Raw genomic sequence first — 55,623 nt, forward strand, 5'->3', positions numbered from 1 at the left:
CCGTAGCACAATATATCCATAATTGCTACTCAAAAACACCATTTACATGCCTACATACTGGACGCAAAATCGCCGCTTTTTTCAACAAAGCCAAATACTTACCTGACTCTGTCAGGGGTAACTTCGGTTTAGCGAGGCGGACCGGCAATGGCTTCCCAGATTCCTTCCCGCCAGGCGCGCCGCGAGCATGGCAAGGCGCTGCGCAAGGCCTGCCCGCGCGCCTCGCATGCCGAGCCCGGATCCGACCTGCAGGGCCGCGACCCCGTGGCCCTGATCGAGGCCTCCAATGTCGGCCGGCTGCCGCACCTGCTTGCGATCCGCCATGAGCGCATGGCGGAATCGGCCTTCGCCTTCTTCCGCGGCACGGCGCTGATCCAGGCCCACGACCTTGCGCGCACGCCGTCATCCGGCATCACCGTCCAGGCGTGCGGCGATTGCCACCTGCTGAACTTCGGCGGTTTCGCCACGCCCGAGCGGGCCCTGGTCTTCGACGTCAACGACTTCGACGAGACCTTCGCTGCGCCCTGGGAGTGGGACCTCAAGCGCCTGGCGACCAGCTTCGTGCTCGCCGCCCGCTGGCGCGCGCTGGGCAGCGCCGACGCCGCCGCGGCAGCCTTTCGTGCCGTCGAGGCCTACAAGGATGCGCAGCTCCGCTATGCCGGCATGAAGACGATGGAGATCTGGTACGACCACTTGCCCCTCGACGCGCTGCGTGCGGCGCTGCAGGACGACGCCGTCGGCGCCCGGCAGCTCGACGCGTTGATCGACAAGGCGCGCCACCAGACATGCGAGCAGATCTACCACAAGCTGACCCGGCCGGTGGACGGCGTGCCGCGCATCGTCGATCAGCCGCCGCTGCTCTTTCACGGCACCGGCGACGAGCAGGAGACCCGCGAGCTGGCGGCGCCGTTCCTGAAGGCCTATCGCGACTCCTTGTCCAGCGACCGGCGGGCGCTGTTCGACCGCTGGGTTCTGGTCGATGCCGCCCACAAGGTCGTGGGCGTCGGCAGCGTCGGCACGCGATGCCTGATCGCGCTCCTGATGGCCGATGCGGACGATCCGCTGTTCCTGCAGGTCAAGGAGGCGCGCGCCTCGGTGCTGGAAGGCTTCGCGGGTCCGTCGCCCTGGGCCAGCAACGGCGAGCGGGTCGTCACCGGCCAGCGCCTGATGCAGGCGGCCAGCGACATCTTCCTGGGCTGGGCGCGCGATGGCGATGGCCGCGATTTCTACATCCGCCAGCTGCGCGACATGAAGACGGCTGCCGACATCACCCGCATGAACGGCCGGCTGCTGAAGCTCTACGCCGATCTTTGCGGCCGTTGCCTGGCGCGGGCCCACGCCAAGGCCGGCGATGCGGCCGCGATCGCCGGCTATCTCGGCAGCGGCGATGCCATGGGCGATGCCGTCAGCCGCTACGCCGTGCGCTATGCCGACCAGGTCGAGCGCGACCACGCGCTGTTCCTGCGCGCCGTGCGCGGCGGCCGCCTGCCGATCCGTCCGGCCGACGAGACCTTGGTGCGCTGAAACGCCCAATACACCTGTCATCCCGAGCGCAGCGAGGGATCTCCTGCGAGGGACGCACGGTGCGCCATTGGCGGGAGATCCCTCGCTGCGCTCGGGATGACGGTCACGACTCGCCTTTTACCGATAGCCGGTATCAGCGCTTCGCCAGCTTGTCGCGCTCGGCCAGGATCGCGCGGTCGATCACCGCGAACAGATGCGAGTCGGGTGACAGCGTGCAGCCGCCGCGCACCAGCATGGCAAGCTGGCCGCCTTGATCGCCTTCCGGCAGGCGCACGCCGCGGTGGCGTGCCGCGTGCTCGCCCAGGAAGATCGCGAGCGAACGGCGCTGTGGCGGCTGCATCGCCTGGGCCTCGCGGCAGGAGATGTAGGCGGCATCGTCGAAGCGCCAGGTCTGTGCGTGCGCTGCGCTGAGGTTCGTCATGGCAGCGCAGGCCGCGATGCACAGCGCGCGAAAGACTAGGGGCATGGTATGATCTCCTGTTGGCAGCGGCTGGCGTTCACTTGCCGGCCGCGCTGCCGGCCACATATCCGAGGCCGCCGCCGATCAGGCCGGCGCCGAGAACCTCGCCAAAGCTGCCGCCGGCCACCAGGCCGATGCCACTGCCAACCGCGCCACCGACCACCGCGCCCTTCTGGCCGGACGACATGTTCTCGCAACCGCCGCTCAGGAAGGCAGCGGCGAGCGCGAATGCTGCAAGCATGCGGACCATGATTGTCTCCCTCACTACGGCTGTCATAGGCCGCGGCCAGTGCAGCCCGCTATCCGAAAGCCGAACATGTCACGTCGGCGGTGCGACCACGGCATAGACGATCTGGTTGCCCTGGAAGCGCGGCGCGTACCATGTCGTGCCGCAGAGCTGATACGTGATGCCGCCGACCGCGACGGCGCGGCAATCGGCCGGCAGCGCCGAAATGAGCGTGCCGACAGCCAAGGCGGTGGTCGCGGCGGCGGCTGCCGTCGCCCATGGAGCGTAGTCGTCGTACCAGGGATACGGCGCCGGCCAGTATCCGGGGTAGATCGGTGGCGGCGGCGGTGGCGGTCCGGGCGGGTGGGGGCCCGGTCCGGGGCCAGGCGGGCCCGGCGGATGCGGGCCAGGGCCTGGACCGGGTGGGCCGGGCGGATGCGGCCCGGGACCCGGACCGGGACCCGGCTTGGGTCCCGGCCCGGGTTTCGGCTCGGGGCCGGGTGGCCGCGGCGGGGGACCAGGTGGCCGCGGTCCCGGCTCCGGCGGCCGTGGCCGAGGCTGGAACTGTCCGAACTCGCGCGGTCCGTTGAAGTGAGGGCCGACGTTGAAGTGGGCCATGCGCCCGCCGCCGAAGCCGGGCCGTGCGTCGGCCGGCTGCAGCGCGGTCATGCCCCAGATGCCGGTGAAGAGCGTCGCCAGCGCGATGGCGGGGAGGGGGCGCTTCATTTCGGCGTCCCCTTCGTCGCCGGGCCTTTGGGCGCCGGGGCTGCGGGGCCGCGTGTCGGCGCGACCGGCTGGAACTCGATGCGCCTGGCGTCGGCGGCCGGCGCGTGCACGAAGACGTCGTCGGCGACGTCGGCCTTCTCGGTCCAGGTCAGGATCGCCTCATAGCGCGGCCGCGCCCGATCCGACGTGTTGACGATCGACAGCTTCAGCGGCAGCGGCGCATCGCCGGCGCGGATCCATATCTCCCAGTCATGCCCCGGGCCGCGGAATGCCCAATGATCGCACTCGATGCCGCCGATGCGGGCCTTGCCGACCCGGAAGCCTTCGCGCACGCGGCGATGCGGCGCGTCGGGCGTGCCCCAGTCGAACAGGTCGGCCAGCGGCATCTCGACCCCGAACGTCTGCGCCGCCCATGCCAGCGTCTCCTTGATCGTGGGCTTGGCGTCGACCTGGGCGTAGTAGCTTTCCTTGGGCGCGGTGACGGTCAGCGTCTTGCCGTCATACTGGAAGACGCGGTCGAGCACGTCGGTGGCGAGGTCGACCCGCAGCCTGTCGGGCCGCCGCACGCGATGGCGCACGGTGCCGCCGATCTGGATCTTCTGGTCGTTGTCCAGCACGTAGTCGAACGCGATCACCGACGTGATCTCGAACGATTGCAGCGTCAGCAGATGCTCGCCCAGCCGTTTGAGCGCCTCGACCGAGGCTGGTTCCAGTGTCGGCGCCGCTGGTGCGCTCGGGGCCGCTTTCGGCTTGGGCGCCTGGGCCAGGACGGCATCCGGTGCCGCCGCGAGGCCGGCGGCCAGCACCAGGATTGCGAGCTGCAGCCGTCGGGCCCTGTCGGAATGCCAGCGTCGCACGCAACTCCCCCTGGACCACGCGATGCGACCAGCAACCATGGAACCGAACGGGGCGGCTATCCGAAAACCGAACGTGAGCCATGAAACGCATCGCACCGTGACGGGTTCGGCTTTCGGATAGGCGCGCTGCATGGTTGTCGCTACCACTATCCGCTGATGATGGAGGTTGTCATGCGACAGACATATGCGTTGTTGGCCGTCGCGGCTGCTTTGCTGACAGGCACCGCCGCGGCGCAGCAGCCGGCGACGTTCCGGCTCACCAAGAGCCCATCCAATACCGGTGTCTGCAATGGGCTGGACGCCGCGATGTCGCGCGAGCACACGGTGACGCCGGCCGGCGACAAAGCGGTCCTGAAGTTCCCTGGCGGCAATGACGAGGACATGAAGCAGGTGACGCCGGGCACCTATCGCACCGAGCTGGAGCTGGGGCGCGTGAAGGTCGAGTTTGTCGCCGATCTGTCGAAGACGCCGAAGACCCTCGTGGTGCGCGAGCCGCGCGAGGGCTGCCGCTGGACCGGCGAGGCGCCGTAGGGAACTTGCGGTTGCGTGAGCCGAGATCGGCGATCGCACCCTCGTTCGGCTTTCGGATAGTCGCCGCGGACATATGTGCTTAGCTGGCCGCCTCGACCGATGGAGGCCATGCGATGTCCGCCGATACCTCGACGCTTTCCGGGCCGCTGCTGCTGCACGGGCTGGCGCGCAACTGGTGGCTGTTCCTGATCCGCGGCATCGCGGCCATCATCTTCGGCGTGCTGGCCTTTGCATGGCCGGGGCTCACGCTCGTAACCCTGGTGCTGTTCTATGGTGCCTTCATGCTCGTCGACGGCATCTCGGCGCTGGTGGCTGCCATCACCGGCCGGGTGTCGATGGCGCCGCGCTGGTGGCTGGCCATCGTCGGGCTCCTGGGCATCGCTGCCGGCGTCCTGACATTCCTGTGGCCGGGCATGACGGCGCTGCTGATCCTGCTGTTCATCGCCGGCTGGTCGATCGCGACCGGTGTGTTCCAGATCATCGGCGCGATCCGCCTGCGCAAGGAGATCGACAACGAGTGGCTGCTGATCCTGAGCGGCGTGCTGTCCGTGCTGGTCGGCATCGTGCTGTTCGTCATGCCCGGCGCCGGCGCCTTGGCGCTGATCTGGCTGATCGCCGCCTTTGCCATCGTGCACGGCGTGATCACCATCGCGTTCTCGTTGCGCTTGCGCCGACACAAGGCGTGAGCGCCGGCGCGCTTTGTCATGTCCGCTGCGAGTTCGGCTTTCGGCTAGATGAACTGCTGCAGCATCTCCTAAGAGGGAGCATGCGCGTGGAGGAACGGGCGTGAGCGTCATCGACGTGGTGCCGCCGACGGCGGCCGGCAGCGCCGTGTCCAGCGGCATGATCCGGATCGCCGGCGGCACGTTCCGCATGGGCTCGGATCGGCATTATCCGGAAGAGGCGCCGGTGCATCGCGTCACGGTGTCCGACTTCTGGATCGACCCGGCGCCGGTCACCAACCGTGCCTTCCGTGCCTTCGTGGAGGCCACCGGCCACGTCACCATGGCCGAGCAGCCGCCCGACCCGAAGGATTATCCCGGTGCCTTGCCCGAGATGATCAAGGCGGCCTCGCTGGTCTTCACGCCGCCGGACCATGCCGTGGATCTGCGTGACTGGAGCCAGTGGTGGTCCTTCACGGCGGGCGCCGACTGGCGGCACCCCGACGGCCCGCATAGCACGCTCGACGGGCTCGACGATCACCCGGTGGTGCATGTCGCCTACACCGATGCCGAGGCCTACGCGGCGTGGGCCGGCAAGGCCCTGCCGACCGAGGCGGAGTGGGAGTTCGCGGCCCGCGGCGGGCTGGAGGATGCCGAATTCGCGTGGGGCGACGAGTTCATGCCGCGCGGCAAGCGCATGGCCAACACATGGGAAGGCGAGTTCCCGCACAAGAACCGCAAGCGCGGCCGCGGCCGGCGGCGCACCACGCCGGTCGGCGCGTTCCCGGCCAACGGCTACGGCCTGTACGACATGATCGGCAATGTCTGGGAGTGGACCACAGACTGGTACACGCCGCGGCATGAAGCCGATGCGCCCAAGGCCTGCTGCATTCCCGAGAACCCGCGCGGTGGGCGCCAGGAGGAGAGCTACGACCCCCGCCTGCCCGCGGTCCGCATTCCCCGCAAGGTGCTGAAGGGCGGTTCGCACCTGTGCGCCCCCAACTACTGCCGCCGCTACCGGCCGGCAGCGCGGCATGCGCAGCCCGTGGACACGTCCATGAGCCATGTCGGCTTTCGCTGCGTCCTACGAGAAGGGAAAACTTCATGAGCGAACGTGATACATCCAAGGAGCCGGCGCGCGTCGCATCATCCGACGCGGCGAGCCTTCCGCGACGCAATCTGCTCTTGGGCGGCACGTCGATCATGACCGCGTCGGCGCTGGCCGCCGCCGCCATCGTGCCGACGGCGCGCGCCCAGCAGCCGCCGGCATCCGGACGCAAGCCCAACATCCTGGTCATCTTCGGCGACGACATCGGCATTCCGCAGATCAGCGCCTACACGATGGGGCTGATGGGCTACCGCACGCCCAATATCGACCGCATCGCCAGCGAAGGCGCGATCTTCACCGACGCCTATGGCCAGCAGAGCTGCACCGCCGGGCGCGCCTCGTTCATCCTGGGGCAGGAGCCGTTCCGCACCGGCCTGCTGACCATCGGCATGCCGGGTGATCCGCACGGCATCCAGGACTGGATGCCGACGATCGCCGATGCGCTGAAGACGCAAGGCTATGCCACCGGCCAGTTCGGCAAGAACCACCTCGGCGATCGTGATGAGCACCTGCCGACCAAGCACGGCTTCGACGAGTTCTTCGGCAACCTCTATCACCTCAACGCCGAGGAGGAGCCCGAAGGATACTTCTATCCGAAGGATCCTGAGTTCAAGAAGAAGTACGGCCCGCGCGGCGTCATCAAGTCGACGGCCGACGGCAAGATCGAGGACACCGGGCCGCTGAACACCAAGCGCATGCCGACGGTGGACGAGGAGTTCCTCGGCGCCGCCAAGGATTTCATCGATCGCCAGGCGAAGGCCAACCGGCCCTTCTTCTGCTGGTTCAACTCCACGCGCATGCACGTCTTCACCCATCTCAAGCCGGAATCGATGGGCAAGACCGGCAAGGGCATCCATGCCGATGGCATGGCTGAGCACGATGCTATGGTCGGCGAGCTGCTGAAGCAGCTCGACGACCTGAAGATCGCCGACAACACGATCGTGCTCTACACGACCGACAACGGCGCCGAGCTGGCGCTGTGGCCGGACGGCGCCATGACCATGTTCCATGGCGAGAAGGGCACGACCTGGGAAGGCGGCCTGCGCATCCCGATGATGGTCCGGTGGCCCGGCGTGGTGAAGCCGGGCACGCAGTACAATGACATCATCTCGACGATGGACTGGTTCCCGACGTTCTGCGCCGCGGCCGGGATCCCCGACATCAAGGAGAAGATGAAGACCGGCTTCGCCGCCGGATCCAAGACCTTCAAGGTCCATCTCGATGGGTACAACTTCCTGCCCTACTTCAAGGGCGAGGCCAAGGCGGGACCGCGCGACGCGATGTACTACTTCGACCAGGGCGGCAACCTCAACGCCGTGCGCTGGAACGACTGGAAGGTGAGCTTCGCCGTCGCCTCCGAGGGCAACATCGCAACTGCGACGCGCGAGGTCACGTCCTGGGCCATGATCACCAATCTGCGCATGGATCCTTACGAGCGCGGCTTGAAGGAGGGCGGCAACGCCATGGACTTCTTCGCCCGACAGATCTGGCTGCTCGTGCCGATCCAGGCGAAGGTCAAGGAGTTCTTCGTCGACTTCGATCAGTTCCCCTACCAGGCGGGCAGCTCGCTCAACGCCGCCGGCATCAACTACGGCCTGCTGCAGCAGCAGGCGGCGCTGAAGCGGCTGAAGGACATGGAAGGGCTGCGGCCACGCTAGCGCTATCCTGACTGAATGAAGCCGGGTAGCCCGTAGGCTCGGCACAAGCAGTCATCCAGATCGTCGCGAGGGATCCAGGCACTGTTCCTGGATCCCTCGTTGCGTTTGGGTGACGGTCGGGGTGCCGTTGGAATTGGCCGCGGACCGTTCGGATTTCGGATAGCCGGGCCGAAGCTTGCCATTTGAGGATGCGGTTCCCGGCGATTGGCCGCCGGAAGCTTCTTCACGCCACGCATGGCGCCGTCGAAGAAAGGACCGCTTCATGGAAGCTTCGAAAGCATTCGCACCGGGCCTGGCTCGGGCCATGATCGAGGGCGGCCCCCCTCGAACTGATCCTGATCGTCGCGTCAGCCTGCTCGCCGGCACGACAATCGCCGCCGTGCTGGCCCTCGCGTGCACGGCCTTCGACGCGGCGCCTGCGCAGGCCCAGGCGCCGGCCAAGCCCAACATCCTCGTGATCTTCGGCGACGATGTCGGGCAGGCGAACCTCAGCGCCTACACGCACGGCGTGATGGGCTACAAGACGCCCAACATCGACCGCATCGCCACGGAAGGCATGCTGTTCACCGACTACTACGCGGAGAACAGCTGCACGGCGGGACGTTCGTCGTTCATCACCGGCCAGACGCCGCTGCGCACCGGCCTTTCCAAGGTCGGCATCCCTGGGGCGCCGGTCGGCCTGCAGAAGGGCGACATCACCATCGCGCAGGCGCTGAAGCCGCTCGGTTATGCCACCGGCCAGTTCGGCAAGAACCACCTGGGCGACAAGGACGAGTACCTGCCGACCGCCCATGGCTTCGATGAGTTCTTCGGCAACCTCTATCACCTCAATGCCGAGGAGGAGCCGGAGCGGCCATATTGGCTGAAGAACGATCCGGCGTTCGTCAAGGCCTACGCGCCGCGTGGCGTGATCAAGTCATCCGCCGACGGCAAGATCGAGGACTCCGGCCCGCTGACACGCAAGCGCATGGAGACCATCGACGACGAGACCACGGGTGCCGCGATCGACTTCATGACCCGCCAGGCACGCGCCAACCGGCCGTTCTTCACCTGGATGAACTTCACCCGCATGCACATCTTCACGCATGTGCGCGAGTCGATGCGCGGTCAGAGCGGCATGCCGGGCAACGAATACGCCGACGGCATGATCGAGATGGACATGAACGTCGGCAAGCTGCTGAAGACGCTCGAAGACCTTGGGATCGCCAACAACACGATCGTCATCTTCACCACCGACAACGGCCCGAATGCGTTCACCTGGCCGGACGCGGCGACGACGCCGTTCCGCTCGGAGAAGGACACGAACTGGGAGGGCGCGTTCCGCGTGCCGGCCATGATCCGCTGGCCAGGCCAGATCAAGCCGGGGGGAATCGCCAACGGCATCGTCTCCGGCCTCGACTGGTTCCCGACCTTGCTCGCTGCGGCGGGAGACACCGCGGTGAAGGACCGGCTGCTCAAGGGCTGGCAGCCGCAGGGCAACCCGACGACCTTCCGCAATCATCTGGATGGCTTCAACCAGCTCGACTACCTCATGGGCAAGACCGACAAAAGCGCGCGTGACGAGTTCTTCTACTTCAACGACGACGGCGATCTCGTCGCGATGCGCTTCGACAACTGGAAGTTCGTCTTCGAGAAGCAGGAGCAGCCTGGCCAGTTTGACGTCTGGGCACATCCCTTCACCCGTCTGCGGGTGCCCAAGATGTTCAACCTGCGCATGGACCCGTACGAGCACGCTGAGATCTCAGGCAGTGGCTACGATCAGTGGCGGGTGGAGAACGCGTATCTGTTCGCCAAGGCTGTGATGAGCTCGGCTGCCTTCCTGCAGACCTTCGTCGAGTACCCGCCGAGCCAGCGGCCGGCGAGCTTCAGCATCGACCAGATCCGCCGGCAGGTCGACAAGAAGATCGACGAGTCCTTCAAGAAGCGCGGCGTGGAGTAGGGCGGCCGTCTGACCCATATCGCTGACCGCCTCATCGTGGGGCGGTCAGCGTGTTCTCGGTCGTCCCGAGCGAAGCGAAGGACAGCCGGGAGCGCGCCACTCCAGTGGCGCACCGGCCCGGAGGGCCGGCTCTTGTCTTCGAGCCGACCATGATCCGGCGCTGCGCGCCGGTGCGCCACTGGAGTGGCGCGCTCCCGGCGAAGATTCAGCCCGATTTGCGGGCGAGAGTGACTGTACGATCATGTCCGGACCGGTAGGATCAACGCGAATGCCATCCCGCAAGCGTCCGGTTGGTGCGCCGCGCAAGGCGCCACGTGCGGAGACGGCTCCCGGCGGCGCGGCGGTCGAGGGCCGTGCGCTCGCCGCGCTGGCGCTGCTGCTGTTCCTGTCCGGCGCCGCGGCGCTGGTCTACCAGGTCCTCTGGATCAAGCAGCTTTCCCTTGTCGTCGGCGTCGATGTCCATGCCGTGGCGGCCGGCGTCAGCGCCTTCTTCGCCGGCCTCGCGCTCGGCGGCTTCGTGCTCGGGCGATGGGCCGACCGCGTGGCGCGGCCGTTGTTCTTCTACGCCGTGCTGGAGGCCGGTGTCGCCGTGCTCGGCGTGGCGACGACGCTGGGCCTGGCCCACGCCGCGCCGCTGTTCGCCACCCTCGAGGCGCATGGCGGGCTGCTGGCCTGGGTGCCGCTGCTGGCGCTTGTCGGCGTGGCGCCCTTCCTGATGGGCGGGACGCTTCCCGTGCTGGTCCGGGCCCTGCGCCTCCAGGCCGGGCAGGTCGGCGGCGGGGGCGGGCGCCTCTACGCGGCCAACACCGCCGGCGCGATCGCCGGGGCCTTGCTGGCGTCCTTCCTCCTCATCCCGGCGCTCGGCGTGCGGGGCTCGGCCTACGCGGCAGCCGCGGCCAACCTGGTCGCTGCCGTCGGCGCCCTGGCGCTCGTCCGCCGCGCGCCGCCGGCCGTGCGCATCGCTGCGCTGGCTAGGCCGGCAAGCGACGCACGCGCGGCCATCATCCTCTATGCGCTCGCCGGCGGCATCGCGCTGGGCTACGAGGTGGTGTGGTCGCAGGCGATCGTGCAGTTCGTCAGCACCCGCAGCTTCGCGTTCTCCGTCGTGCTGGCGACATACCTCACAGGCCTGGTGGCCGGCGCCGCGTTGTTCGCGCGCTGGGTGGATCGCGTGCGCGATCCCTGGGCGGCGTTCGGCCTGCTGATCGCGGCGGCCGGGCTTGTCGCGCTGCTCGAGATCGCGGTCCTGGGACGCTGGGTGATCATCCTGCAGACCGCCGTCGAGTCCGCGATCCTGGCCTGGACGGACAGCGCCTTCGCCGGCATGTGCGCGCGTTTCGCCGTGGCGGCGGCGTGCTTCGTCTTCCTGCCGACGCTCCTGCTCGGCGCGGCCTTCCCGGCCGTGCTGCGGCTGGCGGTCGATCCGCGGCATGTCGGCCGCGACGTGGGCGCGGTGGTCGCGTTCAACACCATCGGCGGCATTGTCGGTACGGTCCTCACCGGCTTTGTCCTGGTGCCGCAGCTCGGGCTTGTCCGCACCCTGGCGGCCCTGGCGATCGCGGCCGCGGCGCTGGGCATCGTGGCGGTGATGCGCGGCCAGGCATCGAACGCACGCGCCGGCTGGGCCGTGGTCGGCCTCGGGATTGCTGCCGTGATCGCCGCGGTCGTGACGCCGTCCGATCGCCTCGCCAGCCTGCTGGCAGGGTCGCGCGGCGGCAGGCTGGTCTCCTACGAAGAAGGCCGTGGCGCCACAGTCGCGGTGATCGAGCAGTCGCTGGGACGCACCCGGTTCCAGCGTCTTTACATCCAGGGCGTCTCGAACTCCGGCGATGCCATGCCCTCGCTGCGCTACATGCGCCTGCAGGCCCTGCTGCCGCTGATTATCCATGGCGGCGAGCCGCGTTCGGCGCTGGTGATCGGCCTGGGCACCGGCATCACGGCCGGGGCGCTGCTGCCGTACCCCGGCCTGGAGCGGCGGGTCGTCGCCGAGCTGCTGCCGGCGGTGCGGCGCTCCGCACCGATCTTCCGTGGCAATTTCGGTGCCGGCTCGGATCCGCGGCTCGATATCCGGCTGCGCGATGGCCGGCGCGAGCTGCTGCGCAGCGCCGACACCTACGATCTCATCACCCTGGAGCCGCCGCCGCCATCGGCTGCCGGGGTCGTGAACCTCTACTCGAGCGACTTCTACCGGCTCGCCGCCGCACGCCTGGGGCAGGGCGGCCTCATGGCCCAATGGCTGCCGCTGGCGACGCAGAACGACGAGGATTCCCGCTCCCTGGTGCGCAGCTTCCTGGACGTCTTTCCGCACGCCTCGCTGTGGACGACGGAGTTCCACGAGATGCTGCTGATCGGCTCCCAGGAGCCGGTCGTGCTGGATGTGCCGCGCATCGCGCAACGGTTCGCGCAGCCCGGTGTGGCCGCCGCCCTGCGCGAGGTCGGCGTCGCGTCGCCGGCCGCGCTGCTCGCGACCTGGGTCACCGGCCGCGGCGGCCTGGAGCGCTACGCCGGCGATGCGTCGCCGGTCACCGACGACCAGCCGCGGATCGAATACGCGCCCTGGGTGCGCCAGCAGGAATTCGCGCGCGTGCTGCCGCGCCTGCTCGATCTGCGCAGCGATCCGCCGCTGCGTGGCGCCGACGAGGCGTTCGTGGCCGCGCTGGCGCGGGAGCGCGACCGGCTGCTGGCCTTCTACGGCGCGGGCCTGCACGCCTACAAGGGAGAGCGTGCGCTCTGGGCCAGCCAGATCCAGCAGGTGATGAAGGAAGACAGCCTCAATCCCTATTATTCCTGGTTCAGCGGAGGCGCACGCCAATAGCGTCAGCCCTCGCCCCGCGAGAGCGGGGAGAGGGCAGGGCATTCGCATATGCCCCTACCGTCATACCGAGCGTAGCGAGGGATCTCCCGCGAATTGCGCACCGTGCGCCTTGCCGCAGGAGATCCCTCTCCTGAGCCTGTCGAAGGGGGCGCTCGGGATGACAGCGAGGTCATATGCGAATCCCCTGGCTGTGATCGGGTGTCGACCTATGCTTCTCTACTATCTTGAAATGATTGGAACCGCGGTGTTTGCCGCCACGGGCGTGCTGGCGGTCAAGCGTCAAGGCCTGGATGTGATCGGTGGGCTGATCCTGGGGGTCGTGGCTGCGCTGGGCGGCGGAACGGTGCGCGACATGGCCATCGACGCGCCGGTCTTCTGGATCAGGGACTTCAACTATGTCTGGGTCGCCGTGGTAGCCGCGCTCGTGGCCTTCTTTTTCAAGCGCCCATCGCTGCGCCACCGGCCTCTGCTCTACCTGGACGCATGGGGCGCGGCGCTGTTTGCCGTGGTCGCCACGGACAAGGTGCTTGCCCTCCAGCTCGGCGCGCCCGTGGCTGTCACCATGGGGGTGCTTACCGGCATCGGCGGCGGCTTGCTGCGCGATATCCTGGCCGGGCGGCCGACGCTGCTCATGTCGCGCGAAATCTATGCAACCCCCATCCTGCTGGGCTGCGTCCTGCTGGTCCTGCTGCGGCACGCCACCCCCGGCCTTGCCTACAGCGGCCTGGCCGCGCTGGCGTTCATCGGCGGTCTGCGCAGCTGTGCGCTCTACTGGAGCCTGCAGATGCCGGCCTGGTTGACCAGCCGGGAAGACGCGCCCCGCGACGCCGCGGAATGACGGTCGTTTCGCACCCCGGATACCAGCGACGCGGTTCGGGTTTCGGATAGAGGACCGGCCACCCGCCGCAGGAAGATGTCGCCACAGCGGCGCATTATCGGGCCTTGTCGCGGCCTGTCGTCAACGAAAGGAGCGGCGTGGATGTCCAGGAAATCCGTCGAGCCCGAAGCTGCGGGCGGCAACCGTGTGTCCGATCCTGAACATCCCGGTGTCAACCGGCGCAACGTGCTGCTGGGCGGCACGACCCTGGCGACAGCGTCGGCGGCCGTCGCGTCGGTGCTGGTGGCGCAATCCACCGCCCCAGCCCGGGCGCAGGCACCCACGCCGCCTTCCGGGCGCAAGCCGAACATCCTGGTGATCTTCGGTGACGACATCGGTCAGACCAACCTCAGCGCCTATTCCTTCGGCCTGATGGGCTACAAGACGCCCAACATCGATCGCATCGCCCGCGAAGGCATGATGTTCACCGACTACTACGCCGAGCAGAGCTGCACGGCGGGCCGGTCGACCTTCATCACGGGCCAGTGCACGCTGCGCACCGGTCTTTCCAAGGTGGGCATGCCGGGCGCCACCGTCGGGCTCCAGGCGCGGGATGCGACGCTGGCCGAGCTTCTCAAGCCGCTGGGCTATGCCACCGGCCAGTTCGGCAAGAACCATCTCGGCGATCGCAACGAGTTCCTGCCGACCAATCACGGCTTCGACGAGTTCTTCGGCAATCTCTACCATCTCAACGCCGAGGAAGACCCGGAGAACCGCTTCTATCCGCGCGATCCCGAGTTCCGCAAGCGCTTCGGTCCGCGCGGTGTCGTGAGGTCGTCCGCCGACGGCAAGATCGAGGACACCGGTCCGCTGACCCGCAAGCGCATGGAGACGATCGACGACGAGACGTCGGCGGCGGCCATCGATTTCATGCAGCGCCAGGCAAAGGCCAACCGGCCATTCTTCTGCTGGTTCAATTCCACCCGCATGCATTTCCGCACGCATGTGCGCGAATCGCATCGCAGCCCGCCGGGCCTGACCGCCAGAACCGAGTACGCCGACGGCATGGTCGAGCATGACGCCACCATCGGCCAGATCCTGAAGGCGGTGGACGACCTCGGGATCGGCAACGATACCATCGTCCTCTATACCACCGACAACGGTCCGCATCAGAATTCCTGGCCCGATGCGGGAACGACGCCGTTCCGCAGCGAGAAGAACACCAACTGGGAAGGCGCCTTCCGCGTCCCCTGCATGATCCGCTGGCCCGGCCGCATTCAACCGGGCTCCGTCTCGAACGAGCTGATCAGCGGCCTCGACTGGGTGCCGACTCTGATGGCGGCGGCGGGCGAGGCCGACATCAAGGAAAAGCTGCTCAAGGGTCACCAGGCCGGCGCCAAGACCTTCAAGGTCCATCTCGACGGCTACAACCAGCTTGCCCATATCACCGGCCAGCAGCCGAAGGGCGCGCGCAAGGAGTTCATCTACTTCAACGACGATGGCGACCTCGTGGCCTTGCGCTACGAGAACTGGAAGGTCGTCTTCGAGGAGCAGCGGGCGACCGGCACGATGCGGATCTGGGCCGAGCCATTCACGTCCCTGCGTGCCCCTAAGCTGTTCGATTTGCGGGCCGACCCGTTCGAGCGCGCCGACATAACCTCGAATACCTACTACGACTGGCTCATGTCGGATGGGGCGGGCGTGTTCTTGGCGGCGCCCGCCATCGTGGGCCAGTTCCTCGCCACGTTCAAGGAATACCCTCCCAGCCAGCGGCCTTCGAGCTTCAGCATCGACCAGATCGTCGAGAAGATGCAGCGCAGCTTCGACGCGGCGCACGGGAAATAGGAGAAATCCGATATGCATGGTCGTCGCGCCTTGCTGAGGTCGGGCCTGGTCGCTGCGCTCTGCGGCATGGGTGCCGTGCCGGTCCGGGCGCAGGCTGAGCCGCTGCCGTCGTGGAATGATGGCGATGCGAAGAAAGCGATCACGGACTTCGTCGAGCGGGTGACACACGAAGGTATCGCCAACTATGTCAAGCCCGCCGAGCGTATCGCTGTTTTCGACAACGACGGCACCCTGTGGGCCGAACAGCCGGCCTATTTCCAGCTCGCCTTCGCGCTCGATCGGGTCAAGGCGATGGCGCCGCAGCATCCGGAGTGGAAGACGAAGCAGCCCTTCAAGGCGGTGCTCGAGGGCGACCAGCGGGCATTGGCCGCTGCGGGTGAGAAAGGCCTGCTGCAGATCGTGGCTGCCACGCACGCCGGGATGACGACCGAGGCCTTCGCCAAGACTGTCGCCGACTGGCTTGCCACCGCCCGCCATCCGCGCTTCAACCGGCCATATGATCAGCTCGTGTACCAGCCGATGCTGGAAGTGCTGGCCTGGCTGCGTGCCAACGGCTTCAAGACGTTCATCGTGTCCGGCGGCGGCGTCGAGTTCATGCGCGTCTTCGCGGAACGGACCTACGGCATTCCGCCGGAGCAGGTGGTCGGCTCGTCGGGCGTCGTGAAGTTCCAGATCGGCAAGGACGGCAAGCCATCCCTCACCAAGGAGGCCAAGGTCGAGTTCATCGACGATGGGCCGGGCAAGCCGGTCGGCATCAACCGCTTCATCGGCCGGCGTCCCATCTTCGCCTTCGGCAATTCGGATGGCGACCAGCAGATGCTTCAGTACACGGCAGCGGGCGAGGGCGCGCGTTTCATGGGGCTGGTGCACCACACCGATGCCGAGCGCGAGTTCGCCTACGACCGGAAGTCGCATGTCGGCAAGCTCGACAAGGCGTTGGACGAGGCGATCGCCCGGAAATGGACGGTGGTCGACATGAAGAAGGACTGGCGCACGGTCTTCCCGGCGCCAAAGTAGGCATGTCTTTCCATTCGGACCGCGCGCGTCCACGCGCGCATCGGCGCGTCAGCGCCGACGAGGATCCGCTCTTCGCTTCGCTTCGAGCGAGTGCGCGCGTGGACGCGCGCGGTCCAAGGTAAGAGAAGACCGAGCGAGATATGACCGACGTAAGCACACCGACTCAACCCGCCCCATCACCCACGCGCGACGCCGTGCTCGAGCTCAAGGCGCGCATCGGCCGTGCCGTGCTGGGCCAGGACCGCCTGATCGAGAGCATGCTGATCGGGCTGCTGGCCAACGGCAACCTGCTGCTGGAGAGCCTGCCGGGCCTGGCCAAGACGCGTGCCGTCAAGACGCTGGCGAAGAACCTCGCCGCCGACCTGTCGCGCATCCAGTTCACGCCCGACCTGCTGCCGTCGGACGTGACCGGCGCGGAGATCTACCTGCAGACCGAGAAGGGCGGCGAGTTCCGCTTCCAGCAGGGGCCGATCTTCGCCAATCTCGTGCTGGCCGACGAGATCAACCGCGCCCCGGCCAAGGTGCAGTCGGCGCTGCTGGAGGCGATGGAGGAGCGCCAGGTCACCGTGGCCGGCAAGACGTACAAGATGCCCGCGCTGTTCATGGTGCTGGCAACGCAGAACCCGATCGAGCAGGAGGGAACATACCCGCTGCCGGAAGCGCAGATGGACCGCTTCCTGATGCATGTCGTGATCACCTATCCCGACGAGGCGGCCGAGGGCGAGATCATCAAGCTCGTGCGCGAAGAGAATGCGCAGGCGCCCAGGTCAGGGGAGGGCGCGCCCCCGCCGCCTAAGCCGATCCCGCAGCAGGCGATCCTCGACGCGCGGCGCGAGATCGACCACATCTTCGTCTCGGATCTGGCGCAGCGCTACATCGTCGACGTGGTCTTCGCGACCCGCTTCCCCGATCGCTACGGCGAGCCGCTGAGCAAGTGGATCCAGATCGGCGCCAGCCCGCGCGGCAGCCTGGGGCTCGATCGCTGCGCGCGCGTGCGCGCCTGGCTCGACGGCAAAGGCTTTGTGACGCCTGATCACGTGCGCGCCGTCATGCATGACTGCCTGCGCCACCGCCTGATCCTGACCTACGAGGCGTTGGCCGAGGGCATCACCGCCGACCAGGCGATCGACAAGATCGCGTCCGTGGTCGCGGCGGCGTGAAGGCAGGGCGTTCGCATATGACCTCGCTGTCATCCCGAGCGTCGCGAGGGATCTCCTGCGGCAAGGCGCACGGTGCGCAATTCGCGGGAGATCCCTCGCCACGCTCGGGATGACGGTAGGGGCATATGCGAATGCCCTGCCCTTCCGGGGAAGGAGCGAAGGATCTCTTGAACTGCCGATATGCACGGGCCGTCTGCCGTGAAGCAGGTTTCCTGACAGAGAGGGACTTCCCTGAGAACCTGCGCGGCGACATCAGCGTGTCGCCGTGTCGGGACGAGCACTCCAAGCCCAGGTGAGCCGAGCAGGGCCGAGACGAACGCCCGCTATCGCCCTTCCATGGCCTGGTACAGAGCGTCCCGGTCCGCGATGTCGATCAGCGCGCCGCCGCTATGGAACACCGGCAACGGACCCGCAGCCCCGGGCTCCTTCTGCGTCTGGAGCAGGTTGCGCAGCGCGGTATCCGCCAGCTCGGACTTCGTGCGGCCCTGACGCGCGGCCTCGCGCTTGAGCTGCACCCTGACCTTGTCGTCGATCTGGAGTGTGGTCTTCATAGGGAATCCATATGTCGAGCTCGCGATCCGTCGTTCTTGGTGCGGCGGCCCAGGCGCGGCTTTATCACCTCACCATATCAGCGAACGTGTCCGGCAATCCTTGGCAGGTACGCGTTCGTGGCGTCGGCCATGCACGTTTGGGAGTTTACAGACAAACGACTTTTAGCTGTACAGTTGTCAGGGCCTGATCATGCCAGGATGACCGTGGAATACGCATTCGACTGTCAGCACATCAGCGGCCTGGATGAATACCAGGAACACTGCCGCGGGTTGCAGTCGGAAGCGGTCCAGCTGTCGGCCGGCCCCCTGTCCATGGCATTCGACAGCTTCAATGCCGGTGACCTGATCCTGACGCACATCAGGTTCGATCGCGATGCGATCTTCCGATCGGCGCGGGATGCCGGATGGCATTGCTTTGCCCTCGACCTGTCGCCCAAGCTCTGGTGCGGCATGGACCTTCCGGCGGGCTCGTTGCGCACGATCGGGCCGCGGCGCGAGACCGTGGCCATCAGCCATGTCCCCTGGGATTCGATATCCATCAACATCCGACATGACACGTTGGCGGCGTGGGGAACGCGGCTGTCCGAGCCGTTCCAGGCGGACCTCGGCCCGGAGCAGGGCGTGTACGCGACCGATCCTGGCGCCGTGGCCCGGTTTGCAGGCTGGGTGGAGGCGCTGTTCGCCGCCCGCATGCCGGCCGGCGCCGGCGCCGACACCGCGCTCTGGATCGCGGCGCTGCGCGCGCACGTGCGGCAGCACTTGGCGGCGATGTTGGGATGCCCTGCCGATCCCACGCCCGTCTCTTCGATCCACCGGGTCGCCCGCTACGACCTCGCTCTGGCCGCCCTGCGCGTCATCCATCGGCAAGACGAGGACCGCACCACCGTGACCGACGTTGCGCGCGCGCTCGGCGTTGGGACACGCGCCGTGGAATACGCCTTCGCGCACGTCGTCGGCGTCAGCCCAGCTCGATACATGCTCGCCGAGCGCCTCAACCGCGCTCGCCATTGCCTGCGTATCGGCATTGGCTCGGTCACGAGCATTGCCTTCGAGCATCAATTCGAGAATTTGAGCCGCTTCGCGCAGCAATACGCCCGTCTTTTCGGCGAGCGCCCATCCGACACGTTGCGTGCGGCGCGGCAGTCGTTCCACGGCATGGGGTCGCCACGAGTGAAAGCAGGGCTTGATTGAATGACCGGCCCAGGGACGATCCCGCATGCGAGGATCGCTCGTCCTCAGGCAGGGCATTGCAGGTCGTCGAAGCGCGCGGGGGACGGTTGCGCCATGCCCGATGCCAGCGCCGCAAGACGGGCATCCGTTGTCAGATTGCCCGTGCTGGCGGACCTTAATCGCCCGAGTATTTCGAAGTGCCGCTCGCCGGGATGCACAACCCGAGCCCCGGGGATGCGCCAGCCAGTGCTCAAGGACGCGCAGGGTGTCTTCCACCAAGAGCGTTGCGGAAAGATCGCGTGGCGCAGGAAAGGCACGAACAGGGCCCCTGCAAACCCGACTCCGCGCGGATCCTCGAAGCTCTGCCTCAATGCCGTGAGCGCCACTGCATGCTGATCGCTGGAGCTGTTGATCCTACAGACGGCTTGGTGGATGGTGCCTCAGTTCGAATTATGAGGCTTGCTCTCCTGCCGGGCCAGCCTCGCGCGGGAGCGCGCCAGCCTCTCTGCCGACTTGGCGCACATTCTGTCACTAGCCAGCCCCAGCTCATGCGATCGCGTCAGGCGACCCTGGCTCTCGGTCACGCGGACGGCAGCGCGCGCGATAGTATCGGCGGCCTGCTCCATGCCAGGAATGGAATATATGCGTGGATTGGTGACCATTGACGCGCTCCGCTGGAACACAGGCGGGAGCGCAAGAACCGTCTCTCAGCCGCCGGCGCCTGTGGCAAAGCACGCTGCCGATGGTGAGATATAAGCGCACCTTTCGGCGGCGCTGGCGAGTCCTGATTAGGCCGGCGTACGGGCCGCGCTTCGCTGGGTTGCGTCAATCATAACGGCGATATTCTCCATCGACCACAACCTGTTCGCACCTTCGCGACCATCGTCGGGATGACGTGCAACGTCCTATGGATGCACGACCGTCAGACGCATGCCTTGATCAAGAACATGCCCAGGCCGAGCCGCTCCTCGCAGATACCCGCGATGCAGAAGAACGCCGACGGTTCGATCGATGTCCATTTCGGCCCGAAAGCGCCGGCGGGAAAGGAGGCGGACTGGGTGCCGGCCGCCCCGCAGCGCGGCTTCGACCTGATGTTCCGCGTCTATGCGCCGACGAAGACGTTCTTCGACAAGGGCTGGGTGCTGCCCGACGTCGAGAAGGTCGCGGCGCAATAGCACCGGGAGCCGTCGATGTGAGGCGATCTCGCGGCACTTGCGATCACACACCGGTCATCCCGAGAGTGTGTGACTTAATCCTTCCCCGGAGGGCAGGGCATTCGCATATGTCCCTACCGTCATCCCTCTCCTGAGCCTGTCGAAGAGACGCTCCGGATGACGGGTGTCAGCTCCGGATGCTAGGCTGATGCGACCGGCTCGCGCCAGTCCAGGTCCGGAAAGCGGGCGTAGTCACGGTCGTAGGTGATCCATGTGCACGCGTGCTCGATCGCCAGGGCCGCAAACCAGGCGTCTGCAACGCGAGGCCCTCGGGTGCTTGTCTCGAGGCACAGGCGGGTGAATATCTTCCAGTGGCGATCGCCGGGCCGCACGGCCTGGCAGTGCGGCTGGCTTAGAAGATTGTTGCAGTAGGCGAAAACTTCGCGCGACGGGCTGGGATTCTTGAAAATTCGAGGATTGGTCGTGATCCGCACCACGGCGCTGAGCGCAAGTGGAGATACGCCGAACTGCGCGTCGCTGCCGATGATCTTGTCGAGCCAGGGTTTGCAGACGGCATGATATTCCGAATCCTGGCGAAACGCATAGATCAGCACATTTACGTCAGCGAGAATCATCTGAGTCGCCGCGCATAGTCCAGGTCGTCCAACTCCTCCAACGAAGCCATGTCCTTCAGGTCGATTCCCGGCATCAAACCTCCGGTGGACGTGCTCACCGGCGGCAATACCCGTCTCGTCTTGCGTGTCGCTGCGTTCTCGTTCAACACGCGGCGCAGTCCTTCTTCGATCAAGGCGGTCAGGGAGCGGCCTTCGGCGGCAGCCTTGCGTTTGGCGCGCCGTATCAGATCTTCAGGAAGACGGACCGTGGTTCGCTCGACCATATGTCAAAACATATCGTCCGTATGCTAATATGTCAAGAGCAGCGGGAACCGTCGAACCGGCGGCCATACGGCGCAATACGCAGCGCGCCAGGGCCACGGGAGTGTTCGGCTTTCGGATAGGCGAGGGATGCGGGAGGGCCTAAACCGCTTCGGACATGTCTTCGTACGTGGTCGCCGATGTGTGCGCAGCCGAGCGGTGATACCGGCATCTATGTTGACCTGGCGGCGCTGATCGCGCTGGAGCACCGGGGGCGCAAGGTCTCGTTCCTCTCGCGTCAGCCGGTGCACAGCCTGCTGGCGGGGCGCTTTGCCTCGCGCATGCGTGGGCGGGGCCTCAATTTCGAGGAGATCCGGGACTACCGACCGGGTGACGATGTCCGGTCGATCGATTGGAAGGTGACGGCCCGCCTGCAGAAGCCGCATGTCCGGGTGTTCAACGAGGAGCGCGATCGCCCAGGGATCCTGGTCGTCGACCAGCGGCTGTCGATGTTCTTCGGCAGCCGCCGCGCCCTGAAATCGGTGGCCGCTGCCGAAGCCGCCGCGATCGGCACCTGGCGCATCCTGGGCGCCGGCGACCGTGTGGGCGCGATCATCTTCAACGACAGCGACCTTGCCGTGGTGCGGCCGCAGCGCAGCCGGCGCACCGCGCTGCATCTGCTGGAGGTGCTGGCGACCCAGAACCGGCAGCTCGGGGTCGGCCGCGGCATCGTGCCGAACCCTGACATGCTCAACCGCGCGCTCGACCAGGCGCGGCGGCTGGCGCTGCATGACGCCGTGGTGGTGATCATCGGCGACTTCGACGGCGCGGACCACGACACCCGCAATGCCGTCAGCGCCCTGGCCGCGCACAACGACGTCGTCGCCGTGCTCGTGCATGACCCGGTGCGCAGTCAGCTGCCCTCGACCGGACGCATGACGGTCACCGACGGCGAGCTGCAGATCCTGCTCGATGTCGGCCGCGCCGGCGCGCGGCAGGGAATCCTGGATCTGGCCGAGAACCGGCTTCGTGACGTGTTTCAGTGGACGCACGATTTCGGCGTGCCGGTGCTGCCGCTCAGCACCGCCGAAGACCCTGCCCAGCAGATCGCTCACCTCATGGGCCATCGGTTGCCGGGCGGGCGGGGCGGCCGGCCCGGTCCTGCTGGTGGAGCGGGCCATGGATAAGGACGCGCCCGCCGATCCGCTTGCCGGCCTGGCCGACATCCCGTTGCCGCCGGTGGTCAGCCTGTGGCCGCAGACCTGGCCGTCGCGCATCGTGATCGCCGTGCTGGCCATTGGTCTGGTCGTGGCGGTTTGGTGGCTTGCACACCGCTGGTGGGCAAACCGCTACCGCCGCGCGGCGCTGGCCGAGCTCGATGCCCTTGCGGAACCGACGGCCGGGGCCCTGGCGCTGCTGGTGCGCCGCACGGCCCTGTCGGCTTTCCCGCGTGCCGATGTGGCCGCGCTGTCGGGCACGGCCTGGCTCGCGTTCCTCGACCGCAGCTACGGCGGCACCGGCTTCACGCAGGGCCCCGGTCGCGCGCTGGCGGCCGGACCATACGAGCCTTCGTCTGACGACGTCATGTTTCGGACCGCGCGCGTCCACGCGCGCACCGGCGCGGAGGCGCCGGATCATGAGCGCGCGTGGACGCGCGCGGTCCGAAAAGAGGACACCACCTTGCCCGGCCTGGTCCGGCACTGGATCCGTGCGCACCATGCTTGAGTTCGCCTGGCCCTACGTGTTCGCGGCGCTGCCGTTGCCCCTGCTGGCATGGTGGCTGCTGCCGGCCTACCGCGAGCGGCGGGCCTCGGTGCAGGTGCCGTTCTTCGGTCAGCTCGCGGCGGCGGTCGGGCAGACGCCGCAGCGCGGCGCGGTTGTCATGCGGCGGCTGGCGGTCCAGACCATCGTCGCGGCCATCGCCTGGGTGCTGATCGTCGCGGCGCTGGCGCGGCCGCAATGGGTGGGCGGGCCGATCACGCGCGACGTCTCGGCACGCGACCTCATGCTGGCGGTCGACCTGTCGGGGTCGATGGAGCAAGCCGATTTCCGTGCGCCGGACGGGCAGATGCAGCAGCGCCTCGCCGGCGTCAAGCAGGTGGTCAGCGCGTTCGTGGCCCGGCGGCACGGTGATCGCATCGGGCTGATCCTGTTCGGCACCAAGGCCTATGTGCAGGTCCCGTTCACGCAGGATCTGGCCACCGTGCAGATGCTGCTCGATCAGACACAGGTCGCCATGGCGGGTCAGCAGACGGCAATCGGCGATGCGATCGGACTGGCGATCAAAGCCTTCGAGCAGAGCAAGGCGCAGCAGAAGGTGCTGATCCTGCTGACCGACGGCAACGACACCGCAAGCCGGGTGCCGCCGGCACATGCCGCCGATATCGCCCACCAGCGCGGCCTCGTCATCTACACCATCGGCATCGGTGATCCGCACGCGAAGGGCGAGAACCGCGTCGACCTCGATGCCCTGAAGACGGTTGCCGACACGACGAAGGGGCAGTTCTTCCGCGCCGAGGATGCAGCCCAGCTCGAGACGATCTATGGCGACATCGACAAGCTCGCGCCCGTGAAGCTGCAGACGCTGTCCTGGCGGCCCAGGTTGCCGTTGTTCCACTGGCCGCTCGGTGTCGCTATCGTGCTGGTGCTGGGCCTGTGGGCGCTGCTGCTGGCGCGCGATGTGATTTTATCTTTCTCCCCGCGAAGGCGGGGAGGGGAGCGCGAACAAGGCCTTCATGGTGAGCTTGTCGAACCATGAAGGCCCTGCACGATGGTGGTGCGAAACGCTTCATGGTTCGACAAGCTCACCATGAAGCGTTCAGCGAAGGGCGCATTCGCCATGCCTGACGCCTTTCCCTTCCATTTTCTGCGGCCATGGTGGCTGATCGCGCTGCTGCCGGCGATCGCCATGCTGGTGCAGATCCTGCGGCGGGACCGTGCCGAAGCCCAATGGCGCGGCGCGATCGAGCCGCACCTGTTGAAGCACCTTGTCGTGCGCCCTCAAGGGCTGGGACTCGTCCGCCCGGCGCACCTCGTGGCGGCGGCGCTGGTGATCGGAACCATCGCGCTGGCCGGGCCGAGCTGGCGCCGCGAGCTGCCGCCTTTCGTGGAAGACAAGGCGCCGCTGATGATCGCGCTCGACGTCTCCGCGTCGATGGGCGGCACGGACGTGGCCCCCTCGCGCCTGGAACGCGCCAAGCAGAAGATCCGCGATCTGCTCGGTGCGCGTGCCGGCGCACGCACCGGCCTGGTCGCCTATGCCGGCAGCGCCCATCTGGTGATGCCGCTGACGGACGACAGGGCGGTGATCGAGCCGTTCCTGATGGCGCTGGCACCGGGGCTCATGCCCGTGCAGGGCAAGAAGGCCGTGGCGGCGCTGACGCTCGCGGCCGGCGCCCTGGCGCCGGAGCCGGTCGCTGGCACCATCCTCCTGGTCGCCGACGATGTCGTCGGCGCCGACGCGGCCGCGGTGCAGCAGGCGGCCGGCCGCAACGGCGTGGTGATCCTGCGGGTGATGCAGCCCGGCGCGGCAGGCCAGATGGATTCGAGCCTGCGATCACAATCCGTGGCGGTCACCGTGGATGACGATGATATTCATACGCTGGAGGGCCGCATCGAGACCCACTACCAGGCGGCCCAGGCCGAGCAGGTCGGCGCGCGCTGGCGCGACGAGGGCTACTGGCTGGTGCTGCCGGTGGCGTTGCTGGGGCTGTTCTGGTTCCGCCGCGGTTCCACCGTGCCGTGGGTGCTGCTGGTTGCGTTCGCGCTGGCGCCGGCCCCGCCGGCGCGCGCCCAGGAGCAGGCGGCGCCGAAGTTCCTGGACCTGTGGCTGACGCTGGACCAGCAGGGGCGCTTGGCGTTCGACCGTGGCGACAACGCGGCGGCTGCCAAGTTGTTTACCGATCCGATGTGGCGCGGCATCGCGGCTTATCGCGCGTTCGATTATCTGGCGGCAGCCGAGGCGTTCCGGAAGATCGACACGGTCGAGGGGCACTTCGCGCTGGGCAATGCGGAGGCGCATAACCACGCCTGGGAGAAGGCGATCAAGGCCTATGAGGAGGTGCTGGCGGCGCAGCCCGGCCATGCCGCGGCCAAGCAGAACCTCGCGATTGTGCGCGCCGCGCTCGAGGCGGCCGAGGCCAAGCGGCGCAAGGAGGAGAAGGGTGAGCAGCCGCCGGACATGAAGGCCGACGAGACGAAGGTCGATCCCAAGCAGAAGGGCGGCAAGCGGGTCGAGGTGCAGCCCCAGGACGTCACCACGGAGGGCGCCGCCGAGGCGTGGATGCGCGCCGTGCAGACCTCGCCGGCCGACTTCCTGAAGCTGAAGTTCGCCATCCAGGCCGCGAAGCCATGATGAGGGTGTTCATTCTTTCGGACCGCGGGCGTCCACGCCCGCAATCGCCCGGAGCGAAGCGGAGGGCGACATGGTCGGCGCTTCGCGCCGATGCGGGCGTGGACGCCCGCGGTCCAAAGAAAAATGGTTCGCCTCGTTTCGTACTCTTGCAACCATTCAGAACGCCTTATATACCGGCCAGAGCAACACCACGCATACCCGCCGCCGGGGTTTCGGGCGTTCCGCTGGCCCGGCCGTCACAGGGCAAGCCGCCGCCGGGCTGCTGTCTCGGGCGCTGTCGCCGGTTGCCGACGTCAGGCAGCACCACGCTCCACACGCAACCGTGGTGGTGCCCATGAGCATGCCCGTGATCAATATCGACGCGAGTTTTTGTCAGTTTCTGTCAATCTCCGCTCTCGATTCGGTCTGGAGCAAGTATTTGAAATCAATGAGGAAAATAGTTTCTGTGCTTTTTGTCATTCTTGTCACGGCCTTCGGTGCGCCATCTTGCGTGATCACCGCCTGGCTGTTGTGCTGCGCAACAGCCGCGGCGCAGCCGGCGGCGGGACCCGAGCCGATCCTGCGCGTGACGCTCGAGCCCAAGCGTGTCGTGGTCGGCCAGCCGGTGACGCTGCGCATCGAGCTGATGGCGCCCAACTACTTCACCGCGCCACCCGAGTTCCCCGACATCCAGGTGCGCAATGCCGTCAGCCGGCCTCTGGGGAACATCAATCTTTCCGAGCAGAAGGACGGTGCCACCTATGCCGGCATCCGGCACGAGATCGCCATCCATCCGCAGGAGGCGGGGCGCTACGCGATCGCGCCGGACAGCATCGCCTTCACCTACGCCGCCGAGCCGCCGGCCGGGCGGCAGGGCAAGGTGACGCTGCCCGCCCTGGCCTTCGAGGCATTCATCCCGGCGGCTGCGCAGTCGCTCGATCCGTTCATCGCCGCAAACGGCCTCGCGGTGCGTCAGGCCGTCGACCCGCCATCCGGCGACAGGAAGGTGGGCGATGCCGTGACCCGCACGATCACGATCGAGGTCCAGGGCCTGCCGGCAATGGTCCTGCCGCCGCCGTCGTTCCCGGCGGCCGACGGGCTGGCCGTCTACCCGGATCAGCCGACGCTGCAGGACCACACCGACCAGCGCTCGGGCGTCCTGACCGGCACGCGCGTCGATCGCGCCAGCTACATCCTGCAGAAGCCGGGCGACTACGCCTTGCCCGCGATCGAGATCGCGTGGTGGAACCTGGCCGAGCAGAAGGTCGAGCGTGTGCGGGTCGATGCGGTCACGCTGCATGTCCTGGCAAATCCGACCCTGCCGGGCAGCGCGCAAGGCGGTCGCTCCGTCGCCATGTCATGGCGTGCCTGGGTGAGCACGATCCTGGCGCACTGGCCCTGGATCGTGCTCGTCGCGGCGATCCTGGCTGGACTGGGATGGATCGCGCCTCGCGCGGCGGCATACGGCAAGCGGTGGCATGCCGGCCGGCAGGCCGCCTATCTGCAGTCCGAAGCCTGGTCGTTCGCACGCTTCAGGCAGATCGCGCGCCGCGGCGACGCGCGCGCGACCTATTTCGCGCTGGAAGGCTGGCTGGCGCGGTTCGGGCCGGTGGCGCCAGGCCATACCATCGCCGCCTTGGGGGCGGCCGTGCAGGATCCGATGCTCGACCGGGAGCTGGCGCTGATCGAGGCCCGGCTGTTCAGTGCCGACGCCGACACGGGCGTCTGGTCACCGGCATCGTTGCTGCGCCGCGTCACGATGGCGCGCCGGCGGCTGCGTGGCCGGGATGCACGGAGCAGGCGTAGGATGCCGTCACTGGCTGCCACCCTCAATCCGGGTGCATCCGGCGCCGCGCTGCGCGCGCTGCGTCCGGTCGCCCGTTGAACGCGCAGGATCCGCTATGAATCTCGCCGAGTTCGTCCGGCGCTTCCGTGTCGCTGACCCGCAACATTTCCGGCTCGCCGACCGCGATCCCGGCGACACCAGCGGGCTCGACATCAACAAGAAGGAAGGCAAGGACCTGCTGGAGGAGGGCATCAAGCGCCTCGCCGACCTGCAGGAGCGGCTGTATGCGCAGCAGCGCCATGCGGTGCTGGCGATCTTCCAGGCCATGGATGCCGCAGGCAAGGACAGCGCCATCAAGCACGTGATGTCGGGCGTCAATCCGCAAGGCTGCGACGTCCATTCCTTCAAGGCCCCGACCGAAGAGGAGCTGCGCCATGACTTCCTGTGGCGCACCACGCTGCGGCTGCCCGACCGCGGCCGCATCGGCATCTTCAACCGCTCCTACTACGAGGAGGTGCTGGTCGTGCGCGTCCATCCCGAGATGCTGGCGCGGCAGCGGCTGCCCGGCAACCCGGCGGGCGAGGAGGCCTTGTGGCAGGAACGGTTCGAGGACATCCGCGCCTTCGAGCGCCACCTCGCGCGTAGCGGCACGATCATCCTCAAGTTCCATCTGCAGCTGTCGCGCAAGGAGCAGAAGAAGCGCTTTCTCGAGCGCATCGACACGCCGTCCAAGAACTGGAAGTTCTCCATGGGCGACATCGCCGAGCGCAAGCTGTGGGATGCGTACATGGCCGCCTACGAGGACATGATCCGCAACACCAGCACGCCGGAGGCGCCCTGGTATGTCGTGCCGGCCGATGCGAAGTGGTTCACGCGCCTGATCGTCGCTGGCGCGCTGGTCGAGGCGCTGGAGCGGCTGGGTCCGGCATATCCCACGCTCGATGACGCCGCGCGCGGTCAGCTGGCCAAGGCGCGCGAGGAGCTGCTGAAGGAAGACGAAGCGTGAAGCCTTCTCTCCGCTGAAAGCGCAGGGCATTCACATATGCCCCTGCCGTCATCCCGAGCGTAGCGAGGGATCTCCCGTGAATTGCGCACCGCGCGCCTTGCCGCAGGAGATCCCTCGCTGACGCTCGGGATGACAGAGAGGTCATTTGCGAATGCCCTGGCGGAAAGCGGGGCAGACTTCAATGGGGGACCACGGTCATGGACATCATTCCTGCCGCCGGCCTGGACCTGCCGCCGCTGACGCGGTTCGTGGTGATCACCTTCGTCCTTCTGTTCCTGCCGCGCGTGACGGAGCGGCTGCGAATCCCGGGTGTCGTGGCCTTCATCATCGCCGGCGTTCTGGTCGGTCCGCACGGGCTGGGCGTGATGCCGCGCCATGCCGAGGCGGCGAACTTCATCGCCGAGCTGGGCAAGCTGCTCCTGATGTTCTTCGTCGGGCTGGAGATCGACCTGCAGCAGTTCAAGGCCGCGCGCCGCCGCTCGCTGGCCTTCGGCCTTACGACCTTCGCCCTGCCCATGGCGGCCGGCATGGCTGTTGGCTTCGCCTTCGGCTATGGCGCGATCTCGGCGATCCTGATCGGCTCGCTCATGGCATCGCATACGCTGGTCGCCTACCCGATCATCCAGAAGGCAGGGCTGGTGTCGCGTCCGTCGGTCACCATCACCGTGGGCGCCACGATCCTCACCGACATGTTGTCGCTGCTGGTGCTGGCCGTCTGTCTCACCACGCACCAGACCGGCTTCGACATTGCGGCGCTCGCCCTTCAGCTCGGCGAGCTGGCGGCGTTGATCGCCATCGCCGTGGTCGGCCTCGGCTACGCCGGCAAGTGGCTGTTCGATCGTTTCGGCAATACGGAAAACGGTGCCTTCACCCTCATGCTGCTCATTGTCGCGGCGATGTCCTCGATCGCCGAGCTGATGAAGCTCGAAGGCATCCTGGGGGCTTTCCTGGCCGGCCTCGCGGTCAATGCGGTCGTGCGCAAATCGCCGGCCAAGGAGAAGCTGGAGTTCCTCGGCGATGCCTTCTTCATCCCGGCCTTCTTCCTGGTGACCGGCTTCCTTATCGATCTGAAGGTGTTCGTCGCCACCATCCTGGACAACGCGCCGCTGGTGCTCGCGGTCGTGCTGGGCCTGCTGGCCAGCAAGTGGCTGGCGGCGCAGATCGTGGGTTGGCGCTGGGGCTTCTCGACGATCGACCGCGGCCTGATGGGGTCGCTCACCATGCCGCAGGTGGCGGCCACGCTGGCGGCGGCGCTGGTCGGCTACCAGGCCGTCAATGAAGCCGGCGTGCGGCTGATCGACGAGCGCATGCTGAACACGATCCTCGTGCTGGTCGTGGTCAGCTCGGTCCTGGGGCCGATCCTGACCGAGCGCTTCGTGCGCATGCTGCCGGGCGGGAAGGACGCAGCCGCCGGACCACCCCCGCGAGCCGTCCCGGCAAGCGCCGATGGAAGGCCTTCATGATAGCGCCCTGTTGGAATGCCTCCCCGGTCGCCACCCAGGTTCAGGATGGACGGTTCGGTTTTCGGATAGTCGTGCCGCTGCCGCAGCCGTGAAGATGGAGGCTGTATCCCGTGGGAGCCTTATGAAGAATCAGCGTTTTGACAGGTCGTCCAGCCATGCCGGCAGTCCGCGGCGGCGCCTGGGCTTCACCCGGATCCGTCGGCTGGCCGCCGCGGCGGTGGCGGCTATTGCGATGTCCGGCGGCGCACAGGCGGCCGAGAACGGCGCCGGGTTCTATCTGCTGGGGAACAAGGGGCCGGGCGCGGGTGTGCTGCCGCCGCCCGGCGTGTTCTTCCAGAACGACTTCTACTTCTACGACGGCCATTTCGGCGGCTCCAAGGGCCTGCCCTTGAACGGGAATATCGTCGCCGGCGTCAAGGCGCAGCTCTACGGCGATTTCCTGACGTTCCTTGCCGTGGCGCCATGGGACGTCGCCGGCGGCAATCTCGGCTTCACCATCGTGATCCCGGTCGGCGGCCCCAGCATCACGGCGCTGGCGTCTGTCGTCGGACCGCGCGGCAACGAGTTCAGCCGGTCGGTCTCCGACAGCACCTTCACGATCGGCGATCTGGTCTTCGGGCCGATGCTGGGCTGGCATGCCGGCAAGTTCCACTGGAATGTCACCGCCCTCGTCAACACGCCGACCGGCGACTACCATCCCGGCCAGCTGGCCAACGTCGCGTTCCACCACTGGGGCGCCGACTTCACGGGCTCGCTCACATGGCTGGACCCCGAGCTCGGCCTCGACCTGTCGATGGCGATCGGCGTCACGGTGAACGGCAAGAACCCGGTGACGAACTACAAGACCGGCACCGAGTTCCATCTCGAGTGGTCAGTCTCGAAGAACATCGGCAAGCAGTTCTCGGTCGGCCTGCTGGGCTACCATTACCAGCAGCTCTCCAACGACAGCGGCTCAGGCGCGCGCCTGGGCGGCTTCAAGGGAAGGGTGACGGCGGTGGGCGCCACCATGGCCTACAACATGCTGATCGCCAGCCACCCGGTCTCGGCCCGGATCAAGTTCTTCAGTGAGTTCAACACCCAGAACCGTCCCGAAGGGCAGGCCGTGTTCCTGACCCTGTCCACCCCGATCACGATGTTCGGCGCCGAATAGGTGACCGCGCATATCTATCCACCAATGAATAACCCTGCCGTAAACTTGTATTATCTTTCTATAGCTGGAGCCGGCTAGAAATTGGCACTTCGGTGCATCTGAGAGGCTCGGGAAGGATGCGGGAGGAAACGACAGCGGTCGTCGGCTTCGAGTCGGCGAGGGCGCCGACGGCTGAGCTGGGCCGGAGCAGCGTGACCATGCAGACACCTTCAGATACGATCTCCTTGTTCTTCCAGCATCTCGACGCTGCCGAGTTCGAGAAGCTGGCGGCGCTGATGGCCGCCGACGGCGTGTGGCACCGCCAGGGCAAGGCCCTCGAGGGGCCTGACATGGTGCGGCAGGCGATGCGGGAGCGCCCCAAGGATCTCTCGACGTGCCATATCGTGAGCAACCTGGTGGTCGATGCCGCCGACGCCGACCATGCCGAGGTGAGCTTCTACAACACGGTGTTCGCTCATACGGGCGAAGCAGGCGAGGGACCGGCGCCGCTGGATGTGCCGATGGCCATCTATCGGTTCGAGACCAGCCTGGTGCGCGTTGACGGCAGCTGGCGCTTCGCCAAGATGGCCGGTCGTCCGATGTTCCGCCGGCGGTGAGATCATGAAGCTTGTCAGCTATTCGGCCGCGGGCCGCGCATCCTTCGGGCTGGTGCAGGGCGACGGCATCGTCGATGTCGGTCGGCGCCTGGGCGAGCGCTATCCCACGCTGCGGGCTGCCGTGGCGCAGGCGCTGCCGCAGCTGCGCGACCTGGAGGGCAGCGCTGCCGATATCGCGCTGGCCGACGCCACGCTGCTGCCGCCGATCACCGATCCCGACAAGATCATCTGCGTCGGCCTCAACTACCGCAAGCATGCCGCGGAGGCGGGACTCAAGGTGCCGGAGCAGCCCAGCCTGTTCCTGCGGCTTGCCAACACCATGGTGCCGCATGGCGGCGGCATGGTGTGCCCGCGCATCTCGACGGCGTTCGACTTCGAGGGTGAGCTGGCGCTGGTGATCGGCAAGCCCGGCCGCCACATCGCCGCCGCCGACGCGATGCAGCACGTGCTGGGCTATACGTGCTTCAACGACGGCTCGGTGCGCGACATCCAGCTCAAGCACTCCGTCACGGCGGGGAAGAACTTCGTCGCCACCGGCGGCATCGGCCCGTGGATCGTGACCCGCGACGAGGTGCCGGATGTCGGCGATCTGACGCTGACGACGAGGCTGAACGGGCAGGAGGTCCAGCACGGGCGCCTGGACGACCTCATCTTCGATGTGCCGGCGCTCATCGCGTATGTGTCCGCCTTCACGCCGCTCGTCGCCGGCGACGTCATCTCGACCGGCACGCCCGAAGGCGTCGGCTTCGCGCGCAAGCCGCCACTTTTCATGAAGCCGGGCGACGCCATCGAGGTCGAGATCTCGCGCATCGGCGTGCTGAAGAACGAGATCGTGGCGGAGCGCTGACTGCCCGGTGCGCGCCAGTGCGTGGCGCGCACCCTGCGCAAGTCATCCACTGCACAAATCATCCATTGCAACGGGAGGATGGGGTGATCAATCGATTGACGCGTGCCGCTGCGGCACTGGCGGTGCTGCTCGCGGTCGCGGCACCGGGGGAACGTGCGGCGGCGCAGGTGGAGAGCACGACGATGGCCATCCCGGCCAATGCCGTGCTGTTCGCGCCCATCTACATCGCGGCCGACACCGGGATCTTCAAGGCCAACCAGCTCGACGTGAAGCTGGTGATGGTGGCCGGCCCCGGCGCGGCCAACGCGGTCCTGGCGGGCAGCGCCGATTTCGCCAGCATCGCCGGCGGCTCGGTGCTGCGCACGGCGGCGCGCGGCCAGCCGATGCTGGCCATCGCCAACACCATCGACAAGCTGCTGCTGGAGGCCATCGTCAGCAAGGCGAGCCTGGAGAAGCACAAGGTTTCGGCGGAGGGCGACTTCGCCAAGCGGGTGATGGCGCTGAAGGGCATGACCGTGGCCGTCGATACCGTCAACGGCCTGCCGCACGGCTACCTGCGCTACATCTCCAAGAAGGTGGGGCTGGATCCCGAGAAGGACGTGGTCGTCACCAGCATGCAGCCGCCCAACATGCTGTCGGCGCTGAAGTCGGGCACGGTGGATGCCTTCATCTTCACCGATCCGTTCACCACCATGGCGGTCAAGGACGGCGGCATCGTCCTGATCCGCAACCCCGAGCTCGATGCGCCTGAGCTCAACCCCTTCGCCTTCAACCTGATCATCACCCGGCAGACCTTCTGCACCGAGAAGCGCTCGATCTGCCAGAAGATCGTCGCTTCGCTGAAGACCGCGGTCGAGAAGATGCAGAAGGAGCCGGACGCCATGCTCGCGGTCATCAAGCCGCGCTTCGCGCAGGTGCCACCGGACATGCTGGCGGCCTCCTTCAAGCTGATCGCCGCTTCCTCCAATCCGTCGCTCACGGTGTCGGAGCAGGCAATGCGCAACACCCAGGAGTACAGCATCGGTGCCGGGCTGATGACGCCGGCGGAGCGGATCGAGCCGCTGAGCAAGATCTACACCAACGACTTCACCAAGTGATGCGCTGCCGTCGGTTCGGCGCCACGGTCCGCTGTCATGACTAGCCGGGTGCGGACCGTCGTTGATCGCGTCGTCGTTGGTGTCGGCCTGCTGCTGCTCTGGCAGGTCGCCCACATGGCGGCCGGCACCTACTGGCTGAGCTCGCCGTGGCAGACGCTGCAGCGGCTCGGCGAGCTGGCGGCCAGCGGCGAGCTGGCCCGCCATGCCGCCTACACACTGCGCGCGGCCGGCTACGGCTTCGTGCTGGGCGGCGTCCCGGGCCTGCTGTTGCCGTTCCTGCTGCGGCGCCTGCCGATCGTGTCCGCCACCATCATGCCGTTCATGGTGGCGGGCTACGGGCTGCCGAAGCTGGCGCTGGCGCCGCTCTTCATCCTGTGGTTCGGGATCGGCATCGAATCCAAGGTCGCGGTGGTGGCCGCCGCCACCTTCTTCCTGGTGTTCTTCAACGTCGAAGCGGGCGTGCGCGCGCTCGACCTCAAGCTGGTGCGGATGGCCCAGATCCTGGGTGCTTCGGAGATGCAGGTGGCGCGGCATGTCATCCTGCCGGGGGCGGTGCCGTTCGTGTTCGCCGGCATCCGCACCGCGACGCCCTACGCCATCGGCGCCGCCGTCATCGCCGAGCTGATCTCGTCCAATCGCGGGCTGGGCTACCTGGTGCAGCTCGGCGCGTCGAACTTCGATGCCAGGACGATGATCGCGGCGGTGGTCGCCACGACCGCCATCGTCGTCGGCGCCAATTCAGTGGTCAATGCGCTCGAGAGGTGGCTGTTGCGCTGGCGCCCGCGCTCGGGCTTCGCCGCCGGCGCGGCGTCCGGAGAGTTCTAGATGGAAGAGCCGCTGCTGAGGGTCCAGGACGTCGGGAAATTCTTCCCGCCGCGTGAGCGTAACGCCCAGCCGTTCTGGATCATCCGTGGGCTGACGTTCACGGTCGCCGAAGGCGAGTTCGTGACCATGATCGGCCCGTCGGGCGCCGGCAAGTCGACATTGCTCAACCTCATCGCGCAGGTCGACACCCCGAGCGAAGGCGAGATCGCGTTCCGCGGCCGCACGATCTCCTCGCCGCGGTCCACGGTCCTGCGGCCGGGCTTCGACCGTCAGATCGGCTACGTGACCCAGGAGGACAACCTGCTGCCCTGGCGCACGACGCTGGACAACGTGCTCTTTCCCCTGGAGCTGCGGGGCGGGGCCGATGCGCAGGGCCGCGCGCGCGCCGGGGAGCTGATGGCGGCCGTCGGCCTCGCCGGGTTCGAGCGGCACTATCCGCATGAGCTGTCCGGCGGCATGCGCAAGCGCTGCGCCCTGATCCGCACGCTGCTGTACGATCCGCCGATCATCCTGATGGACGAGCCGTTCGGGGCGCTGGATGCGCAGACGCGGGCCCAGCTGCAGGAGGACCTGCTGCGCCTGTGGTCGATGCGGCGCAAGACCATCATCTTCGTCACCCACGACATCGCCGAGGCGATCGTGCTGGGCGACCGCACGCTGATCCTGTCGCGGCCGCCGACGCGCATCGCGGGCGCGCACAGCATCGCGCTGCCGCGGCCGCGCGATGTGCACGCTGCCGCCCGGCAGGAGGGCTTTGCCGCCCTGCACGATGCGATCCGCGAGCAGGTGCGATGACGGCGCGCCGCACGGTCCTGGCCGGGCGTGTCCTGCTCCTGCTGGGCGTCCTGGCGGCTTGGCAGTGGGGCCACTGGGCGCTGGGGGACCTGTTCATCCCCTCGCTGCTGGCGGTCCTGCAGCGCCTGTACGAGGTGACCGCCGGGGGTGAGATCTTCGGCCACCTGGCCATCACCGGCGAAGCGGCCGGGCTGGGGTTCGTGATCGGCACCGTGTGCGGCGTCCTGCTGTCGGTGATGCTGCGGCTGTCGAGCCGCCTGGCGCTGGCGATCGAGCCCTACGTCATGACGTCGATGGGCATCCCGCTCTTCGCCCTGGTGCCGCTGCTGATCCTGTGGTTCGGCATCAACATGGCGCCGAAGGTGGTGATCGGCGCGGCGATGGTGTTCTACATCATCTTCATCGCCGTCTTCGCCGGCCTGCGCGCCGTCGACGGCCGGCTGATCACGATGGCGCGCGTGATGGGGGCCGCGCCGCTGCAGATCGTGCGCAAGGTCTACTGGCCCGGGATCCAGCCCTATCTGTTCGCCGGCCTGAAGCTGGCGCTGCCGCGCGCCCTGGGGGCGACCATCGTGGGCGAGTTCCTGGTCGGCGACCGTGGCCTGGGCTTCTACATCGAGAATGCGCGCCAGCAGGCCGACACGGTCGGCGTGTTCACCGGCATCGTCATCGTGACCGTGGTCGTGCTGGGCACCGACATGCTGCTCGAGCGGCTGCAGGCCCGGTCCCTGGCGTGGCGCCCGATCGACCGGGACATGGTGGCGTAGGCGGCATCGACCTGGGCCTCTTGTCTCCACGGCGCGGCCGGACCACACTGGCGGCATCATGACATCCTGATGGACAGGGCGCTGCGGCATGGTCGCGGCGCCTGTCCGGCACGCAAGGAAGGTCCCCATGTCCGCGATCGCGCAACCGCAGTCCCTCCCGCCTGTCCCGACGCCGCAGCCCAAGGGCATGCTGATCGACGGCCAATGGGTGGGCGCGGCGTCGAACGGCCGGATCGCGGTCGAGAATCCGGCCCGGCGCACGGCCGTCGCCGAGGTGCCGCGCGGCGGCGCGGCCGATGTCGAGCGCGCCGTGGCGGCGGCCAGCAAGGCTTTCCCGGGCTGGAGCCGGGTCGTGCCGCGCGAGCGCGGCAAGCTGCTGCTCAAGATCGCAGACGCGATGGAAGCGCGCGCCGAGGAGATGGGGCGCCTGATCGCGCTCGAGACCGGCAATGCGCTGCGCACGCAGGCGCGGCCCGAAGCGCGCGGCGCGGCCGACATCTTCCGCTATTTCGGCGGCCTGGCGAGCGAGCTGAAGGGCGAGACCATCCCGCTGGGCGAGCATGTGCTGAGCTACACGCGGCGCGAGCCCCTGGGCGTGGTGGGCGCCATCATCCCGTGGAACGCCCCGGTGCTGCTGGGCGCGCTCAAGATCGCGCCGGCGCTGTGCGCCGGCAACACGCTGGTGCTGAAGGCGGCCGAGGACGCGCCGCTGGGCGTGCTGCTGATGGCCGAGATCTGCCAGGAGCTCCTGCCACCGGGCGTGCTCAACGTCCTGACCGGACTGGGCGACGAATGCGGCGGGCCGCTCGCCAACCATCCCGCGATCCGCAAGCTGTCGTTCACCGGCTCGACCGAGGTCGGCAAGATCGTGATGCGCGCCGCGGCCGAGCGCATCGTGCCGGTGTCGCTCGAGCTGGGCGGCAAGAGCCCGTCGATCGTCTACCCCGATGCCGGGGAGGACTGGGTGGTGGACGGCATCATCGCGGCCATGCGCTTCACGCGCCAGAGCCAGTCCTGCACCGCCGGATCGCGGCTCTTCCTGCACGCCGACATCTTCGATTCGTTCCTCGACAGGCTGGGCAAGAAGACGGCGGCGCTGAAGCTCGGCGACCCGCTCGACGAGGCGAGCGACATCGGCACCATCATCAACGCCAGGCAGTTCGGCAAGGTCTGCGGCTATGTCGAGGAGGGCCTCAGGCGCAGCGACGCGCGGCTGGTGTTCGGCGGGCTGCCGCCCAAGAGCGGGCCGCTGAGCGAAGGCTACTACGCCATCCCGACGGTATTCGCCGACGCATCCAACGACTGGCGGCTGGCGCGCGAGGAGATCTTCGGACCGGTGCTGGTGGCGATCCGCTGGACCGACGAGGACGCGGTCATTCGCATGGCCAACGACAGCCATTACGGGCTGGCCGCCTATGTCTGGACGCATGACATCGGCGTCGGCCTGCGCGCCGCGCACGCCATCGAGTCGGGCTGGGTGCAGGTCAACCAGGGCCTGGGCCAGACGCCGGGACACTCCTATGGCGGCTACAAGCAGAGCGGCATCGGCCGCGAGTTCTCGCTCGAGGGCATGCTCGACAGTTTCACCCAGCGCAAGAACGTCACGGTCAACCTCAACGTGCCGCGGCGTGCCTGAAAAAAAGCAGGCGTCCCTGTCGGGAGGCCAGCGTCGCGAGCGTCCTTGGAGAAGCGCCGGGTCGGCGACGGTCCTGGTCGCGCGTTCACTGGAGGGATTTACATGGCGTATGTCGACGGATTCGTTGTCCCGGTGCCGAAGAAGAACCTGGCAGCCTATCGGCGCATGTCGCAGAAGGCCGGCAAGGTGTGGCGCGAGCATGGGGCGCTGGAGTATCGCGAATGCGTCGCCGATGACGTGAAGCCGGGCAAGGTCACGTCGTTTCCGCAGGGCGTCAAGCTGAAGCCCGACGAGGTCGTGGTCTTCGCCTGGATCGTCTACAAGTCGCGCGCCCAGCGCGACCGCATCAACGCCAAGGTGATGAAGGACCCACGCCTGGCATCGATGATGGATCCGAAGAACCCGCCCTTCGACGGCAAGCGCATGGTCTATGGCGGCTTCAAGGTGTTCGTGAGCCTCTGAGGCATCGTGCCCTCCCCCAACGCAGTTGGGGGAGGTGGCCGGAGGCCGGAGGGGGAGCCGACGAGGTCTTGGTAACTGAGACCACGTCGGCTCCCCTCCGCCCCTTCGGGGCACCTCCCCAGCAAGGCCGGGGAGGGATGATGTTGAGGCTACTTGCGCTGGTCGAAGGCCGGGGCGGGGTAGACCGCCTTGGCCGTGGCGACCTGCGGCGGGTAGACCACCTCGAGGCCGCCGCCCGGCAGGTTCTGCATGATGGAGAAGGCGTTCTTGAACTGCTTGCCGGTCTGGTCGATCTGGTACTCGCCGGTGACCGTCACGATCTTGTCGTTGAGCTTGAGCGCCGCCTCCTTGAGCTTGGCGGCCTCCAGCGACTGGGCGGCCTTGATGACCTCTTCCGTCACGACGCCGGCGCCGTAGGCCAGCGCGGTCTGGAAGTCGGCGGCGTACTGCGCGTTGGGGAACAGCTTGCCGTAGCGCTCCATCATCTGCGCCCGGTTCAGGCCGTGCGTCACCTTCCAGTTGATCTTCTCGTGCAGGAGCGTCTGGCTCAGGATGTAGTCGGCATCCTTGCCGGCCTGCTGCAGGAACTGCGGCTGCGAGCCGTAGACGAGATAGACCGCCTTGAAGTTCACGTTGGCCTCGCGCAGCTGGCGCGCGATGGTCATCTGGTCGCCTTCATAGGCGGTCGGGTAGAACGCATCGGCGCCGCTGGCCCTGGCCTTCTGGATCAGGATGTTGAAGTCCTTCGTGCCCTTGGCGAACTTCTCGTTCATGGTGATTTCCATGCCGAGCTGCTTGGCGAGGTCGGCGGCACCCTGCGTCAGCGAGGCGGGGAACGGCTCGTCGAGATAGGCGAAGGCGATCTTCTTGGCGCCCAGGGCATGGATGGCCCGCACGCCGGGCTGGCCGAGCAGCGAGCCGGCGATCTGGGTCGCCGAGATGATGTGCTTGAAGCCCTGGGCGTAGATCGAATCGGCCGATGCCGACCAGATCACCATGAACTTGCCGGCGGTCTCCGTGGCGTTGACCGCGGCTGCCGTCAGGGTCGAGCCGAACGGCCCGAACAGCAGGTCGACCTTCTCGTCCTTGATCAGCGTCTCGTAGACCTTGGGAACGGTCGTCTTGTCGCTGCGGTCGTCGAGCTTCACCAGCTCGACCTTGCGCTTCTTGCCGCCGATCTCGATGCCGCCGCGGGCGTTGACGTCATCGACCCAGATCTCGACGCCGCGCAGCCCGGACTGCGCCGCCAGGGCGAACGTGCCGGTCGACGACACCGTCATGCCGATCCGGATCGGCGGCTCGGCTTGCGCCAGCGCTGCGCCGGCGCCGGTCGCCAGGGCCGAGGCTGTTGTCGTCATCAGAAATGTGCGCCGCTTCATGACGTCCTCCCGTGGATAGGTTCTTGTTCAGGCATCGATGCGGTAATCGACCCATTCGGCGATCAGATTACGGAGCTGCTCGTCCTGTGCAAAGTCCGCCGTCGCGCCGTCGACCTTGTTGCGGCCCAGCTCCAGCACGTAGAGGTGGTCGGCGATGCGCACGCACTGGCGCACGTTCTGGTCGACCAGCACCACGGTGATGCCCTGCGCCGGCAGGCCGTGGATGAACTCGTAGATCTCGGTGCTGAGCCGCGGCGCGATCATCGCCGTGGGCTCGTCGAGCAGCACCACGCGGGGCTTCAATGCCAGCGCCCGGCCAAGCTCCAGGAACCGCTGCTGGCCGCCGCTCATGGCGCCGGCGGGCTGCTTGCGGCGCTCCTTCAGGATCGGGAACTGCGTGTAGGCGCGCTCCAGCGCCGCCTCGACGCGGGCACGGTCACGCCGGAACGACCAGCAGGCCAGCCGCAGATTGTCCTCGACCGACAGCTCGTTGAAGAGGCTGCGATTCTGCGGCACCATCGCGATCCCGCGATCGATGAAGCGCCATGGCGGCAGGCCGGTCACGACGGCGCCGTCGATCAGCACGTCGCCCTCGATCGGCCGCAGCAGGCCATAGAGGGTCTTGAGCGCCGTCGACTTGCCGGCGCCGTTGGGGCCGATGATGCCGGTGATCTTCCCGGCCCGGACGGCCAGCGACAGCTCCTGCAGGATCCGTATGTCGCCGTGGTAGGCGACACTCACCTGGCGCAGCTCCATCACGATGTCGTCGGGCATCGGCGCCTCACGATCCGAGATAGGCTTCGATCACCGCGGGGTTGCCGCGGATCGCGTCCACGCCGCCGTCGGCGATCACGCGGCCCTGGTTCAGGGCCAGCACGCGGCTCGACAGCCGGTAGATCGACGTCAGGTCGTGGCTGATCAGCAGCACGGTCGTGTGCGCCGCGGCCATGGCCTCGATCTGCTCGATCATGAAGCGGCACAATGTCGGATGCACCCCGGCGAACGGCTCGTCGAGCATCACGACCTTGGGTTCCGGCATCAGCATGCGGGCCATCTCCAGCAGCTTCTGCTGTCCGCCCGACAGCTCCTCGGCGAAGTTGTGGCGCAGGTCGATGAGCCGCATGCGCTCGAGCATCGCCTCGGCCGCCTCGATCAGCGTCCTGTCCGGTGCCCGGCGCTTGAGGACCGGCACCAGCAGGTTGTCGATCAGCGACATGCGGCGGAACACGCGCGGCACCTGGAAGGTGCGACCCACGCCGCGCGTGGCGATGTCGTGCGGCGCCATGCCGGTCACGACGGCGCCATCGAGGTGGATGGTGCCGGCGTCGGGGCGATAGATGCCGCAGATGCAGTTCATCAGGGTGGTCTTGCCGGCGCCGTTCACGCCGATGATCCCCAGCACCTCGCCCGGCGCGGCGGCGAAGGCGACGCCGTCGAGCGCCACCAGGCCGCCGAAGCGCTTGACGAGCCCGTCGACGTCGAGCTTGCTCATCGGCCGACCCGCCAGCGCATGAACCCGGCATTGCGGAACAGGATCACCGCCACCAGCAGGCCGAAGCCCACGATCTGGGCCAGTGCCTGCGGCAGGAACACCGTCGCCAGCTGCTCGACCAGGCCGTAGGCCACGCCGGCCAGCAGGGCGCCGATGGGATTGCCCAGCCCGCCCAGCACGATGACGATGAAGCCGATGATGGAATATTCCGGGCCGGAGAAGGCGTTGAAGGCAGGGAAGACCAGGGCCACCAGCACGCCCGTTATGCCCGCCAGCCCGGTGGCCAGCGCGAAGGCGAAGGCCGACAGGCGCACGATGTCGACGCCCATGATCTGGATCGCCTCGCGGTTCATGATCGCGGCGCGCAAGGCCTTGCCAGGCAGGGTGGCGAACAGGAACAGGCCGACGGCGGCGGACACGACGATGGTGATGGCAAGCGCCACGACCCGGGCGGTCGAGACGTACACAGGTCCGATCTTCATGGAGATCGGGTTGAACGTGTAGTCGATCGACCGGGAATCCGCCTCGAACAGCAGCAGCATCAGCGCCGCGAGCGCGATCGACACGCCGTACATCATCAGGAACGACATGCTTTCCGGATCGTCGCTGCGCGCCAGCCGCGGGATCAGCAGGTAGTAGGCGACATAGCCCAGGGCGAAGAACGACACCGCCGCGACCGGCAAGGCCAGCAGCGGCGGGATGCCGGCGGCATGGAACAGCACATAGGCCAGGAACGAGCCGCCGATCACCATCTCGCCGTGCGCGAAGTTGACGACCCGCAGCACGCCGTAGAGCAGGGTGAGGCTCATGCCGATCAGGGCATAGACGCCGCCCACGACCAGCCCGTTCACGATGCCGTTGAGGACCAGGATCTCCATGGCGGCGCCTCAGGGCACGAAGCGACGCCAGCCGGGGCGCCAGCGCAGGACCGTGCCGACGATGCCGCGCGGCAGGAACAGCACCAGCAGCACCGTGGCCAGCCCGAGGATCAGCAGGTTGAGCAGCGGGAAGCGCCGCCAGATCAGCTCGTCCAGCCAGACCATGGCGATGGCGCCGACAACCGGCCCGGTGACGGTACCCAGGCCACCGGCAACGGCGTAGATCACCGTCTTGGCGGTGATCAGCGTGTTGAAGGCGGTCTCGGTATCGACGACGTTGGTGTACCAGGCCTCGACGCCGCCGCAGACCGCGGGGAAGAAGGCTGCGATCAGCCAGCCCTGCAGGCGGACCCGGGCGATGTTGATGCCCATCATGTCGGCGGCCTCGGCGTCGTCGCGCACCGCGCGCAGCGCCTTGCCCAGCCGCGAGCGCGACAGCCACAGGATGGTGCCCAGCGCCACCAGCATCACCACCATCATGACGTAGAACGACAGCACCGGCTCGGCATGGCTGCCCAGCTGCAGCCCGAAGCTGCCGCCGGTGATCGTCTCGGGCATGTTGGTGATCACCAGCCGGCAGATCGCCGCCAGCGCCAGGCTGACGATGGCGAAGTAGATGCCTGACAGGCGCAGCGTCGGCGCGAACAGCAGCGCCAGGATCAGGCCGGCAAGGCCGGCCAGCGGCAAGGTGGCCAGCACGGGCATGCCCACCTTCTTGACCAGGATCGCGGTGGTGAAGGCGCCGACGCCGTAGAAGGCGACGTAGCCGAAGGGCATGTATCCGGAAAACCCGGACGAGACGTTGAAGCCCGAGGCCATGGTGATCCACAGCATCAGGTAGAAGTGGAAGGCGAGGTTGCCGCCCAGCAGCGGCACGCAGGCGAAGTAGACGATGACGATGCCGCCCAGCAGCGCCGCCAGCGTGAAGTAGATCCGGTCGGCGCGTTCGCGGTCGGCGGTTCGCGACGAGGGCGTGGCTGTCGCCATGGCAGCGGCTCGTGCGGTGCGCTAGAGGCCGAGTGCCGCCAGGTCGGGCTTGCGGCTGTTGAAGCCGGTGGCGTCCTGGAACGCCTTGCCCAGCGCCAGCACGGTGGCCTCGGCGTAGGGCTTGCCGACGATCTGGATGCTGACCGGCAGGCCATCGACGAAGCCGGACGGCATCGCGAGGCCGCACAGGCCGAGATAGTTCGCCGGCCGGGTCAGGTAGCCCGGGATCGGCGACATCTCCTCGATCTCTGTCAGAGAGATCGCGGGGATCGCCACCGTCGGCAGCAGGACCGCATCGAAGGGATGGAGCCATTGCGCGAAGATGCGGCGGCGCTGGTGCATGTCGCGCAGTGTCTCGGCATAGGCGGCCGGCGGGAAATGCTTCGCGTTGAGCACGCGCTGGCGCACCACCGGACCGATCGGCTGCCGTTCATCCTCGATCCAGCCGCGGTGCAGCGAGAACGCCTCCGAGGCGATGATGGTGCCTGCCGGGACCGACAGGTCGAAGTACCAGTCGGGCAGGCGGACCGTCTCGACCACCGCGCCCAGTTGCTCGAACGTGCGCGCAGCCTGTTGCCAGGCGGCGACGACGCCCGCGTGCATGAAGGCCGGCAGCTGATCCGCATCCGGCAGGGCGACACGCATGCCTTTGACCGGACGCCCGACCGCGGCCACGAAATCATCGGCCGGCTGGTGCAGGGTCGCCGGGTCGCGCACATCGGGGCCTGCCAGCGTCTGCAGCAGCAGGGCGCAGTCCTCGACCGAGCGGCCCATGGGCCCGATCGAGTCCAGCGTCCAGCTCAGCAGGCCGGTGCCGTGCAGCGAGATCCGGCCGAACGTCACCTTCAGCCCGATCAGGCCGTTGAAGGCCGACGGGATCCGCACCGAGCCGCCGGTGTCGCTGCCGATGCCGGCGGGTGCGAGCCGGGCCGCGACCGCCACGCCGGTTCCGCTCGAGGAGCCGCCGGCGCAGCGGTGCACGGCGAGGTCCCAGGGATTGCGCGGCGCGCCCATCAGCGGATTGGTGCCCCAGCCGCCGAATGCGAACTCCACCATGTGGAGCTTGCCCAGCGGCACCATGCCGGCAGCCAGCAGGCGTTCGACGGTGGCCGATGTCTCGGTGGCGCGACGTTCGGCCCACATCCGCGATCCGGTGGTGCCGACCCGGTCCTTGATGTCGCACAGATCCTTGATCGCGGTCGGCAGGCCCAGCAGCTTCCCGTGCGGCAGGTCGGCCGAGCGCGTCCGGTCGGCGCCGTCGGCGATCGCGCGCGCATCGGCGGCATAGACCTCCGTGAAGGCGTGCAGCGTGCTGTCGGCCTTCTCGATGCGGTCCAGGAAGGCATCGGTGATCTCGCGCGCCGAAGTCTGCTTGCGCGCCAGCGCCGCGGCCAGCTCGGTCAGTGTCAGGTCGGTCAGGCTCACGGCACCCCCGTCTTGCGCAAGAAGAGCGGCGCAGCGGAAGGCGCCCCCGTGCGGGCTACCGCGCGGGAGCCTGCCGCGCGAGTGTGGCTTGCAGATCGAAACTGTCAACGTCGCAATGCGGATGCCCGGCTGCAAGACGCTGGCCACGCGCCTTGCGCCTGCGTAAGAGGCAAGGTGGCGACGGCTGAGGGGACGGACCATGCTGCAACAGGTGACGGATCTGCGCGACGAGGCGGACGAGCTGCACCGCCTGCTGGCGCCGCTGGCAGCCGACGACTGGAGCCGGCCGACGCAGTTCAAGGCGTGGACGGTGAACGACATCGTTCAGCACCTGCATGTCAGCGACCTCCTGGGACTGGCATCGGCCACGGATGCCGCCGCCTTCGCGGCGCTGCATGCCGAGATCAGGGCCCGGCGGGAAGCGGGGCTCAGCCGCCTCGAGGAGACGCGGCAGCGCATGGACGGCCTGACCGGCGCCGCGCTGCTGGCGCGCTGGCGCCAGGTCCTGTCGGACCTGTGCGATGCCCTGGGAGCCAAGGCGCCGGATGCGCGGCTGACATGGGTCGGGCCGGACATGGGCCTGCGCATGTTCGCGACCGCGCGGCAGATGGAGATCTGGTCCCATGCCCAGGCGATCTACGACCTGCTCGGCATCACCCGGCCGGCGCCGTCGCCGCGCATCCGCAACATCGCCGAGCTGGGTGTGCGCACCTTCGGCTGGGCCTATCGCAACCGCGGCCTGGACGTGCCGCAGACGATGCCGTCCGTGCGGCTGGAGAACGGCTTCGGTCCGGCCTGGGAATGGCCGGCGCCGGATACCGGCAATGCCGTCAGCGGCAGCGTGCTGGCGTTCTGCCAGGTCGTGACGCAGACCCGCAACGTCGCCGACACCGACCTCGTGGTGAGCGGCGACGTGGCGCGGCACTGGATGAGCATCGCGCAATGCTTCGCCGGTCCGCCGGAAACGCCCCCGGCGCCGGGAACCCGCAACGCCACGCCGCGGGGCTGATTTTTGTTATCTAAGGAGAGGAGCCGGGTGTGAGCCACGCCGTCAGGCTGCGGGCGTAGCTGCGGGCGACGAGGATGTCGATGGCGCCATCACGGTCGCGCGGAGCCAGCAGTAGCACGGCGAAGGCACCGAGCCGGGCTTGCGCGAAGCGGCCGCGGGACAGCGCGCCACCGTCAAGGTCGAGCGCGCAGCCGGTGGCCAGCAGGTCGGCGGCGCCGGGACCGTCGAGCCGCAGGACCGATCGGGCCGAGGAGACATCGACGGCGATCACGGGCGATGGCGGGTCGCCTTCTGGCCTGACGCCGATCACCAGCCATTCATCGGGCCCCAGCCGGCAGATGCTGGCGTCGCCGCGGCGCGACATCTCGTTATAGGAGTCGGGCAGGTCCTGGCCCAGCCAGCGTGCCGCACCGGCGATGAAGGCGGCATCGTCGCCACGGCCGCGCAGCACGGTGAGGGCAATGCCCTCGACCGTTTGCAGCCGCACGCCCGCGACAGGGGACTCAGGCATGGAGGCGCTTTCCTTCCGGATCGACGAAGACGGGCTCGCTCACCATCACCGCGACGCTGGTGCTGGCGGTGGGTGACGTCGCGAACAGACGCTGGCCCATGCGATCGCGGCCCGCCTTGACCAGCGCCAGGGCAATCGGCCGGCCCAAGGTCGGGCTGTAGGCCTGCGAGGTGATGAAGCCCAGCGACTCCTGCGGCCCGGCGCGGCCCTCGGCCACGACATGGGCGCCCACGGGCAGCCGGTCATCCGCGCGCTCGACCACGAGGCCGACGAGCTGCTTGCGGCCCGGCTCGATCAGCGCCGGCAGCGACAGCGAGCGACGGCCGACATAGTCCTTGGTCGTGGCGCACAGCTTGGCCAGGCCCAGGTCGTCCGGCGTGGCGCGGCCATCCGCCTCCCGGCCGACCACGACATGGCCTTTCTCGATGCGCAGCACGCCCATCGACTCGGTGCCATAGACCATGAGGTCATCGACGCGGCCGGCATCCAGCAGGCGCTGCCATAGCGCCGGCCCGTCCGCTGACGGCACGTTGATCTCGTAGGACAGCTCGCCCGAGAAGCTCAGGCGGAAGACCCTTGCCGTCAGGCCGGCGACACGGCCGCAGCGCACCGACATGTGCGGCATTGCCTTGTCCGTGACGTCGATGCCGTCGGCGACGCGCGCCAGCACGCGGCGCGCGTTGGGGCCGGCCAGCGCGGCTGCGAACCATTGCTCGGTGACGGGTGTCACGAACACGCGCAGGCCGCGCCATGCCGTGCGCAGCAGCAGCTCGATATGCTCGACCACGGCCTCGGCATTGCCGGTCGTGGTGCTCATCAGATAGTGCTGCTCGCCCAGGCGCGCAGTGACGCCGTCATCGAACACCATGCCGTCCTCGCGCAGCATGATGCCGTAGCGGCTGCGGCCGACCGCGAGCTTCTTCCAGCTGTTGGTGTAGAGGCGGTCCAGCAGCTCGGCCGCGTCCGGCCCCTGGATATCCAGCTTGCCCAGGGTCGCCACGTCGATGACGCCGACATTGCGGCGCACCGCCATCACCTCGCGATTGACGGCGTCGAGGTCGCTCTCGCCGTCACGGCGGTAGAACAGCGGCCGCACCCAGGATCCGGCCTGGTTGAACACGGCGCCATGCGCGGCGTGCCAGTCGTGCAGAGCCGTGTAGCGCGACGGCTGCAGCCCCTCGCCGTGGTCGCGTCCGATCAGGGCGCCGAACGGCACCGGCGTGTAGGGCGGCCGGAAGGTGGTTGTACCGACGTCGCTAGGCGCGCAGCCCAGCTCGGCGGCAAGCAGGCTGAGCCCGTTGAGGCCGCCCAGCTTGCCCTGGTCGGTGCCCATGCCCAGCGTGGTGTAGCGCTTGAGGTGCTCGACGGAGCGATAGCCCTCGCGCGCCGCCAGCCGGATATCGGCGGCGGTCACGTCGTTCTGGAAATCCACGAAGCTCTTGCGGCCGCCGCCCTGGAACGCCTGCTCGACTGATATCGGCGCTGCTGGCGCCGCGCGCCGCAATGGCGCCGCCGGCGTGGCGTCGTTGCCCGCGGCGGTGCCGTGCGCCACGGCGTCGGCCGCATCGAACGTGCCGGCGCAGGCGCCGACGCTGCGCACGCCCTCGATGGGACGGTCGGGCAGAAAGGCGTGCGCGGCCTCGTCGTAGCGCAGCGTGCCGCGGGTCTGCGAGTGCAGGTGGATGGTCGGGATCCAGCCGCCCGACATGCACAGGCCATCGCAGGCCAGACGCCCGCCGCCGCCCGCGGCGCTCCAGCGCAGGCCGGTGACACGCTGCCGGCCGTCCACCCGCGTGATGACGGCGCCGCCATGGATCGGGATCGCGCGCTGCCGCGCTGCTTCTTGCGCCGCAGGATCGACGTCGTTGCGGATATCGAGGACAGCGGCGATCGCGACACCTGAATCGTGCAGGGAAGCGGCGGTGCGGTAGGCGCCGTCGTTGTTGGTGACGATGGCGAGCCGCCGGCCGGGCGCGGCGGCGTAGCGCGTGATGTAGCCCAGGGCGGCGGACGCCATCATGACGCCGGGCCGGTCGTTGCCGGGGAACACCAGCGGCCGCTCGATCGCGCCGGTGGCCAGGACCAGCCGCCTGGCGCGCACCTTCCAGAGCCGGCAGCGCAGGCCGGCACGCTCCGTGCTCTCGACCAGGACGGCGAAGCCGTGATCATAGGTGCCGACGACGGTGGTGCGGGTCAGCACGCGCACATTGCCCATGGCCGACAGCTTGGCCGCAGTGCCGGCGATCCAGTCGGCGACGGGCAGCCCTTCGACCATCTCGCCGCCAGCGAAGGGGGCGCCGCCGAGAGTGATATCCTCGTCGGCCAGGATCACGCGCTCGCCGCGCCTGCCCGCGGCCAGCGCCGCTGCCAGGCCAGCCAAGCCGCCGCCGGCGATCAGCACGTCGGCGTGCGCATGGCGTTTGTCGTAGGGATCCGGATCGGCGCCATCGGGCGGCCGGCCCAGGCCGGCGGCGCGCCGGATGTAGGGCTCGTAGACCATCCAGGCGTCGCCCGGGCCCATGAAGGTCTTATAGTAAAAGCCGGCCGGCAGCAGGCGCGAGAGCAGGTCCGCGGCCTGGCCGAGATCGAAGCGCAATGACGGCCAGCGGTTCTGGCTCTGCGCCACCAGCCCGTCGGTCAGCGCCACCGTGGTCGCACGCATGTTGGGCTCGGCACGATCGCCGGTGCCGATGCGCAGCAGCGCATTGGATTCCTCGGCGCCCAGGCCGACGATGCCGCGCGGGCGGTGGTACTTGAAGCTGCGGCTCACAAGGTGCACGCCGTTGGCGATCAGGGCCGAGGCCAGCGTGTCGCCGGCATAGCCTTCATAGGCACGGCCGTCGAAGGTGAAGGCCAGCGGCTGCGAGCGGTCGATGCGGTCGCCGCCGGGCAGGCGGAAGGGCTGGGTCACGGCGCGCCTGCATCCTCGGCCAGAAGCGGTGGCGCCACGATGGCGTGGCTGCGCGTGTCGCGCCGCACCCTCAGCCAACGGCGGCAGCCGAAGCGATGGAACCACAGCTCGTCATGCGGGCCGGCAGGGTTGTCGCGGCGATAGAGGAAGGCGGTCCAGGCTTGGTCGTCGCACGCCATCGGGTCGGCGGGACGAACGGCCGAGGCATCGCCGCCGAAGACGAATTCGTCCTCATCACGCGGGCCGCATACCGGACAGCGTATGGAGAGCATCTCAGCCTCTCAATGCAGGTGCGGAGCCGGGCCGGCGCCACGTTCGTTGATGGTGTGGCCGGTGGTGAAGCGGTCCAGACGGTGGCGCTCGGCCAGGGGATGCGGCGCGTCGTTGGCGATCAGATGCGCGAAGCACCAGCCCGACGCCGGGGTGGCCTTGAAGCCGCCGTAGCACCAGCCGCCGTTGAGGTAGAAGCCCTCGACCGGCGTCTTGGAGATGATGGCGCTGCCGTCCATGGTCATGTCTACCAGGCCGGCCCAGCTGCGCATCAGGCGCAGCCGCTTCAGCCGCGGCAGCAGCGCGGCGGCGCCCGCAGCGATCTCCTCGATCACCGGCAGGCTGCCGCGCTGGGAGTAGGAGTTGTAGCCGTCCAGCCGGCCGCCGATCAGCACCTCGCCCTTGTCGGTCTGGCTGACATAGACGCGGTGCGCGCCCGACGACAGCACGACGTTCAGGAACGGTTTGACCGGCTCGCTCACCATGGCCTGCAGCAGATGGCTTTCGATCGGCAGGCGCAGTCCGGCCATCTCGCCGATGCGCGAGGAGTTGCCGGCGACGCATGACGCCACCTTGCGAGCCAGGATGCGGCCGCGCGTGGTCTCGACGCCCACGACGCGGCCGCCTTCGCGCACGATGCCGGTCACGGCGCAGTTCTGGATGATGTCCACGCCACGCTGGTCAGCGGCGCGGCCGAAGCCCCAGGCGACGGCGTCATGGCGGGCGACGCCGGCGCGGCGCTGGATCACGCCGCCCAGCACGGGATGGCGGCCGTGCGGCGACAGGTCCAGGTCGGGGACGAGGGCCGCGATCTCGGCGGTGCCCAGCACCGCCGCGTCGATGCCGTTCAGGCGCATCGAGTTGTAGCGCCGCACCCAACTGTCGCGCTCGGCCGTCGTATGGAAGAGGTTGATCATGCCGCGCTGACTGAACATCACGTTGAAGTTCAGGTCGCGGCTGAGGCCTTCCCACAGCTTGACCGAATGCTCGTAGAACCGCGCGTTGCCGTCCTGCTGGTAGTTCGAGCGGATGATCGTTGTGTTGCGCGCCGTGTTGCCGCCGCCGATCCAGCCTTTCTCGAGCACGGCGACGTTGGTGATGCCGTGGTTCTTGGCGAGGTAGTAGGCGGTGGCCAGCCCATGCCCGCCGCCGCCGATGATGATCACGTCATAGGATGCCTTGGGCTCCGGCATGCGCCAGGCCGCCGGCCAGTCGCGGTGTCCGGATAGGGCATGGCGCAGCAGCGCCGCCAGCGAGTAGCCGCGCGCCATCACAGCACCTGGGTCAGGAACTCGCGGGTGCGCGGGTCCGAGGCGCTGGTGAAGAACGCCTTGGCGTCCCCCGATTCCACGATGCGGCCGTGATCGGTGAAGTGGACCGTGTCGGCGACCTCGCGTGCGAAGCCCATCTCGTGGGTCACCAGGATGCAGGTCATGCCCTCGGCGGCCAGCTCGCGGATCGTGTTGAGGACCTCCTTGACCGTTTCCGGGTCGAGCGCGGCGGTGACCTCGTCGAACATCATCACGTCGGGCATCATGCACAGGCTTCGGGCGATGGCGACGCGCTGCTGCTGGCCGCCCGATAGCTCGCCGGGATAGGAATCGGCCTTCTCGCTGAGCCGCACCTTGGCCAGCAGCTTGCGGGCACGCGCCTCGACCTCGGCCTTGTCCTGGCGCAGCACGTGCACCGGCGCCATCATGATGTTCTGCAGCGCCGTGCGGTGCGGAAAAAGATTGTAGCTCTGGAACACGATGCCGACACGGCGGCGCAAGGCGAGCTCGTCCAGCTTGGGGTCGTTGACCTCGATGCCGTCCACCTTGATCGAGCCCTTGTCGATCGGAACCAGGGCGTTGATGCAGCGCAGCAGGGTCGACTTGCCCGATCCTGAGGGACCGATGATGCAGACCACCTCCGATTTGCGCACCGACATCGACACACCCTTCAGCACCTGCACCGTGCCGAAGGACTTGTGCACATCGGTGATGACCACCTGCGGCTCCTTGAGGGCCTTGTCCATCGCCATCACCCCTTCACCGACCATTTGCGCTCGAGCCGCACGGTGGCGACGCTGATCGGGTAGATGTACAGGAAGAACCAGACCAGGATGTAGGCATACATCGGCATCAGCAGGTCGGTCCGGCGCTCCGACGCCAGGACGTCGCGCACGATGGTGAGCGACTCCGAGACGCCGACGATATTGGCCAGCACGGTGCCCATGGTCAGGATGGAGTACAGGTTCATCCACGGCGGCAGCATCCGCTTGAGGCACTGCGGGATGATGATCATCCACAGCGTCTGGCGGCGCGTGAAGGCGAGCGACCGGGCGGCTTCCCATTGCGTGGCCGGGATCGAGCGGATCGCGCCGCGCACGATCTCCGAGACATTGGCCATCACCGGCAGGGTGAAGCCGAAGGTGGCCTTGATCCAGTCGGGCAGGGGGATGACCGTGCCGCCGATCTTCACCTCGAACGGCACGAGGTACATGATGTAGAAGATCGTCACCAGCCACGGCGAGTTGCGCAGGACCTGGGTCAGCGCCCATGATCCGGTGCGCACCGGCGGCAGCAGCGAGATCTGCGCCAGCCCCAGGAGCGCGCCCAGGATGGTGCCGAACGCCATCGCCAGCGCGCTCATCAGCAGGTTGAGGCAGAAGCCCTGGAACAGCAGCGGCGTCCATTTCCACAGGATGGCGTAGACGCTGCTGCGCGCGGCGCCGCTCTGGGCGTCGGCATTGAACGCCACCAGCAGGAACGTCGCCACGATCAGGATGCCGGCCGGCCAGCGCAGATCGACGAAAGGCAGGCCGGTGTCGCGGCAGAACAGGGTGGCACGGGGCGTGCTCCCCCAGCGGGGCGAGGAGAAGAACCTCGATCCGCTCATGATGGCGTGTATCCCGGCACGTGCAGCGCCCGCTCGATGCGGCTGACGCCGAACACGAACAGCCCGACCAGGGTCAGGTAGGTCACCAGCACCACGTTCATCATCTCGGGCACGTTGAGGTTGTCGCTCCACAGCTGGTTGGCGACGTACAGCGCCTCGGGCACGGCGATGGCGTAGGCGATGGCCGTGGTCTTGACCAGGTTCACGAGGTTGTTGTTGAGCGACGGCAGGCAGATGCGGATCGCCAGCGGCAGCACGATGTGGATGTAGGATTTCAGCCGGCTGTAGCCGAGCGCGCGCGCCGCCTCGACGGTGGTGTGCGGCACGGCCTCGATGCCCGATCGGAAGATCTCGACGTTGAACGCGCCGGCGAAGAACGACAACGCGATCACCGCCCACTGGAAGTTGTTCAGGATCGGCTCGGCCAGGCCGAAAGCGTTGGTCGTCGTGGGCACCAGGGCGCCCAGGCCGAAGTAGAAGAAGTAGAGCTGCGCCAGCGGCGGCGTGTTGCGGAAGAACTGGATGTAGCCGTAGACCAGCCAGCGCAAGGGCGCGAAGCGCACGCCCTGCAGCCAGGCGCCGACGACGCCGACGACCAGCGAGAGCAGGACGGACAGGACGGCCAGCTCAATCGTGAGCCCGATGCCCTTGAGGTACTTCAGCCCGTCCCATGGATCATAGAAGATCGTGAGATTGATGCCGGTCTCGTCGTACAGCCGGCGGAACCACGCCTGGATCGACTCCACGCACACCCCCGAACGCGCTCAAGCCCTCGCTGACCGATCCGTCATCCCGAGCGTAGCGAGGGATCTCCCGGCTGCGGATCTCCGCTCGCGGAAGATCCCTCGCTGCGCTCGGGATGACGGTGTAAGGCTACTTCGCCTTGTACTTCTCGTGCATGTCCTTGACGAAGTCGGTAGGCACGATGCCCCATTTCTTCTCCAGCTCGACGATCTTGCCGGTCTTGTGCCAGTCGATCGACGCGTCGGTCATGATCTTGAACAGCTCGTTGTCGCCGTGCTGCACCGCCAGGCCCCAGGGCTTGGTGTCCTGGGTGGGTAGCTTGATCTCGTAGTCGCCCCAGATCTCCTTGTCGGTGAGGCGGGAGGCGGCCAGCGAGTCGTCGGTCAGCGACCCGATGCAGCGGCCATCGCGCAGCGCCTGCTCCGATTCGGCGATGCCGGCGAAAGCCAGCAGCTTGAGCTCGTACTTGCGCTCATACTCCTTGTTCCAGAACGCGCCCTGGCTGGTGCACAGCGTCTGGCCGCGGATGTCGTCCCACTTCTTGATCGGGGTCGACTTCTTGGCCATGACGGTGATGCCCGAGGCATAGTAGTTGGGCTCGACGATATGGATGAGCCGGCGCCGCTCCGGCGTGTCGGTCATCGTCGCCATCAGCATGTCGCACTTGCCCTGCTCGAGGAACTGCACGCGGTTGGCGGCGATCACCGGGATGCGCTGCACCTTGATCGGCTTGCCCAGCGCTGCCGTCAGCCGCACCTGGATGTCATCGACAAGGTCATGCTCCAGCCCGATCATGGTGCCGGACGGGTCGCGGAAGCCGAAGGGACGGTAATCGACCTTGATGCAGGCGACGATCTCGCCGCGCTCCTTGATCTTGTCGAGCACCGCGCCGGCCTGCGCCGTGCCCGCCACTGCCAGCGCCAGCCCCAGAACCACCGCGCCGCCTGCCATACGCTTGACCGCTGTCATTGGCCGTTTCCATCCTCTTTTTGATCGCAAGGGCGGCGACCTTATCGCCTCGCCATGGCAGCCGTCTGCAAAAAAGAACTTGGCGTGACGGATAGAAAAATTGACGGCAGTGACGGGGCGGATTTGCCTGCCGTCGGCAACGGCACATTGCAGTTAAATAGGTAGCTTGCTATCTTTATGCCATGACGAGCACGGGCAAGCCGCGCCCGATCGACTTCGGGTTCCAGGTGGCGCGGATCGCACGCCGGCTGCGGCAGGCCGTGGACGCCGAGCTGCGGGTGCTGGGGCTGACCGAGGCGACGTGGCGGCCGCTGGTCTATGTCGGCCGCCTGGGCGAGGGCGTGCGCCAGAAGGAGCTGGCTGCGGCGCTGGGCATCGAAGGGCCGTCGCTGGTGCGGCTGCTCGACGGCCTGGAACGGCGCGGGCTGATCGAACGCCGCGAGACCGATGCCGATCGCCGGGCGCGCGGCATCTATCTGACGCCGGCTGGCCGGGATCTGGAGAAGCGGGCCGCGCGTACAAGCGGCGCCATCCAGCGGCGCATGCTCGCTGCGATCGCGCCGGCGGATCTGGCGGCCTGCGAACGGGCTTTCCGCACCATCGAGCAGGCCCTGGACGACGTCGAGCAGGCCGTGCGGCCATGGGAGAAGGGTAGCGATGCGCAGTGACGATGAGGCTGAGGCCAGCATGAAGCGGTTCCGCATGTCCGATGGCGTCGAGCTGATTGCCGATGCCTGGGGGGCGCCGGACGCGCCGCCGGCGATCCTGCTGCATGGTGGCGGCCAGACCCGGCATGCCTGGAAGCGCACGGCGCAGACGCTGGCGGCGCAGGGCTACCATGCGCTGTCCGTCGACCTGCGCGGCCATGGTGACAGCGGCTGGTCGGCGGATGGCGACTACGGCATGGATCGCTTCGCGGCCGATGTGCGCACGCTGGCGCAGATGCAGGCGGCCAAGCCGATCCTGATCGGCGCCTCGCTGGGCGGCATCTCCAGCCTGCTGGCGGAGGGCGATGCGCCGCAGTCGGTGGCGGCGGCGCTGGTCCTGGTCGATATCACGCCCAAGGTGGACCCGCAGGGCGTGGCGCGGATCCGCGGCTTCATGGCTTCGCATATCGATACCGGGTTCTCATCGGTGGACGAGGCGGCTGACGCGGTCGCGGCCTATCTGCCGCACCGGCCGCGGCCGCGCAGCGTCGAGGGCTTGCGCAAGAACCTGCGGCTGGGCGACGACGGCCGCTACCGGTGGCACTACGATCCTGCCTTCGTGCACGACCGCCAGACCCGCGACGACTCGGGACGCGAGCAGCGGCTGTCCATCGCCGCGGCGCGCATCGAGGTGCCGGTGCTGCTGGTCCGTGGCGGCTCCAGCGAGCTGGTGTCGCAGGAGGCGGCGCGCGCGTTCATCGACCTGGTGCCGCACGCGACCTATGTCGATGTGCGCGGCGCCGGCCACATGGTGGCAGGCGACGTCAACGACGTCTTCACACAGGAGGTCGTGCGCTTCCTCGAAGGCTTGCCGCCCGGACCGTCGACGCGCCCGCCCCAGCCGGCCGTCGCGTCCTGAGATGGCGCCGGGGCCGGAACAGCCGCCGGAGGCCATCGCCGCCGGCGCGGCGCGGCCCAGCCTTGCCATCCTGGCGGCGATCGCGGCCAGCGGCACGCTGTCCATGCACATCTTCGTGCCGGCGCTGCCCGCCGTGGCGCGCCAGTTCGACGTGCATCCTGCCACGGCGCAGCTCACGCTCACGCTCTACCTGATCGGCATCGCCGCCGGCCAGCTGCTGTATGGGCCGCTGTCGGACCGGTTCGGCCGTCGGCCGGTGCTGATCGTGGCCCTGGCGATCTTCCTCATCGGCACGCTGCTGGCGGGGATCGCGCCGCGCATCGAATGGCTGATCACGGCCCGGGTGCTGCAGGCGCTGGGCGCCTGCGGCGGCCTGGTGCTGGGCCGCGCGATGGTGCGCGACGGCGTGCCTCCGGACCAGGCGGCGCGGCAGATCGCCTTCCTGGTCATGGCGATGACGATCACGCCGGCGCTGGCGCCCCTGGTCGGCGGGACGATCACCGACTGGTTCGGCTGGCGCGCGATCTTCGCCTTTCTCGGCATGGCCGGCCTGGCAGTGCTGGTGCTCACGGTGACGGCGCTGCCGGAGACCAACCGCCAGCGCGTCACGCTGTCCAATCCCGCCGCCATGGTCGGGGTCTACGGCCGGCTGCTGGCACTTCGGCAGTTTCGCCTGCTGGCGGTCGGCGGCGCCTGCATGTCGACCAGCATGTATGCCTTCTTCGCTGCCTCGCCGTTCCTGTT

The 55,623-nt window shown here is 68.0% G+C and carries 54 protein-coding genes (1 of these 54 only partly in view); 33 read left to right on the forward strand and 21 right to left on the reverse strand.

What is annotated here, in order from left to right; translation table 11 throughout:
* Positions 1–147 precede the first annotated feature (147 nt).
* Entirely contained in the window at positions 148–1,524 is a 1,377-nt protein-coding gene (locus tag FHP25_RS03100; RefSeq protein ID WP_147845439.1) for a DUF2252 domain-containing protein, read from the forward strand.
* A gap of 133 nt (positions 1,525–1,657) precedes the next feature.
* On the opposite strand, the gene FHP25_RS03105 is transcribed toward FHP25_RS03100, so the two are convergent.
* From FHP25_RS03105 to FHP25_RS03120, 4 genes are all read right to left on the reverse strand, one after another.
* Positions 1,658–1,990: a hypothetical protein gene (locus FHP25_RS03105; RefSeq protein ID WP_147845440.1), complete on the reverse strand. Its 333-nt coding sequence runs from the start codon at positions 1,988–1,990 to the stop codon at positions 1,658–1,660.
* A 31-nt stretch (positions 1,991–2,021) separates the two neighbouring features.
* Positions 2,022–2,234, reverse strand: a complete 213-nt coding sequence (locus FHP25_RS03110; RefSeq protein WP_147845441.1) for a cell envelope biogenesis protein OmpA — start codon at positions 2,232–2,234, stop codon at positions 2,022–2,024.
* Positions 2,235–2,303: 69 nt separating this feature from the next.
* The gene (locus FHP25_RS40615; protein ID WP_178133246.1) at positions 2,304–2,936 is read right to left on the reverse strand and encodes a hypothetical protein; all 633 of its coding nucleotides are present in this window, start codon (positions 2,934–2,936) and stop codon (positions 2,304–2,306) included.
* The gene (locus FHP25_RS03120; RefSeq protein WP_218578147.1) at positions 2,933–3,793 is read right to left on the reverse strand and encodes a DUF2092 domain-containing protein; all 861 of its coding nucleotides are present in this window, start codon (positions 3,791–3,793) and stop codon (positions 2,933–2,935) included. Before FHP25_RS03120 ends, FHP25_RS40615 begins: the two co-directional genes overlap by 4 nt.
* A gap of 171 nt (positions 3,794–3,964) precedes the next feature.
* Between FHP25_RS03120 and FHP25_RS03125 the strand changes: the two genes are divergently transcribed.
* From FHP25_RS03125 to FHP25_RS03170, 10 genes are all read left to right on the forward strand, one after another.
* The gene (locus FHP25_RS03125) at positions 3,965–4,324 is read left to right on the forward strand and encodes a hypothetical protein (protein ID WP_147845442.1); all 360 of its coding nucleotides are present in this window, start codon (positions 3,965–3,967) and stop codon (positions 4,322–4,324) included.
* Between the two features lie 113 nt (positions 4,325–4,437).
* Positions 4,438–5,010 carry an HdeD family acid-resistance protein gene (locus tag FHP25_RS03130; RefSeq protein WP_147845443.1) on the forward strand — a complete coding sequence of 191 codons (573 nt, stop codon included), beginning with the start codon at positions 4,438–4,440 and terminating at the stop codon, positions 5,008–5,010.
* A gap of 157 nt (positions 5,011–5,167) precedes the next feature.
* Positions 5,168–6,094: a formylglycine-generating enzyme family protein gene (locus tag FHP25_RS03135; protein WP_147845672.1), complete on the forward strand. Its 927-nt coding sequence runs from the start codon at positions 5,168–5,170 to the stop codon at positions 6,092–6,094.
* A complete protein-coding gene (locus FHP25_RS03140) occupies positions 6,091–7,752 on the forward strand; it encodes an arylsulfatase (RefSeq protein ID WP_147845444.1) in 1,662 nt (553 codons plus the stop codon). The genes FHP25_RS03135 and FHP25_RS03140 overlap by 4 nt, the downstream gene beginning before the upstream one ends.
* A gap of 304 nt (positions 7,753–8,056) precedes the next feature.
* Entirely contained in the window at positions 8,057–9,691 is a 1,635-nt protein-coding gene (locus FHP25_RS03145; protein ID WP_218578166.1) for an arylsulfatase, read from the forward strand.
* A 268-nt stretch (positions 9,692–9,959) separates the two neighbouring features.
* Complete coding sequence (locus FHP25_RS03150; RefSeq protein ID WP_178133247.1) at positions 9,960–12,506, forward strand: spermidine synthase; 2,547 nt, start codon at positions 9,960–9,962, stop codon at positions 12,504–12,506.
* Between the two features lie 208 nt (positions 12,507–12,714).
* Entirely contained in the window at positions 12,715–13,344 is a 630-nt protein-coding gene (locus FHP25_RS03155; RefSeq protein WP_147845446.1) for a trimeric intracellular cation channel family protein, read from the forward strand.
* 141 nt (positions 13,345–13,485) lie between these two features.
* Positions 13,486–15,168, forward strand: a complete 1,683-nt coding sequence (locus tag FHP25_RS03160) for an arylsulfatase (RefSeq protein ID WP_147845447.1) — start codon at positions 13,486–13,488, stop codon at positions 15,166–15,168.
* Between the two features lie 66 nt (positions 15,169–15,234).
* Positions 15,235–16,185, forward strand: coding sequence for an HAD family hydrolase (locus tag FHP25_RS03165; RefSeq protein WP_231712198.1), 951 nt, complete (start codon positions 15,235–15,237; stop codon positions 16,183–16,185).
* A gap of 140 nt (positions 16,186–16,325) precedes the next feature.
* Positions 16,326–17,345 carry an AAA family ATPase gene (locus FHP25_RS03170; RefSeq protein ID WP_147845449.1) on the forward strand — a complete coding sequence of 340 codons (1,020 nt, stop codon included), beginning with the start codon at positions 16,326–16,328 and terminating at the stop codon, positions 17,343–17,345.
* Positions 17,346–17,668: 323 nt separating this feature from the next.
* Here the strand turns inward: FHP25_RS03170 and FHP25_RS40620 are convergent, their stop codons facing one another.
* Positions 17,669–17,896: a CopG family transcriptional regulator gene (locus tag FHP25_RS40620; protein ID WP_178133248.1), complete on the reverse strand. Its 228-nt coding sequence runs from the start codon at positions 17,894–17,896 to the stop codon at positions 17,669–17,671.
* Between the two features lie 198 nt (positions 17,897–18,094).
* On the opposite strand from FHP25_RS40620, the gene FHP25_RS03175 reads away from it, so the two are divergent.
* Positions 18,095–19,087 carry a helix-turn-helix transcriptional regulator gene (locus FHP25_RS03175; protein ID WP_178133249.1) on the forward strand — a complete coding sequence of 331 codons (993 nt, stop codon included), beginning with the start codon at positions 18,095–18,097 and terminating at the stop codon, positions 19,085–19,087.
* Positions 19,088–19,977: 890 nt separating this feature from the next.
* On the forward strand, positions 19,978–20,241 hold the full coding sequence (locus FHP25_RS03180; RefSeq protein WP_331461661.1) for a DUF1214 domain-containing protein: 264 nt from the start codon (positions 19,978–19,980) through the stop codon (positions 20,239–20,241).
* Between the two features lie 179 nt (positions 20,242–20,420).
* Here FHP25_RS03180 and FHP25_RS03185 read toward each other — a convergent pair whose 3' ends face one another.
* Both FHP25_RS03185 and FHP25_RS03190 read right to left on the reverse strand, forming a co-directional pair.
* Complete coding sequence (locus FHP25_RS03185) at positions 20,421–20,855, reverse strand: type II toxin-antitoxin system VapC family toxin (protein ID WP_147845452.1); 435 nt, start codon at positions 20,853–20,855, stop codon at positions 20,421–20,423.
* A complete protein-coding gene (locus tag FHP25_RS03190) occupies positions 20,852–21,118 on the reverse strand; it encodes a DUF6364 family protein (protein ID WP_147845453.1) in 267 nt (88 codons plus the stop codon). Before FHP25_RS03190 ends, FHP25_RS03185 begins: the two co-directional genes overlap by 4 nt.
* 177 nt (positions 21,119–21,295) lie before the next feature.
* Between FHP25_RS03190 and FHP25_RS03195 the strand changes: the two genes are divergently transcribed.
* From FHP25_RS03195 to FHP25_RS03270, 16 genes are all read left to right on the forward strand, one after another.
* On the forward strand, positions 21,296–22,282 hold the full coding sequence (locus tag FHP25_RS03195; protein ID WP_147845454.1) for a DUF58 domain-containing protein: 987 nt from the start codon (positions 21,296–21,298) through the stop codon (positions 22,280–22,282).
* A complete protein-coding gene (locus tag FHP25_RS03200; protein WP_147845455.1) occupies positions 22,275–22,820 on the forward strand; it encodes a DUF4381 domain-containing protein in 546 nt (181 codons plus the stop codon). The genes FHP25_RS03195 and FHP25_RS03200 overlap by 8 nt, the downstream gene beginning before the upstream one ends.
* Positions 22,813–23,853: a vWA domain-containing protein gene (locus FHP25_RS03205; RefSeq protein WP_147845456.1), complete on the forward strand. Its 1,041-nt coding sequence runs from the start codon at positions 22,813–22,815 to the stop codon at positions 23,851–23,853. The genes FHP25_RS03200 and FHP25_RS03205 overlap by 8 nt, the downstream gene beginning before the upstream one ends.
* Before the next feature lie 51 nt (positions 23,854–23,904).
* Positions 23,905–25,449, forward strand: coding sequence for a VWA domain-containing protein (locus FHP25_RS03210; RefSeq protein ID WP_178133250.1), 1,545 nt, complete (start codon positions 23,905–23,907; stop codon positions 25,447–25,449).
* 70 nt (positions 25,450–25,519) lie between these two features.
* The gene (locus FHP25_RS03215) at positions 25,520–27,313 is read left to right on the forward strand and encodes a BatD family protein (protein ID WP_147845458.1); all 1,794 of its coding nucleotides are present in this window, start codon (positions 25,520–25,522) and stop codon (positions 27,311–27,313) included.
* 16 nt (positions 27,314–27,329) lie between these two features.
* Positions 27,330–28,220 (forward strand): polyphosphate kinase 2 family protein, encoded by an 891-nt coding sequence (locus tag FHP25_RS03220; RefSeq protein ID WP_147845459.1) that lies wholly within the window; start codon positions 27,330–27,332, stop codon positions 28,218–28,220.
* Between the two features lie 197 nt (positions 28,221–28,417).
* The gene (locus tag FHP25_RS03225; protein ID WP_147845460.1) at positions 28,418–29,683 is read left to right on the forward strand and encodes a cation:proton antiporter; all 1,266 of its coding nucleotides are present in this window, start codon (positions 28,418–28,420) and stop codon (positions 29,681–29,683) included.
* A gap of 121 nt (positions 29,684–29,804) precedes the next feature.
* Positions 29,805–30,833, forward strand: coding sequence for a SphA family protein (locus FHP25_RS03230; protein WP_147845461.1), 1,029 nt, complete (start codon positions 29,805–29,807; stop codon positions 30,831–30,833).
* 197 nt (positions 30,834–31,030) lie between these two features.
* Positions 31,031–31,429, forward strand: coding sequence for a nuclear transport factor 2 family protein (locus FHP25_RS03235; RefSeq protein WP_178133251.1), 399 nt, complete (start codon positions 31,031–31,033; stop codon positions 31,427–31,429).
* A 4-nt stretch (positions 31,430–31,433) separates the two neighbouring features.
* Positions 31,434–32,276 carry a fumarylacetoacetate hydrolase family protein gene (locus FHP25_RS03240; RefSeq protein ID WP_147845463.1) on the forward strand — a complete coding sequence of 281 codons (843 nt, stop codon included), beginning with the start codon at positions 31,434–31,436 and terminating at the stop codon, positions 32,274–32,276.
* Between the two features lie 83 nt (positions 32,277–32,359).
* Positions 32,360–33,373 carry an ABC transporter substrate-binding protein gene (locus tag FHP25_RS03245; protein ID WP_147845464.1) on the forward strand — a complete coding sequence of 338 codons (1,014 nt, stop codon included), beginning with the start codon at positions 32,360–32,362 and terminating at the stop codon, positions 33,371–33,373.
* Positions 33,374–33,409: 36 nt separating this feature from the next.
* A complete protein-coding gene (locus tag FHP25_RS03250) occupies positions 33,410–34,198 on the forward strand; it encodes an ABC transporter permease (RefSeq protein ID WP_147845465.1) in 789 nt (262 codons plus the stop codon).
* Positions 34,199–34,993 (forward strand): ABC transporter ATP-binding protein, encoded by a 795-nt coding sequence (locus FHP25_RS03255; RefSeq protein ID WP_147845466.1) that lies wholly within the window; start codon positions 34,199–34,201, stop codon positions 34,991–34,993.
* A complete protein-coding gene (locus FHP25_RS03260) occupies positions 34,990–35,760 on the forward strand; it encodes an ABC transporter permease (RefSeq protein WP_147845467.1) in 771 nt (256 codons plus the stop codon). Before FHP25_RS03255 ends, FHP25_RS03260 begins: the two co-directional genes overlap by 4 nt.
* Before the next feature lie 127 nt (positions 35,761–35,887).
* A complete protein-coding gene (locus FHP25_RS03265) occupies positions 35,888–37,396 on the forward strand; it encodes an aldehyde dehydrogenase family protein (protein WP_147845468.1) in 1,509 nt (502 codons plus the stop codon).
* A gap of 102 nt (positions 37,397–37,498) precedes the next feature.
* The gene (locus FHP25_RS03270) at positions 37,499–37,858 is read left to right on the forward strand and encodes a DUF1428 domain-containing protein (protein WP_147845469.1); all 360 of its coding nucleotides are present in this window, start codon (positions 37,499–37,501) and stop codon (positions 37,856–37,858) included.
* A gap of 149 nt (positions 37,859–38,007) precedes the next feature.
* Here the strand turns inward: FHP25_RS03270 and FHP25_RS03275 are convergent, their stop codons facing one another.
* From FHP25_RS03275 to FHP25_RS03300, 6 genes are read right to left on the reverse strand one after another with little or no spacing between them, the layout of a single operon-like run.
* Positions 38,008–39,237, reverse strand: coding sequence for an amino acid ABC transporter substrate-binding protein (locus FHP25_RS03275; RefSeq protein WP_147845470.1), 1,230 nt, complete (start codon positions 39,235–39,237; stop codon positions 38,008–38,010).
* Between the two features lie 27 nt (positions 39,238–39,264).
* Complete coding sequence (locus FHP25_RS03280; RefSeq protein ID WP_231712192.1) at positions 39,265–40,011, reverse strand: ABC transporter ATP-binding protein; 747 nt, start codon at positions 40,009–40,011, stop codon at positions 39,265–39,267.
* 7 nt (positions 40,012–40,018) lie between these two features.
* The gene (locus FHP25_RS03285; RefSeq protein WP_147845471.1) at positions 40,019–40,729 is read right to left on the reverse strand and encodes an ABC transporter ATP-binding protein; all 711 of its coding nucleotides are present in this window, start codon (positions 40,727–40,729) and stop codon (positions 40,019–40,021) included.
* Positions 40,726–41,607, reverse strand: coding sequence for a branched-chain amino acid ABC transporter permease (locus tag FHP25_RS03290; protein WP_147845472.1), 882 nt, complete (start codon positions 41,605–41,607; stop codon positions 40,726–40,728). The genes FHP25_RS03285 and FHP25_RS03290 overlap by 4 nt, the downstream gene beginning before the upstream one ends.
* A gap of 9 nt (positions 41,608–41,616) precedes the next feature.
* Positions 41,617–42,594 carry a branched-chain amino acid ABC transporter permease gene (locus tag FHP25_RS03295; RefSeq protein WP_147845473.1) on the reverse strand — a complete coding sequence of 326 codons (978 nt, stop codon included), beginning with the start codon at positions 42,592–42,594 and terminating at the stop codon, positions 41,617–41,619.
* A 21-nt stretch (positions 42,595–42,615) separates the two neighbouring features.
* Positions 42,616–44,019, reverse strand: a complete 1,404-nt coding sequence (locus tag FHP25_RS03300; protein WP_218578150.1) for an amidase — start codon at positions 44,017–44,019, stop codon at positions 42,616–42,618.
* A 199-nt stretch (positions 44,020–44,218) separates the two neighbouring features.
* On the opposite strand from FHP25_RS03300, the gene FHP25_RS03305 reads away from it, so the two are divergent.
* On the forward strand, positions 44,219–45,028 hold the full coding sequence (locus tag FHP25_RS03305) for a TIGR03084 family metal-binding protein (RefSeq protein ID WP_147845475.1): 810 nt from the start codon (positions 44,219–44,221) through the stop codon (positions 45,026–45,028).
* A 10-nt stretch (positions 45,029–45,038) separates the two neighbouring features.
* Here FHP25_RS03305 and FHP25_RS03310 read toward each other — a convergent pair whose 3' ends face one another.
* The 8 genes from FHP25_RS03310 to FHP25_RS03345 form a co-directional block, all read right to left on the reverse strand.
* Complete coding sequence (locus FHP25_RS03310; RefSeq protein ID WP_147845476.1) at positions 45,039–45,539, reverse strand: sarcosine oxidase subunit gamma; 501 nt, start codon at positions 45,537–45,539, stop codon at positions 45,039–45,041.
* On the reverse strand, positions 45,532–48,450 hold the full coding sequence (locus FHP25_RS03315) for a sarcosine oxidase subunit alpha family protein (protein ID WP_147845477.1): 2,919 nt from the start codon (positions 48,448–48,450) through the stop codon (positions 45,532–45,534). The genes FHP25_RS03310 and FHP25_RS03315 overlap by 8 nt, the downstream gene beginning before the upstream one ends.
* The gene (locus tag FHP25_RS03320) at positions 48,447–48,722 is read right to left on the reverse strand and encodes a sarcosine oxidase subunit delta (RefSeq protein WP_147845478.1); all 276 of its coding nucleotides are present in this window, start codon (positions 48,720–48,722) and stop codon (positions 48,447–48,449) included. The genes FHP25_RS03315 and FHP25_RS03320 overlap by 4 nt, the downstream gene beginning before the upstream one ends.
* Positions 48,723–48,731: 9 nt before the next feature.
* Positions 48,732–49,991 carry a sarcosine oxidase subunit beta family protein gene (locus tag FHP25_RS03325; protein ID WP_147845479.1) on the reverse strand — a complete coding sequence of 420 codons (1,260 nt, stop codon included), beginning with the start codon at positions 49,989–49,991 and terminating at the stop codon, positions 48,732–48,734.
* Positions 49,991–50,743, reverse strand: a complete 753-nt coding sequence (locus tag FHP25_RS03330; protein ID WP_147845675.1) for an amino acid ABC transporter ATP-binding protein — start codon at positions 50,741–50,743, stop codon at positions 49,991–49,993. Before FHP25_RS03330 ends, FHP25_RS03325 begins: the two co-directional genes overlap by 1 nt.
* Complete coding sequence (locus tag FHP25_RS03335; RefSeq protein ID WP_147845480.1) at positions 50,743–51,600, reverse strand: amino acid ABC transporter permease; 858 nt, start codon at positions 51,598–51,600, stop codon at positions 50,743–50,745. Before FHP25_RS03335 ends, FHP25_RS03330 begins: the two co-directional genes overlap by 1 nt.
* The gene (locus FHP25_RS03340) at positions 51,597–52,346 is read right to left on the reverse strand and encodes an amino acid ABC transporter permease (RefSeq protein ID WP_147845481.1); all 750 of its coding nucleotides are present in this window, start codon (positions 52,344–52,346) and stop codon (positions 51,597–51,599) included. The genes FHP25_RS03335 and FHP25_RS03340 overlap by 4 nt, the downstream gene beginning before the upstream one ends.
* Before the next feature lie 127 nt (positions 52,347–52,473).
* Positions 52,474–53,313, reverse strand: coding sequence for a transporter substrate-binding domain-containing protein (locus tag FHP25_RS03345; RefSeq protein WP_147845482.1), 840 nt, complete (start codon positions 53,311–53,313; stop codon positions 52,474–52,476).
* A gap of 182 nt (positions 53,314–53,495) precedes the next feature.
* Here FHP25_RS03345 and FHP25_RS03350 point away from each other — a divergent pair, with 182 nt between their 5' ends.
* The 3 genes in view from FHP25_RS03350 to FHP25_RS03360 are tightly spaced (at most 1 nt apart) and all read left to right on the forward strand, a layout consistent with a single transcriptional unit that may run on beyond the window.
* On the forward strand, positions 53,496–53,981 hold the full coding sequence (locus FHP25_RS03350; protein ID WP_147845483.1) for a MarR family winged helix-turn-helix transcriptional regulator: 486 nt from the start codon (positions 53,496–53,498) through the stop codon (positions 53,979–53,981).
* Positions 53,971–54,879: an alpha/beta fold hydrolase gene (locus tag FHP25_RS03355; RefSeq protein ID WP_218578151.1), complete on the forward strand. Its 909-nt coding sequence runs from the start codon at positions 53,971–53,973 to the stop codon at positions 54,877–54,879. Before FHP25_RS03350 ends, FHP25_RS03355 begins: the two co-directional genes overlap by 11 nt.
* Position 54,880: 1 nt before the next feature.
* On the forward strand, positions 54,881–55,623 hold the 5' portion of the coding sequence (locus FHP25_RS03360; RefSeq protein ID WP_178133245.1) for a multidrug effflux MFS transporter. The gene runs 469 nt beyond the window's last position; the window shows 743 of its 1,212 coding nt (coding positions 1–743); its start codon is at positions 54,881–54,883; its stop codon lies off the right edge, out of view.

The organism is Vineibacter terrae (assembly GCF_008039615.1).
GTDB lineage: Bacteria > Pseudomonadota > Alphaproteobacteria > Reyranellales > Reyranellaceae > Vineibacter > Vineibacter terrae.

Excerpts from the sequence above, each read along its gene's own strand:
- FHP25_RS03190 (WP_147845453.1), bottom strand. The coding sequence starts at position 21,118 with ATGGTCGAGCGAACCACGGTCCGTCTTCCTGAAGATCTGATACGGCGC.
- FHP25_RS03205 (WP_147845456.1), top strand. The coding sequence starts at position 22,813 with ATGCTTGAGTTCGCCTGGCCCTACGTGTTCGCGGCGCTGCCGTTGCCC.
- FHP25_RS03215 (WP_147845458.1), top strand. The coding sequence starts at position 25,520 with ATGGTCGGCGCTTCGCGCCGATGCGGGCGTGGACGCCCGCGGTCCAAA.
- FHP25_RS03255 (WP_147845466.1), top strand. The coding sequence starts at position 34,199 with ATGGAAGAGCCGCTGCTGAGGGTCCAGGACGTCGGGAAATTCTTCCCG.
- FHP25_RS03330 (WP_147845675.1), bottom strand. The coding sequence starts at position 50,743 with ATGGCGATGGACAAGGCCCTCAAGGAGCCGCAGGTGGTCATCACCGAT.
- FHP25_RS03145 (WP_218578166.1), top strand. The coding sequence starts at position 8,057 with ATGATCGAGGGCGGCCCCCCTCGAACTGATCCTGATCGTCGCGTCAGC.
- FHP25_RS03230 (WP_147845461.1), top strand. The coding sequence starts at position 29,805 with ATGAAGAATCAGCGTTTTGACAGGTCGTCCAGCCATGCCGGCAGTCCG.
- FHP25_RS03165 (WP_231712198.1), top strand. The coding sequence starts at position 15,235 with ATGGGTGCCGTGCCGGTCCGGGCGCAGGCTGAGCCGCTGCCGTCGTGG.
- FHP25_RS03350 (WP_147845483.1), top strand. The coding sequence starts at position 53,496 with ATGACGAGCACGGGCAAGCCGCGCCCGATCGACTTCGGGTTCCAGGTG.
- FHP25_RS03345 (WP_147845482.1), bottom strand. The coding sequence starts at position 53,313 with ATGACAGCGGTCAAGCGTATGGCAGGCGGCGCGGTGGTTCTGGGGCTG.
- FHP25_RS03135 (WP_147845672.1), top strand. The coding sequence starts at position 5,168 with ATGATCCGGATCGCCGGCGGCACGTTCCGCATGGGCTCGGATCGGCAT.
- FHP25_RS03180 (WP_331461661.1), top strand. The coding sequence starts at position 19,978 with ATGCACGACCGTCAGACGCATGCCTTGATCAAGAACATGCCCAGGCCG.
- FHP25_RS03355 (WP_218578151.1), top strand. The coding sequence starts at position 53,971 with ATGCGCAGTGACGATGAGGCTGAGGCCAGCATGAAGCGGTTCCGCATG.
- FHP25_RS03335 (WP_147845480.1), bottom strand. The coding sequence starts at position 51,600 with ATGAGCGGATCGAGGTTCTTCTCCTCGCCCCGCTGGGGGAGCACGCCC.
- FHP25_RS03285 (WP_147845471.1), bottom strand. The coding sequence starts at position 40,729 with ATGAGCAAGCTCGACGTCGACGGGCTCGTCAAGCGCTTCGGCGGCCTG.
- FHP25_RS03265 (WP_147845468.1), top strand. The coding sequence starts at position 35,888 with ATGTCCGCGATCGCGCAACCGCAGTCCCTCCCGCCTGTCCCGACGCCG.
- FHP25_RS03235 (WP_178133251.1), top strand. The coding sequence starts at position 31,031 with ATGCAGACACCTTCAGATACGATCTCCTTGTTCTTCCAGCATCTCGAC.
- FHP25_RS40615 (WP_178133246.1), bottom strand. The coding sequence starts at position 2,936 with ATGAAGCGCCCCCTCCCCGCCATCGCGCTGGCGACGCTCTTCACCGGC.
- FHP25_RS03100 (WP_147845439.1), top strand. The coding sequence starts at position 148 with ATGGCTTCCCAGATTCCTTCCCGCCAGGCGCGCCGCGAGCATGGCAAG.
- FHP25_RS03200 (WP_147845455.1), top strand. The coding sequence starts at position 22,275 with ATGGATAAGGACGCGCCCGCCGATCCGCTTGCCGGCCTGGCCGACATC.
- FHP25_RS03270 (WP_147845469.1), top strand. The coding sequence starts at position 37,499 with ATGGCGTATGTCGACGGATTCGTTGTCCCGGTGCCGAAGAAGAACCTG.
- FHP25_RS03160 (WP_147845447.1), top strand. The coding sequence starts at position 13,486 with ATGTCCAGGAAATCCGTCGAGCCCGAAGCTGCGGGCGGCAACCGTGTG.
- FHP25_RS03280 (WP_231712192.1), bottom strand. The coding sequence starts at position 40,011 with ATGCCCGACGACATCGTGATGGAGCTGCGCCAGGTGAGTGTCGCCTAC.
- FHP25_RS03260 (WP_147845467.1), top strand. The coding sequence starts at position 34,990 with ATGACGGCGCGCCGCACGGTCCTGGCCGGGCGTGTCCTGCTCCTGCTG.
- FHP25_RS03140 (WP_147845444.1), top strand. The coding sequence starts at position 6,091 with ATGAGCGAACGTGATACATCCAAGGAGCCGGCGCGCGTCGCATCATCC.
- FHP25_RS03325 (WP_147845479.1), bottom strand. The coding sequence starts at position 49,991 with ATGGCGCGCGGCTACTCGCTGGCGGCGCTGCTGCGCCATGCCCTATCC.
- FHP25_RS03125 (WP_147845442.1), top strand. The coding sequence starts at position 3,965 with ATGCGACAGACATATGCGTTGTTGGCCGTCGCGGCTGCTTTGCTGACA.
- FHP25_RS03290 (WP_147845472.1), bottom strand. The coding sequence starts at position 41,607 with ATGGAGATCCTGGTCCTCAACGGCATCGTGAACGGGCTGGTCGTGGGC.
- FHP25_RS03150 (WP_178133247.1), top strand. The coding sequence starts at position 9,960 with ATGCCATCCCGCAAGCGTCCGGTTGGTGCGCCGCGCAAGGCGCCACGT.
- FHP25_RS03195 (WP_147845454.1), top strand. The coding sequence starts at position 21,296 with ATGTGTGCGCAGCCGAGCGGTGATACCGGCATCTATGTTGACCTGGCG.
- FHP25_RS03250 (WP_147845465.1), top strand. The coding sequence starts at position 33,410 with ATGACTAGCCGGGTGCGGACCGTCGTTGATCGCGTCGTCGTTGGTGTC.
- FHP25_RS03210 (WP_178133250.1), top strand. The coding sequence starts at position 23,905 with ATGAAGCGTTCAGCGAAGGGCGCATTCGCCATGCCTGACGCCTTTCCC.
- FHP25_RS03185 (WP_147845452.1), bottom strand. The coding sequence starts at position 20,855 with ATGATTCTCGCTGACGTAAATGTGCTGATCTATGCGTTTCGCCAGGAT.
- FHP25_RS03295 (WP_147845473.1), bottom strand. The coding sequence starts at position 42,594 with ATGGCGACAGCCACGCCCTCGTCGCGAACCGCCGACCGCGAACGCGCC.
- FHP25_RS40620 (WP_178133248.1), bottom strand. The coding sequence starts at position 17,896 with ATGAAGACCACACTCCAGATCGACGACAAGGTCAGGGTGCAGCTCAAG.
- FHP25_RS03240 (WP_147845463.1), top strand. The coding sequence starts at position 31,434 with ATGAAGCTTGTCAGCTATTCGGCCGCGGGCCGCGCATCCTTCGGGCTG.
- FHP25_RS03225 (WP_147845460.1), top strand. The coding sequence starts at position 28,418 with ATGGACATCATTCCTGCCGCCGGCCTGGACCTGCCGCCGCTGACGCGG.
- FHP25_RS03110 (WP_147845441.1), bottom strand. The coding sequence starts at position 2,234 with ATGGTCCGCATGCTTGCAGCATTCGCGCTCGCCGCTGCCTTCCTGAGC.
- FHP25_RS03305 (WP_147845475.1), top strand. The coding sequence starts at position 44,219 with ATGCTGCAACAGGTGACGGATCTGCGCGACGAGGCGGACGAGCTGCAC.
- FHP25_RS03130 (WP_147845443.1), top strand. The coding sequence starts at position 4,438 with ATGTCCGCCGATACCTCGACGCTTTCCGGGCCGCTGCTGCTGCACGGG.
- FHP25_RS03320 (WP_147845478.1), bottom strand. The coding sequence starts at position 48,722 with ATGCTCTCCATACGCTGTCCGGTATGCGGCCCGCGTGATGAGGACGAA.
- FHP25_RS03170 (WP_147845449.1), top strand. The coding sequence starts at position 16,326 with ATGACCGACGTAAGCACACCGACTCAACCCGCCCCATCACCCACGCGC.
- FHP25_RS03175 (WP_178133249.1), top strand. The coding sequence starts at position 18,095 with ATGACCGTGGAATACGCATTCGACTGTCAGCACATCAGCGGCCTGGAT.
- FHP25_RS03275 (WP_147845470.1), bottom strand. The coding sequence starts at position 39,237 with ATGAAGCGGCGCACATTTCTGATGACGACAACAGCCTCGGCCCTGGCG.
- FHP25_RS03220 (WP_147845459.1), top strand. The coding sequence starts at position 27,330 with ATGAATCTCGCCGAGTTCGTCCGGCGCTTCCGTGTCGCTGACCCGCAA.
- FHP25_RS03310 (WP_147845476.1), bottom strand. The coding sequence starts at position 45,539 with ATGCCTGAGTCCCCTGTCGCGGGCGTGCGGCTGCAAACGGTCGAGGGC.
- FHP25_RS03105 (WP_147845440.1), bottom strand. The coding sequence starts at position 1,990 with ATGCCCCTAGTCTTTCGCGCGCTGTGCATCGCGGCCTGCGCTGCCATG.
- FHP25_RS03155 (WP_147845446.1), top strand. The coding sequence starts at position 12,715 with ATGCTTCTCTACTATCTTGAAATGATTGGAACCGCGGTGTTTGCCGCC.